The following is a 56,115-nucleotide window of genomic DNA, read 5'->3' on the forward strand; positions in this document are numbered from 1 at the left end:
CTACAAACAAACCACCATGTGCGCGAAGTGATGATGTACGACAAGAGCCGGCGGAATAATGCCAATTTTAACTACGGCCGTTTCCAGCCTTATTACATGCCCGCCGGCACGCAACAGCAAAACAGCTTTTACGTGCAAGACGAAATCCGCCTTGGCAACTGGACGTTCACCCCCGCCCTGCGCTACGACCACATCCATAACCAAGGCGAGCCCAATGTGGCACGCGGCTACAACACCCCTTCTGCCGGCCATGACTACCGCAGCAAAACCTACAGCAGCTGGTCGCCGTTTTTGGGCATCGCTTGGCAGCCCAACGACAACGCCCTACTATTTGCCAACGCCAGCCGCACTTGGCGCGCTCCTGTAATTGACGAACAATACGAAGTGCAATCCGCCACCAGCAGTGCCTCTGCCACCAGCCGCTATCTCGAGCCCGAACGACTCACCTCCTTCCGCCTTGGCGGCGTCCTGCGTTGGCAAAATCTGCTGCGCGAACAAGACAGCCTGCAACTGCGTACCACTTTGTTCCACAGCAGGGGGAAAGACGAAATCTTCAAAAACCGGGGTATCTTCTGCCGAGAGCAGCTGCCTAACCGTCCCAGCAGCGTTTGTGCCAAACCTATTGCCAACTACCGTAACCTCCCGGGCTACACCATACGCGGTGGCGAAATTGAAGCCTACTACGAATCCGACCACTGGTTTGCCGGCCTCACTTATTCCTTCATGCGCGGTAAACGCCAAGGCTCACCACGCAACCCTTGGCATGACCAAGATACCTGGCTCGCTGATATCCCTCCGCGCAAAGCTACTGCCACCCTTGGCGTACGCTTCCCTGCACAGGGTTTAACCTTCGGCTGGAAAAGCGAATTTATCCGCCGCCAAGACCGTTCACCCACCGATGGCGACCCAATGGCCGCCTACTGGGCGCTACCCAAATCCAAAGGCTACGCCCTGCACGGCCTATTTGCCGCTTGGCAGCCGCCGCACCACGAACAGTTCACTCTGCGTATCACCGTGGACAACCTGTCTAACCGCCGCTATGCCCCCTATCTTGGCGAAGCTGTGAGCGGCGTGGGGCGCAATATCAAAGGTAGCATGTCATGGCAGTTCTAACGGCAATCTTGTAATAAACAAACAAGAAATAGGCTACCTGAAAAATTGTTTTCTAGGTAGCCTTTGTATTGGCGTGGCAAAACAGCCGAATCGTTTTTCAGGTAGCCTTTCGGCTTCGATCAAGGCTACCTGAAACTTACATCGCAATGCCCATCTTCGCCAGCAGCCAATCCAAATAAAACAGGCTGTAAATCGCCGCGAGTGCCAACACAATGCCGGCTTGGTTCACCGCCGAAGTCTTCTCCTTAAACGCCAGCGCACCAGTGAGTGTGCCCAACACAATCACGCCCAAGTTCATACCGGCAAATACCAAGGTCGGGTCGCCGGCAAAAGCATGGTGTGCCTTGATATAAAAAAGAATATTGCCGAAATTCAGCAATCCCAGCAGCAGCCCGCCGGCAAAATTCGCCGCCTTGAGCGGTTTGCCCTGCCACCACACATAACCCCACATCAGCACGCAAGCCAGCGCGAAGGCCACAAACAGATTCAGCGACAGCGCCTGCCCGGTTTTGGATAACTGCTTAAACAGAATATCAATCACCCCAAAGCCCAGCCATACTCCCGCCAGCCAAAACATCCCGCCATCCTGCTTACCCTTGCCCGGCTTATAGAGCAAAGCTGCCAGCGCACTGAAGGCCAGCACGATGCTCACGATTTTATTGCTGTTCAGCCGTTCGCCAAACAGCAGGAAAGCCGCCAACACCGGCAACACCAGCGACAGCCGCTGCGCCGCATCCGAGCGCACAATCCCCGCCTGCTCCACCGCCCGCGCCATCACCACAAAAATGCTCGGCAACAACACGCCCAAGGCCAAAAACGGCCACAAGCCGCCAATATCCGCCCCGCGCAAGCTATCCAACGGCGGAGCAAGCAAAAACCAGCAGCAGGTCGTGGCCACAATATAATTCACCGCAATCGCATGCTCAATGTGAACCCCTTTTTTGCGTGCTATTTTCAGCAGAACAGAAACCGCCACGCTGCACAACACCGCCAAGGCGAGAAACTGCCATGTCCAAGAGGCAGGGGAAAAAGATAAAGCAGATAAAACCAGCATGATTGATGTTTAACAATAAATAGAGAAAGAAGAATGGGGAAAATGGCGGCCTAGAAAAAATCGAAATCCATCTGTTCCGGCAGCTCGATAGAAACGGCCTGCTGTTTAACGGCCAACTGCAACAGCTTGTGCTTACGCAAACGGCACAGACGCAACACGTTCTGTTTTTGCGTACCCGTAAGCTTCAGCCAATACAGCCGCTCCTTACGGCTGCGCAAACAGCCTTTGCAATACCCCTTGCTATTGGCCTGACAAACGCCGATGCAGGGGCTGGGAATGCTGAAAAATTCGAGTTGTTCCATGGTGTGTGCGAAACACTGCGCGAAGTCGGCATTGTATAGCAAGCGTTTGGGTGGAAGCCAGCGGCAGAAGGGGGGTTGGCTGAATTTCAGGTAGCCTTTTCAAATGCCGTGCGGTAAGCTAAAAACGCGTAAGCACGCTCCACATCCCGTAAGGGGAAAGGCTACCTGAAAATAAACGTACGCAAAGCAATAGGCTACCTGAAAAACAAAACTTTCAGATAGCCTGTTTGTCATGCGGCAATAAAGGCTTACATCACTTCCAGCGTGTCGATGCCCAAGAGGCTGAGGCCGGTTTGTAGGGTTTGGCCGGTGAGGGCGGCCAGCTGCAGGCGGGTGTTGCGGACGCTGCCTTCGGCTTTGAGGATGGGGCAGGCTTCGTAGAAGCGGGAGAACAGGGTGGCCACTTGGTAGAGGTAGGCGGCGAGATAGTGCGGGTAGGAACTGTCGGCCACGGTTTGCAGCACGTCTTCAAACTTCAAAAGTTCGGCGGCAAGCTGGCATTCCAGGGGCTCGGTGAATACGGGCTGTTCGGTTCGGCTCCATTCGCCGGCTTTTTTCAACACGCTCTGCACGCGGGTGTAGGCATATTGCAAATAGGGGGCGGTGTTGCCTTCGAAGGAGAGCATGTTGTCCCAATCGAAGATGTAGTCGCTGGTGCGGTTTTTGCTCAAATCGGCATATTTGACGGCGCCGATGCCGACGCTGCGGGCGATTTGGGCGGCGGTGGCGTCGTCCAATTCGGGGTTTTTCTCTTTCACCAGGGCGGTGGCGCGTTCTACGGCTTCATCGAGCAGTTCAACCAGCTTCACGGTGTCGCCGCTGCGGGTTTTGAATGGCTTGCCGTCTTTGCCCATCATGGTGCCGAAGCCGATGAATTCGGCTTTCACGTTTTCGGGCAGGTAGCCTGCCAGGCGGGAAGTGGCAAAGAGTTGGCCGAAATGCAGGCCTTGGCGGTGGTCGACCACATAAAGCAGGCGGTCGCCTTTGAGCCGGCCCACGTAATCGCGGATACAAGCCAAATCGGTGGTGGAATACAGGAAGCCGCCGCCTTTTTTCTGCACGATGTAGGCAGCAGGTTCACCTTCTTTGTTTTTGAACTCGTCGAGGAAAACCACTTTCGCGCCGTCGTCTTCCACGGCCAGGCCTTTGGCGATTAAGTCGTTCACCACGGGTTGCAGGTCGTCGTTGTATTTGGATTCGCCGGCCACGTCTTCACGGGTGAGCAGCAAGCCGAGTTTGGCATATACTTTTTCGGCATGTTGCAGCGATATTTCCACAAACTGCCGCCACAGTGCGAGCACGGCTTCGTCGCCGCCTTGCAGTTTCACCACGTATTCGCGCGCGGTGTCGGCAAAGGCCGGGTCTTCATCGAAACGCACTTTGGCGTTGCGGTAGAACTGTTCCAAGTCGGCCAGTTCGAAATGTTCGTTTTGCGCCTGCTGTTCCACCAAATAGGCCACCAACATGCCGAATTGGGTGCCCCAGTCGCCCACGTGGTTTTGCGCAATCACATGGTGGCCGAGGAAGGAGTGGACGCGGTTAAGGCTGTCGCCGATGATGCTGGAGCGCAGGTGGCCGACGTGCATTTCTTTGGCCAGGTTAGGCGAGGAGTAGTCAATGATGATGGTTTGCGGTGCAGCGGCCTGCGCCACGCCGAGGCGGCCGCTTTGTAGGGCGGCGTGCACTTGCTTGGCCAAAAACTTCGGGTTCAGTCGCAGGTTGATGAAACCGGGGCCGGCCACTTCGGCGGAGGCAATCAGCTCGCTGTTGGCCAGCGCTTCGGCTACTTTCTGCGCCAGCTCGCGCGGGTTTTGTTTGCGCTGTTTGGCAGCACCCATCACGCCGTTAATTTGGAAATCGCCGAATTCGGGGTTTTTAGCCGGCTGCAACACTACCAGCGCGCCTTCGATACCGGCAGCGGCAAAGGCTTGTTCGGCTTCGCAGTTGAGGAGATGAGATAAGTTCATGATGTTTTCAGCTTTTGTAGATATAACGATAAAAAATCTGTGATTTAGGTTCGGAGCACGGCAACGGCGGCCAGCAAAGTGGCGGCAATGCCGCACACGGTGTGCAATGCAAGAATCAAGCCGGCGTGCAGCCAGTCTTTATTCAAAAGGCGTTCAGATACTTTACTTCGCCGGAAAGTACGGGAAAGGTGGTGAGGTTGCCGAGAAAGCCGACTGCCAGTGCGTTTTGCAGAGGTGGAGCAAGCAGCTTGCTGGTCAACAGTAATCTCAAAACCGCACCAGCCAGCAGGCAGCCGAGCATATTGGCCAGCCAGGTACCGAAAGCGAATTGGGCAAACAGCGGATTGAAATGCAAACCCAGCTGCCAGCACAATAAGGCGCCGAGAGCGGCACCGACAGCAATCAGGGCTGGCTGGCTGTAGAGCGGCAGGTTCATTTTTCAGGTAGCCTCAAAGTGCAGCAATCAGCTGCAACACCATTTTGGCTGAATGCACGGAAGCGGTTTTCAAAAAAGTTTCGAAGTTGGTGTCGGCTTTTTCGTCGGCGAGGTCGGAAATGGCACGGATAACCACAAACGGTACGCCGAAGCGGTGGCAGCTTTGGGCGATGGCGGCAGCTTCCATTTCCACTGCCTGCACGTCTGCAAAATGGCGGCGTACTTCAGCCACGGATTCGCTGCTGTGTACGAATTGGTCGCCACTTACGATTAAACCGCGGTGTACGGCTGCGTGTCCGAATGCGGCGGCAGCTTTTTCGGCGGCGGCACACAGGGCTGAGTTGGATTCGAAGCGCGCAGGCATACGCGGTACATGACCGATAGCGTAGCCGAAGGCGGTAACGTCCACGTCATGATGCGCAGTTTGCGTGCCGATGACTACATCACCCACTTTCAGTTCGCCGCCCAGGCCGCCGGCACTGCCGGTGTTGATGACGAAATCGGGCTGATGCCGTTGCAGCACTAGGGCGGTGCTGAGCGCGGCATTTACTTTGCCGATACCGCTTAAGGCCAACACGACGTTTTTACCGGCGTATTCGCCGCAGTAGATATCGAAATCGGCCACGTGATCGTTGCACAGGTTTTGCAGGCTCTCTTTGAGCAGGGCAATTTCCGGCGGCATGGCGCCGATGAGGGCGATGGTTTGGGACATAATAGAGTTCTTTCAAGCCGCCTGCGTGGGCAATAGATGCGGGCGGTGTATGGATAAGCAAAAACGCACTGCCTGTGAGCAACAGCCAGTGCGCTGGGGATGCCTACTTATTGCTCGGCTTCGGCTGCAGGTTTCTGATCTGTGGGTGGCTGCAGGCTCACGGCGCGTGCCGGAACAATGGTGGAAATCGCGTGTTTGTACACCATTTGCGTTACCGAGGTGTTGCGCAGCAGTACCACATATTGGTCAAACGACTCTACCTGGCCTTGCAGTTTGATGCCGTTCACCAAATAAATGGATACCGGTACATGTTCTTTACGCAGTGCGTTTAAAAAAGGATCTTGTAACATTTGTCCTTTGGTTGCCATAGTTTTTTACTCCGATTATTTTTGTTCAAACTTTTTCAGGTAGCCTTGCTTAGCGGGATGCTTTCCGCACGGGCGGCCGAAAACTGAGAAAGGTGGCGAATTGTAGCTGTTTGGCACGGCTTTTTCCAACCTTTTTACGCAAGCGGTGGATGAGTAAAGTTCTTTTTATGAGGCAGGTCAAATTATATGCGCTGCCGGCTTGCTTCGGCGGAATTGTTTATAAGCGTTGGCACCTCGCTGCTCCTGTATAATTCTGCATTTAACGAAACACATGAAAAGGGAAGTTAAGATGGGGATCAAGCATTGGCCGGAAAACGAGCGGCCGCGTGAGAAGCTGCTGCATCGCGGTGCGGGAGCATTAAGCGATGCGGAACTGTTGGCCATCCTGTTGCGGGTAGGCACGCAGGGGATGAGCGCAGTGGATTTGGCTCGTTATCTGCTGCAGGAGTTCGGTTCGCTCAACCGCCTGTTTTCCGCACCTGTCGCCGAGCTGACGATGCACAAGGGTATGGGTGAGGCGGCGTATTGCCAGTTTGCTGTAGTGCGAGAAATCGGGCGAAGGCTGTTGGCGGAAGAAATGCACGCCACGCCAGCCTTCACTTCTCCGGAGGCGGTAGCGGATTATCTGGTGTTGCAACTGGCGCATGAGCCGGTGGAAGTGAGTGTGGCGTTATTGTTGAGCAGCAGCAACCGGCTGATTGCATTTAAAGAATTGTCGCGTGGCACAGTAGCGGAAAACACAGTGTATATTCGAGAAGTGGCTCAGCTGGCCTTGCAACACCATGCTGCTTCGCTGATTATCGCACACAATCACCCTGGTGGTTCGGCCGAGCCTTCGGCGGCAGATTTGGCCTTCACCAGCCAACTGCAACAGGCGTTAGCGCTGCTGGAGGTACGATTGCTGGATCACTTTATTGTGGCGGGCAATCGGGCAGTGTCTTTTGCCGCAAACGGATGGTTGCTGGAATTGGCAGGGGGTGGGGTTGCCTGAACTAGGTATTTTGTTTTGAATCGATGTATAGCGATGAAGCAGTATTGGAAAGGGCTACCTGATTATTCAGATAGCCTTTTGCTTTTCAGGTAGCCTTCAGCTTTGAAGAGGCTAGCTGAAAATAGTTTACTGTATTTTAAGAGGATAATCATTATATCTTAGCATATTATACCTTGGCGGCGGCTGTTGGGTTCGTATTCTTCCGGCAGGGTGTCGAGAAAGCCCCGGCCGAAGCCTTTGAGGATGCTGAATTCTTCGGTAATTTTTACCAGGCGAGGCCGCAGGGGAGAAGTGGCGATGGCAAAGATAAGGCAGAAGGCGATGATGCCGAAATACCACATGGCTATGAAAGTTGAGGAAAAATAGTTGCTTAAGGATGGAATGAATAGCGCAGTGAGTGGCAGCAACATCAATACCAGCACGATGGCGGGCACGCCCCAAAACAGCCAGCGCATCTGTTTTTGGTGCTGCGGGCAGAAGGTGGGATGGATGGGGAGGCTTTTCCGGACGGCAAGGGCAATAATCAGTGCAATTGGCCAAGAAACGAACAAAAGTGGGATAAGCAACAGATTCCAAGCGGGATGATACCAATACAATTTGCGCGGCCGCCGCTGCGGTTCAGCTGCTTCGCCACAACGGGTGCAGCGGTGGGGCAGATCAGCGCCTTCGGGTAGGAAGACGCGTTTGCCCTCCCGCCAACATTCAGTAGTGCTTTGCGGCAGGTATTCTTGGCTTTGCGGAGCCTGGTAGGGATTGAAATTCTGGTCCATTTCGCCGCTGACTACTAGATATACAGCACTTCGATAACTTCGTACTCTCTGATGCCGCCAGGTGCCTGCACTTCGGCCACGTCACCTTCTTCTTTGCCGATAAGGGCGCGTGAAATGGGCGAGCTGATGGAGATTTTGTTGTCTTTAATATCAGCCTCGTCATCGCCGACGATTTGGTAGCGCACTTGGGTTTCGTTTTCTAAGTCTTCCAGCACTACGGTGCAGCCGAATACGATTTTGCCTTCGGCGTGGATTTCGGTGGGGTCGATGATATGGGCCGCGGAGAATTTGTTTTCCAGTTCGGAAATACGGCCTTCGATGAAGCCTTGTTTTTCTTTGGCTGCTTCGTATTCGGCATTTTCAGACAAATCGCCGTGGGTGCGGGCTTCGGCAATGGCTTCGATAATGGCGGGGCGTTCAACGCTTTTAAGATGCTGCAATTCTTGCTTGAGCAGTTCGGCGCCGCGTACGGTTAATGGAATCTTTTGCATGATTTTCTCCACAAGGGCTGCGGGGCAGCCGTTTTTACATAAAAATGCAAGCCGCCTGGTGCCGGCGGCTTGTGAACTCAAATTTTTAGCCAATCAAACGCAGAATTGGAAGCTGCGTTTTGATTGACTGTATGGGTCGCCATTCTATCAGATGGCGGGCGGAACGCCAACTGCTGGAAGGGACGGCTGGCGGTGGGGGATTTTGTGCCAATAATTTGATTATTGGCATTTATTGTTGTTCATTGGATATATTGGCAGCACCTTGGTTGGCCAGTTGGTCGGCACGTTCGTTTTCGGGGTGGCCGGCATGGCCTTTCACCCATTGCCAGGATACTTGGTGGCGGGCGACTTGTTGGTCGAGCTGCTGCCACAGTTCGGCGTTTTTCACCGGTTGTTTGGCGGAAGTTTTCCAGCCGTTTTTCTTCCAGCCGTGTATCCAGCTTTCCATGCCGTTTTTCACGTATTGGGAGTCGGTGTGGATGGTTACTTGGCAGGGGCGGTTAAGGGCTTCGAGGCCGCGGATAACGGCGGTGAGCTCCATGCGGTTGTTGGTGGTGTCGGCTTCGCCGCCGCAGAGTTCTTTTTCATGACGGCCGTAGCGCAGCAGTACGCCCCAGCCGCCTGGGCCGGGATTGCCTTTGCAGGCGCCGTCGGTGTAGAGGTGGACGGTGGTGGTGTTGGTCATGGTGTTTGGTTGGGGCTACCTGAAAATTTCAGGTAGCCTTTGCTGTGGTTGATGTGGCAAAAGAGTAAGGCTACCTGAAAAAAGGGTTTTCAGGTAGCCTGATGTTGCTAAGCGTTTGGATTTTAGATTTTAGAAAGCGATTAGATTTCCAAAATCAGGCGGGCCGGGTCTTCGAGGGCTTCTTTGATGGTAACCAAAGTGAGCACGGCTTCGCGGCCGTCGATGATGCGGTGGTCGTAGGAGAGAGCCAGATACATCATCGGGAGCACCACGACTTGGCCATTTTCCACTACAGCGCGTTCTTTGGTGGCGTGCATACCTAAGATGGCAGATTGCGGCGGGTTGATGATGGGGGTGGACATCATCGAGCCGAAGGTGCCGCCGTTGGTGATGGAGAAGGTGCCGCCGGTGAGGTCTTCGATGGCGATTTTGCCGCTCTTGGCTTTGTTGGCGTAGTCCACGATGGCCAGTTCGATTTCGGCAATGCTCATCTGATCCACGTTGCGCAGAATCGGTACCACCAGGCCGCGCGGGCTGCCCACGGCGATGCCGATGTCGAAGTAGCCGTGGTAAACGATGTTGTTGCCGTCAATCGAAGCGTTTACGGTGGGGAATTTCTTCAGCGCGGCCACGGCGGCTTTCACGAAGAAGGACATGAAGCCCAGTTTCACGCCATATTGTTTTTCGAACTTCTCTTTGTATTTGGCGCGCAAATCCATAATCGGCTTCATGTTCACCTCGTTAAACGTGGTGAGGATGGCGTTTTGCGACTGGGATTGCAGCAGGCGTTCGGCCACGCGCTGGCGCAGGCGGCTCATCGGTACGCGCTGTTCTACGCGGTCGCCCAGCGGCACGGCCACGGCCGGGGCGGCAGCGGCTTTGGGAGCTGCGGCAGGCATGGCGGCTACGTCTTCTTTCAGCACACGGCCGTCGCGGCCGGAACCTTGTACGCCGGATACATCCACGCCTTTTTCGGCAGCCAGTTTGGCGGCAGCGGGCATGGCCACGCCGGCGCGCGCACCAGCGGCAGCCACATGGCCTGCTGGCTCGGCAGCGGGGGCTTGGGCGGCAGCCGGGGCTGCTTCTGCTGCTTTGGCTTCGGTGTCGATTTTAGCCAACAGCTGGCCGGCGGTAACGGTGGCGCCGTCTTGTTCAATGATTTCCACAATCACGCCGGCCTGCTGAGCGGGCAGCTCGAGCACAACCTTGTCGGTTTCGAGGTCGATCAGGTTTTCATCGCGGTTCACATAGTCGCCCACCTTCTTATGCCAGCTCATCAGGGTGGCTTCGGTAACGCTTTCCGGCAGCGGGGGTACGGTGATTTCGATAATCATGGTTTTATCCTTTAATGAATTGAAAAATAGGTAAATCGTGTTCTGGGTAGGCTACCTGAAAACGGTTGGGCATGTTTCAGGTAGCCTGTTGGCGCTTTAGAGCTTCATCGCGTCTTCAAGCAGGCCTTCCAAACCGGCTTTGTGTTTCACGGCATAGCCGACGGCGGGCGAGGCGCTGGCCGGGCGGCTGGCGGTGGTGAGGCGCTGGTTGGCACCGAGCACTTTTTCCAGGCGGTGGCGGATTTGATACCAAGTGCCTTGGTTTTTCGGCTCTTCCTGTGCCCACATGATTTCGGTGGCGTTCGGGAAGCGTTTGAGCTCGGCGGCCACTTCTTCGTAGGGGAAGGGGTAGAGCTGCTCGACGCGGACGATGGCGATGTCTTTTTCCAAGCCTTTGTCGGCGCGGGCTTTGGCCAAATCGTAGTACACCTGGCCGGCACACAGGATCACGCGTTTTACGTCTTGGTCGCGGCCCTGTACGGTGTCGCCGATAACGAGGCGGAACTCGCCGTCGGTGAAGTTGGCCAGCGGGCTGCAGGCGTCTTTGAGGCGCAGCAGGCGTTTGGACATGAAAATCACCAGCGGTTTGCGATAGGGGCGCAGAATCTGGCGGCGTAGGGCGTGGAACATCTGTGATGCTTCAGACATCATCAGCACTTGGATGTTTTCTTCGGCACACAGTTGCAGCCAGCGTTCTACGCGGGCGGAAGAGTGTTCCGGGCCTTGGCCGTCGTAGCCGTGCGGCAGGATGACGGTGAGGCCGCACCAGCGTCCCCATTTGGTTTCGCCGGAGGTGATGAATTGGTCGATGGCGATTTGCGCGCCGTTGGCGAAGTCGCCGAACTGGGCTTCCCAAATCACCAGGTCTTCCGGCGCGGAGGAGGCATAGCCGTATTCGTAGGCCATCACGGCTTCTTCGTTCAGGATGGAATCGATTACGTTGAAGCGGCCTTGTTTTTCGCCGATGTGTTGCAGCGGGATATACACGCCGCCGGTGCGTTCGGCACGGTTTTGGTCGTGCAGCACGGCATGGCGGTGCGAGAAGGTGCCGCGGCCGGAGTCTTCGCCGGAAATGCGGATATCGTGGCCGGCTTCGAGCAGGCTGGCATAGGCGATGGTTTCGGCCATGCCCCAGTCAATAGGCTGCTCGCCCACGACCATGGCTTTGCGGTTCTCGATGATTTTCTTCACAGTATTGTGCAGCTTCACATCGGCGGGGATGTCGGTGAAGCGGTCGGCCAGGCGTTTGATTTCGGCGGCGGGCAGGGCGGTTTTCACCGGAGTGCGCCAGCTGATGGGTTGGTATTTGCTCCAATCCACAGCGTGTTCGCGTTTCTGCTCGGGCAGGATTTCCTGGATGCGGTCGCCTTTGTCCATCGCAGCGCGGTAGTCGCTGATGAGTTTTTCGGCTTCTTCCTTGGTTACCACGCCTTCTTTAATCAGCTGCTCAGCATACACGGCGCGGGAGCCGGGGTGCGCGGCCACTTGTTTGTACATCAAGGGCTGGGTCAGCGTAGGATCGTCGCCTTCGTTGTGGCCGAGTTTGCGGTAGCACACCAAATCGATCACAATGTCTTTTTGGAAGGTGGTGCGGTAGTCCAGCGCGATTTGGGCAGCGTGGCACACGGCTTCCGGGTCGTCGCCGTTCACGTGCAGAATCGGCGCGCTCACCATCTTGGCGATGTCGGTGCAATACAGAGTAGAGCGGGTATCGCGCGGGTCGGAAGTGGTAAAGCCCACTTGGTTGTTGATCACGAAGTGGATGGTGCCGCCGGTGCTGTAGCCGCGGGTTTGCGACATATTGAAGGTGGATTGGTTCACGCCCAAGCCGATGAAAGCAGAGTCGCCGTGGGTAAGGATGGGCAGCACTTGTTTGCGGCCTTCGGCACCGCGGTGGTCTTGGCGGGCGCGTACGGAGCCTTCAATCACGGGGTTGGTGATTTCCAAGTGTGAGGGGTTGTAGGCCAAAGAGAGGTGCACCGGGCCGTGCGGGGTGGGCACGTCGGAGCTGAAGCCCATGTGGTATTTCACGTCGCCGCTGGGGAATTTAGCGTCCACTTTGCCTTCGAATTCGTCGAAAATGGCTTGCGGGGCTTTGCCCATGGTGTTTACCAACACGTTCAAGCGGCCGCGGTGTGCCATGCCGATTACGATTTCCTGCACACCTTTTTCGGTGGAGGCGCGGATCAGGTGGTTCAGCGCGGGCACGGTGCTTTCGCCGCCTTCGAGCGAGAAGCGTTTCTGGCCCACATAACGGGTGTGCAGATAGCGCTCCATGGTTTCGGCGGCGGTGATTTCTTTGAGAATGAGGCGTTTGGTGTCGGCGTCAAATTGCGGGCGTGCGCCGTTGGCTTCCAAACGTGCCTGCAGCCATTCGCGCTCGGCGGTGTCGGGAATGTGCATGTATTCCAGCGCCAAGGGGCCGCAGTAGATTTGTTTCAGATGGCGGATGATTTCGGCCAAGGGCAGCTTGGGGCTACCTGAAAGATCGGTGCCGACATGGAAAGGAGTGTTCATGTCGGCATCACTGAGGCCGTAGGTTTTAGGATCGAGCTCGGGCAGTTGTCTGATATGGGTGCGGTCGAGCGGGTTGAGGTCGGCGGCGCGGTTGCCCAAAGAGCGGTAGGCGGAAATCAGGCTCAACACGGCCACTTGCTTCTGCATGGCGGCGAAATCCACACCGCCTGCGGCTGCGCCGCGCTGCTGTGCCAAGTTGGCAAAAGCTTCCTGAATCGGGCGGTGCGCCACATCTTTCGGGGTGTTGCCGGGCAGAGCAGCCACTTGGTCAAAATACTGCCGCCATTGGCTGTCCACGGAGTCAGGGGAGCTCAGATAGGCTTCGTACAAATCTTCAATATACGGGACGTTGGTACCGTATAGGTAGGACAAACTACTTTGTTCTTTCATCATGGCAAGATCCTTATTTAAGGTGAAGGTTTGAAGAGCAGCACGCTTGCTTATCAGGCTGCCTGTCTAAGCGGGTAGCCTTTATCCTATCTGCAGCGAATGCCGATTCCGAATCGCCACACGGTGGGAGGCTAAAAATGAGTATGATGATTCGGAATAAGCATTTTCAGGTAGCATTTTGCCGGCAGCCTGATTGCGCTTGGCGCAGGAAATTGTTTGTTTGGAAAGGGGGAGAATTGAGAATCTGGCGCGGTGGAATGGCCGGGGAGGGGAATATGCTAAGAACTCGAAGCCGGCTACCTGAGAAAGTTGTTCTTTCTGTCGCTACGATTCTGGAATCAGCCCGGCCTTTCGTTGAGTTTCAGGGGTTTACCAGGCAGCGGCAGAAATGTTGCTGGAAGTTTGCCAAAAGCCGGTATAACGGCTGAATAATACGACCCGATATGGGGAACGTCAATAAGAAAAATCCCTTTTGCAGCAGGCTCGGCGAGATGGGTGTGGGCTGGCGGCAGAGGGTGGATGCTGGAGGGATAGTGAGCTGTTGATTAAACAGAAAAGATGGAGGAAAGAGGCTACCTGAAAACCGGAATGTTAAAGTTGCTTGCGGCGTGTTTGAGTGCCGGCTGTGGTCGATAAAGAAAAAGGCTACCTGAAACTTTGGCTTCACAGAAACTCTGCGGTGTTTTCAGGTAGCCTTATGTGTCTGAACTTTAATATGTCCGAACTTCATTGAAGCTACGCTTTCAGGTAGCCTTAACGGAAAGTGGCTCAAGCAGTTCGTCGGCTGCTACGGATTTTGCCTAATAAGGCTTCGCTCTTGGCATCGGCAGCAAGGTTTTGGCCGTTGACTTGGGCGAACAGTTCGGGGTCGGGCAGGGTGAGCAGCTTGGTGAATACGGCCAGCTTGGTACCACTCGGGCGGCTGAACTTGGCGGCCATGAACTGCTTAAGCAGGATGCCGAGCTCCAAAAGGCCGCGTTGGGTTTGGAAGCGCAGGTGGCGTTTGGCGGTGTCGTCAAAGGTGGTATGGTTTTATTAGTAGGGGATTAGTTAAATCAGGAGAAAGCATGGCCTCGGGCGGTACAGCCAGTACGGCTAGGCTGGCCAAGGCCGTACTGGTTCAAGGTAATCCGCTATACCACGCGTTTGAGCATGATTTTCTTTGATTTTGCCGATGGCGCGGGTGGTGTTGAGGTGTTTGGATCGAATGTTCACGCCGTTCACAATGGTGTGGCAGCGGAACAGGTGGTAGGGGTCGTTGGGGTGGTTCAAACATTCGTTGGTGATCGTGTCGCGGGCGTGTGTTGAACTACCGCTTAATAGTAACTGCATATAGTACCTCAATCGTCTTCTGGCGGTTGTAACAGCAATATGTTGGTAAATAAAAAGACCACCTAAAAACTTATTTCTGGGTTTCAGGTAACCTTTTTCTCTTTTGAGTAGGTGAACCGCTTAATCGTGCACCTTCAGCAATTCCACTTCAAAAATCAAAGTGGCGTTCGGCGGAATCACGCCGCCGGCATCGCGTGCGCCGTAGCCCATTTCCGGCGGGATGGTGAGTTTGCGTTTGCCGCCTTCGCGCATACCGCCGAAGCCTTCGTCCCAACCGCGGATGACTTGGCCCACGCCCAGGATGATGGTGAGCGGTTGGCCGCGGTCGAGGCTGGAGTCGAATTTGCTGCCGTCAGTTAGGTAGCCGCTGTAGTGCACGGAAATCCGCTTGCCTTTTTCAGCGGTTTTGCCGCTGCCGGTTTCGATGTCTTCAATAATCAGATTGCTCATGATGTTTCCTTAAGTGAGGGATGGAAAGGGAGGCTACCTGAAAAATAAGCGTTTCGATTTCATTCTAAACCGCGTTGAGGTTTGCGCTTTCAGGTAGCCTGCTGATGCGGGCAGCATTCTCAAGCATAAAATGCAGTTCGACAACTGTTTTGCCGCCTTCGGGCAGGATATTTCCACACCGCCGTTTTTTCCGTGCGGTAATTGGACTAGAATACCAACTTTCCGACCACCCGCCCGACAATCCATCATGACCACCATTCCGCTGAAAAAAATCTATTCCGGCAAAGTGCGCGACCTGTATGAAATCGACAGCCGCAGCATGCTCATCGTTGCCTCCGACCGTCTCTCTGCTTTCGATGTGATCTTGAACGAACCCATTCCCGGCAAAGGCGAAATCCTCACCCAGATTTCCAATTTCTGGTTTGGCAAACTCTCGCACATCATGCCCAACCATTTCACCGGCCAAACCGTATACGACGTATTGCCGAACGACGTGGCCGCCGCGCTGGAAAAACGCGCCGTGGTGGCTAAACGGCTCGAACCTTTGAAAATCGAAGCCATCGTGCGCGGTTATTTGGCCGGCAGCGGCTGGAAAGAATACCGCCAAACCGACGCCGTGTGCGGCATCAGGCTACCTGAAAACCTGCGCGAAGCCGAGCAGCTGCCCGAAATCATCTTCACCCCGTCCACTAAAGCCGCAGTGGGCAATCACGATATCAACATCGGCTTTGACGAGTGCGCCAGCATCATCGGCCGGGAGCGGGCTGGAGAAGTGCGCCGCAAAGCCATTGCCCTCTATAGCGAAGCCGCAGAATACGCCCGCACACGCGGCATCATTATCTGCGACACCAAATTCGAATTCGGCCTGGACGAAAACGGCACACTCACCCTGATGGATGAAGTGCTCACCCCCGATTCCAGCCGCTTCTGGCCTGCCGACCAATACCAAGCAGGCAGCAACCCGCCTTCATTCGACAAACAATTCATCCGCGACTGGCTCGAACAAAGCGGCTGGAACAAACAACCTCCTGCTCCCACCGTGCCCGCCGAGGTTATCGACAAAACCTTGGCCAAATACCGCGAGGCTTTGGAATTGCTCACTAAGTAATCTGGTTTTCAGATAGCCTAAAACACAATCAAGGCTACCTGAAAAATCTATTCTTCTATTCAAACAGTATTTGCCACCATGCCCACCCGCAAACAAGCTGCCGCCAAAATCAAACAGGGCAAAAGTGCCCGCCTGAAAGAATGGCAGGCGGTATCTGCCCAGCGGCAGTTTGCCAACGAATACACCGTGGCCGCCCGCCTCGGCGAACCCGCGTTCACCGAAGAGCAGGCCGAGATGGTGGCGGCGTTGTTTGGCAAATAAGCCAGCAATCAAAAGGCTACCTGAAAATTTAGCTTCGCAGAAACTTTGCTGCGTTATGTTTCAGGTAGCCTTTATTGGTGCATCAAACAGAATTTAGCGTGCGTTAAGTAGCCGTGTATTGTCTACGGCTTGCTGCTTGGTATCAAAAGTTCATTTAATCCGTTATAATCCACTACTTTTCGGTTTTTAAAAATTTAAAAAAGGAAATAAGAATGAAAGACACACCACAATACTACGGTACCCTCAGCCGTTTTTTCCATTGGCTGATGACGGCCATGTTTGCCTTTATGCTGTGCACGGCGGTCATGTGGAATATTAACGAAAAATACTACAGCCTGATAAGCTACCACAAATCGGTGGGCTTCCTTCTGCTGGTTTTGGTGGCCTTGCGCCTGGTTTGGGCGCTGGCAAATTGGCGCAACCGCCCGCACGGCAGCTTGGCTATGAAGCTGGGGCATGCCGCGCTGTATGTGTTGATGGCGGCTGTGCCGATTGTGGCGATGATTCGCCAATACGGCTCTGCGCGCGGCGATTTGGAAGTGTTCGGCATCACGGTGATGCATAAAATCGAGCAGCCTATCGAGTGGATGACTCAATTGGGCAACGCGGTACACGGTAAACTGGCGTACCTGCTGTTTTTGCTGGCCTTCGGGCACATTGCCATGGTGGTACTGCATCAGCTGCGCGGCGAGAAGATCATCAATCGGATGTCCGGCAAATAATATGGTTGAATTGGCCGGCTTAAGCCGGCACCGAAGAAGCAAAATAGGCTACTTGAAAATTGCTGTGTAGGATTTTCAGGTAGCCTTTTTGTTTGGGATAAGGCGACGGATTGGGTTTCCGCGGGCGGCTCATGCCCGCCCGGTATCAAGTATTCAGCTGTTGAGGCAGTTTAGGCATTCGTTCGTTTTCTTTCTGCCTCAGGGTGGCGCGCAGTTTTTTGCTGTACTGCTGGTTCAAATCGTTTTCGGCGAGTTTTTGTTTACTGGCCACGACGGATCAGTTTTTGGATTAGGCTTCTTCTTCGGCTTTGCGTTGGCGGAGGTAGTCTTTGGCGGCAGCTTGCTCGGCTTCGTTGCCGTAGCGGATGTTTTTCAGGGCGCGGCGGTGGGCGGCTTGTTGCTGGGCGGCGGCGATTTGTTGTTGGCGGAAGCTGTCGTGATTGCTGGGTACGGTGCGCTGGTTTTGCTGTGCCTGTGCGCCGGCCATGGCGCGGGCGATGAGGTCGGCGGGATTGAAGGTGGGCGTGGTGGGATTATTTGGTTTGGCAGGGGTTGCTGCCAGCTGGGCAGATGGGGGCGTTTGGGCAGTTGCTTGCACGGCGGCGGATCGTTGGGCAAGGTGGGCTTGGCGTTCGGCAGCGGCACGCTGTTGGCGCTGCTCGCGGTGTTGGAAGCGTTGTTTGGCATGTGCGGCAGCGGCGCGGCGGGCTTGGGCGGGTTGGGTTTGGGTGCCGGCGCGGGGCAATACGGCATCGGGTACGGGCTGCATTTCGATGCAGTCCACGGGACAGGGCGGCAGGCAAAGGCCGCAGCCGGTGCATTCGTCGGCCAGTACGGTGTGCATGAGTTTGGATGCGCCGAGGATGGCATCGACGGGGCAGGCTTTGATGCAGGCGGTGCAGCCGATGCAGGTGGTTTCGTCGATGAAGGCCAGAGCTTTGATGGCGGCTTTTTCGGGCTGGACCAGGGGCAGCGGCTGGGTGTGCAGCAGCTCGGCAAGCTCGTGCAACACGATGTCGCCGCCGGGCGGGCAGAGGTTGATGGGGGCTTGGCCTTGGGCGATGGCTTGGGCATAGGGGGCACAGCCGTCGTAGCCGCATTGGCGGCATTGGGTTTGCGGCAGGAGGGCTTCGATTTGGCTGGCAGTGGGCATGGTAGTGTGGCAGTTGGGTTTGGTTATGGGTTGTATCGAACGTTAATCCGTTTTATTTTAACACGCGGTTTCAAGCTCAAAGGCTACCTGAAAATCAGTTTGGCGATTTTCAGGTAGCCTTTTGGCTCGGTTTCTGGCGGGCTTACAGTTCGAAGTCGCCCAAGTCGTCGGCGCTGACTTCGGCGTCGATTTGGCCGATGAGGTAGGAGGAGATTTCCACTTCTTGCGGGGCTACCTGAACGTTGTCGGAGGAGAGCCAGGCATTGATCCAGGGGATAGGGTTTTGCGTGGCGGCAGGGAAGGCGGCGTTCAGGCCGACGGCCATCATGCGGTGGTTGGTGATGTATTCCACATATTGGCACAGGATGTCTTTGTTCAGGCCGATCATGCTGCCGTCTTTGAAGAGGTATTCCGCCCACTCTTTTTCCTGTTCGGCGGCTTTTTTGAAGAGCTCGAAGCAGTCGTTTTCCAGCTCGGCGGCAATTTCGGCCATTTCGGGGTCGTCGGTGCCGCTGCGCATGAGATTGAGCATGTGCTGGGTGCTGGTGAGATGCAGGGCTTCGTCGCGGGCGATGAGTTTGATGATTTTGGCATTGCCTTCCATCAGTTCGCGCTCGGCAAAGGCGAAGGAGCAGGCGAAGGAAACGTAGAAGCGGATGGCTTCGAGCACGTTGACGCACATCAGGCAGAGGTAGAGTTTTTTCTTCAAATCGCGCAGGCTCACCACAATAGTTTTGCCGTTTACGCGGTGCTCGCCTTCGCCCAACAGGTTGTAATACTGGGTGTATTCGATGAGGTCGTCGTAGTAGCAGGCGATGTCTTCGGCGCGGGCGATGATGTATTTGTTTTGCACGATGTCGTCGAACACGATGGAGGGATCGTTGACGATGTTGCGGATGATGTGGGTGTAGCTGCGCGAATGGATGGTTTCGCTGAAGCTCCATGTTTCAATCCAGGTTTCGAGCTCGGGAATGGATACCAAGGGCAGCAGGGCAACGTTGGGGCTGCGGCCTTGAATGGAATCGAGCAGGGTTTGGTATTTGAGGTTGCTGATGAAGATGTGTTTTTCGTGGTCGGGCAAGTTGGCGTAGTCGATGCGGTCGCGCGATACATCGATCTCTTCCGGCCGCCAGAAGAAGGAAAGCTGTTTTTCAATCAGTTTTTCAAATACTTCGTATTTCTGCTGGTCGTAGCGGGCTACGTTTACGGGCTGGCCGAAAAACATCGGCTCTTTGAGGGCGTCGTTTTTTTCCTTGCTGAAGGTGCTGTAGGACATGACGAGGTGTTCACAGGACATGGCGGGATCTCTTTTGCAATGTGATTGGTAAAGGATATAGGGTTTCAGGCTACCTGAAAATAATATGGCGGGTTAGGTACGGTTTTTGGCACGTTGGTGTTCCATGCAATACAGTTTACCGTGAAAACGTTTGGAATATTTTTGGCAAAATTGGACAACTGCCGGGGTAAGCTTCTTATCGCAGCCTGGGTGGTTGCAATGGATTTGTTCTGTTTCTGTTTGCTCGGCTTGGGTGTTGCTTATTTTGTCGGTTGTGTTGCTCTGCTGATGTTCGCGGCAATACAGTTTGCCGCCGAAACGGCTGCTGTGTTTTTGGCAATATTGAATGACTGCCTGGCTGAGTTTTTCATGACAGCCTGAGTGTTCGCAGTATTTATCATGTACGGTTCGGTTTCGGATTTGGGACTGGCAGGGGGTGCTTTTTGTTGTAAGGCTGCCTGCTGGTGCTCGCGACAGTATATTTTGCCGTTGAAGCGTTCATGGTTATGCAGACATAGCAATGCTTCATTTTCGCTGATGGCCTGCCCGCAGGTGTGGCAGTTTGTCAATAAGGGCTTGATGGAGTTGGGCAGGTATTCCAGTAGCCCTTCCGGCTTGTGTTCTGCCGCAATGCGCCGCCCCCATTCGTGAATAGTTTCGTTGTTGATTAACAGGGCATCAAACATATGGTTGAGAACGAAGCCGACGCCTACTCTATTTTCGCCGAATTGTTCGTGCCATTGTCGGATAGCATCGGCTTTGATGACACAGGAAGTATCAAAATCTTTGCTATCTGGCCTGCGGATAATGGACTGCGGCGACACAAGAACGGCATGGTGTACTTCCAACGGTCGACCGGTTTTCATTTTCACGCCGATACGATCGAACAGTTTCAATAGGATTCGTTCGTGCCGTTTGCTTTGTTCGATGGGGGATGGGATCCCCTTTTTCTTACCGCTGGGATATTGAACCGTGAATTCGCCGAATTTGTTGATAGTGAGGTTGCCATTGAAGTTTTTGGTTTCCAACAAGATGGCAAAAACGCGGTTGATCAATAGATGATCGATTTGTGCAGCTTCTCCGTCGATTTCTATCCGTAAGTCATGGATAACTACATAGTATTTGCTGTCTTTTAGGTAGTTGTCGATGTAAAAGGCAGCATCTTTCTCGCCATTGATACCAGTACGCAGCTTCCATAATTTATTGGTTAACTGTTCGCGCTGTTGTTTGTTGAGCGGCAGTTTATCTATGGCCTCGAGCAGTTTCAGCTTGCTGCTTTTATCGTCGGCAGATTTAATCAGCATGATGTGGATGTGGAAAAAGGGTTTTCAGGTAGCCTGTTGGGCTGAAACCAACAAGGAGGAATAGGCTACCTGAAAATAAACTCCTTTTTCAGGTAGCCTCGTTATTACAGGCTAAATCTTGCAAGCTCCGCCTGCGCAGCCGTCGTCCTGAATATCGCTCTGTGTATCGTCCGCACCGTCTCGAGTGTGGTGGTAGTAGAGGGTTTTCAGGCCGAATTTGTAGGCGGTAAGCAGGTCTTTGAGCATCTGCTTCATGGGTACGCGGCCGCCGTCGAAGCGTTTGGGGTCGTAGCTGGTGTTGGCGGAAATGGCCTGATCGACAAATTTCTGCATGATGCCGACCAATTTCAGGTAGCCGTCGTTGCTGCCCATCTGCCACAGGGTTTCGTATTGGTTTTTCAGGCGCTCGAATTCGGGCACGACTTGTTTGAGGATGCCGTCTTTGGAAGCCTTTACCGTTACCAGGCCGCGCGGGGGCTCGATGCCGTTGGTGGCGTTGGCGATTTGCGAGCTGGTTTCGCTGGGCATGAGTGCGGTGAGGGTGGAGTTGCGCAGGCCATGCTGGACGATTTCGGCGCGCAGGGCTTCCCAATCGTAGTGCAGGGGCTCGCTGCAGATGCTGTCGAGGTCTTTTTTGTAGGTGTCGATGGGCAGCACGCCTTTGGCGTACATGGTTTGACCGAACAAGGGGCAGGCGCCGTATTCTTTGGCCAGCTGCACGGAAGCTTTGAGCAGGTAGTATTGCATGGCTTCGAAGGTGCGGTGGGTGAGGGCGAGGGCGGAATCGTTGCTGTAGCGCACGCCGTGTTTGGCCAGATAATAGGCGTAGTTGATCACGCCGATGCCCAGGGTGCGGCGGTTCATGGTGGCTTTGCGGGCGGCGGGGATGGGGTAGTCTTGGTAATCGAGCAGGGCATCGAGCGCGCACACGGCGAGGTCGGAAAGGTTTTCCAGCTCGTCCAGGTTTTCCAATGCACCGAGATTGAAGGCGGACAGGGTGCAGAGGGCGATTTCGCCGTTTTCGTCGTTAATGTCGTTTAACGGCTTGGTGGGCAGGGCGATTTCCAGACACAGGTTGGATTGGCGCACGGGAGCCACAGCGGGGTCAAACGGGCTGTGGGTATTGCTGTGGTCTACGTTGTGGATGTAGATGCGGCCGGTGCCGGCGCGTTCCTGCATCAGGGTGGAGAACAGCTCGGTGGCGGGCACTACGCGTTTGCGGATGGCCGGGTCTTGCTCGTATTGCACATACAGACGCTCGAATTCGTCTTGGTCGGCGAAGAAGGCGTCGTACAAGCCGGGCACTTCGTTGGGCGAGAACAGTGTGATGTTGCCGCCTTTGATCAGGCGGGTATAGAGCAGGCGGTTGATTTGCACGCCGTAGTCGAGCTGGCGCACGCGGTTGTCTTCCACACCGCGGTTGTTTTTCAACACCAACAGGCTTTCCACTTCGATGTGCCACAGCGGATAGAATAGGGTGGCCGCACCGCCGCGCACGCCGCCTTGGGAGCAGGATTTAACGGCGGCTTGGAACATTTTGAAAAACGGAATGCAGCCAGTGTGCTGGGCTTCGCCGCCACGGATTTCGCTGCCCAGGCCGCGGATGCGGCCGGCGTTGATGCCGATGCCCGCGCGTTGGGAAACGTATTTCACAATCGCGCTGGTGGTGGCGTTGATAGAGTCCAGGCTGTCGTCGCATTCGATCAGCACGCAGCTGGAGAATTGGCGCGTGGGGGTGCGCACGCCGCTCATGATGGGGGTGGGCAGCGAAATTTTGAACAGGGAAACCGCGTCGTAGAAGCGTTTGACGTAATCCAAGCGGGTGGCTTTAGGATATTTGGCAAACAGGCACATGGCCACCAAGATGTATAGGAACTGCGGGGTTTCATAGATCTGGCGGGTGACGCGGTTTTGCACCAGGTATTTGCCTTCCAACTGCTTAACGGCGGCATAGGAGAAGGACATATCACGGGTGTGGTCGATGTAGCCGTCGATTTCGTCAAACTCTTCGCGACTGTAGTCCTCGAGGATGTGACGGTCGTATTTGCCTTCTGCAGTCAGCTTGCTGACATGGTCGAACAGGTGTGGCGGTTCGTATTGGCCGTAGGCGATTTTGCGCAGGTGGAAAATGGCGAGGCGGGCGGCCAGGTATTGGTAGTCGGGTGTGTCTTCGGAAATCAGGTCGGCAGCGGCTTTGATGATGGTTTCGTGGATGTCGTCGGTACGGATGCCGTTGTAAAACTGGATATGGGATTTAAGCTCGACTTGCGACACGGATACGTTGTCGAGGCCTTGTGCCGCCCAAGTAACGACGCGGTGGATTTTATCGAGGTCGATCGGCTCCAAACGGCCGTCGCGCTTGGTAACTTTGAGATTAACGGTATCGTTCATTTTCCCATCCTGATTTTGAGTAGGCAACACAAGATAATGTGTTTAGCGAGTTAAACTCGCACAATATAATGTATTTCGCTGGCAAAAAAAAGGTGGCAAAATGTAAGGCTTTGTGGCCGGGTGGTGTATGGTTTTCTAAACCAATCACTTACACCAAGCAAAAATAATTTTATTGAAGTCGGTAGAGTGATTGCTTGAGTGATGGGTGCAACAGAGTGGGGAGGCTACCTGGAAAAAGGTGATGAGGTGGTTGCCATATATGGATGAGGCTACCTGAAATTTTGTCTCGTGATAAGCACGGTGCCAATTTCAGGTAGCCTTTATTATTGGCCTACCTTGAGCAATCAAGCAAACCACGCTGTTTCCATCAATAAAAAACAGCGTGGTTTGCTGGCGGCACTTACTACAGATTAGTTTACACCACGCCTTGAGCCAGCATGGCATCGGCCACTTTCTTGAAGCCGGCGATGTTGGCGCCGTTCACGTAGTTAGTGTAGCCGTTTTCTGTTCCGTTAGACACACAGTTTTCGTGGATGTTGCTCATGATCTCAAACAGGCGTTTGTCCACTTCCTCGCTGCTCCAAGAGAGTCGGATGGCGTTCTGGCTCATTTCTAGGCCGGAAGTGGCCACACCGCCGGCGTTGCTAGCTTTGCCTGGGGAGTAGAGGATTTTCGCATCGGTGAAGGCTTTAACTGCATCCAGAGTGGAAGGCATATTGGCGCCTTCGGCTACGCAGATACAGCCGTTTTTCAGCAGGGCTTGGGCTTCTTTGCCGTTGAGCTCGTTCTGAGTGGCGCAGGGCAGGGCCACGTCGCAGGGCACGTGCCACGGGCGTTTGCCTTCGTGGTATTCCAAACCTTGCTCTTTGGCGTACACGGAAAGGCGTTCGCGGCGTACGTTTTTCAGTTCGGCCAATGCTTGCCATTGGGCTTCGGTCATGCCGCCGTCGGCAAATTTGACGAAGCCGCTGGAATCGGACACGGTGAGCACTTTTGCGCCCAGCTGCAGGGCTTTTTGGGCGGCGAATTGCGCCACGTTGCCGGAGCCGGAGATAACTACGCGTTTGCCTTTGATGCTGTCTTTGCGGGTTTTGAGCATGCTTTCGGTGAAATATACCGTGCCGTAGCCAGTGGCTTCGGGACGGATCAGGCTGCCGCCGTAGCTCAAACCTTTACCGGTGAGCACGGAGGTGAATTCGTTGCGCACACGTTTGTATTGGCCGTAGAGGTAGCCGATTTCGCGTGCGCCCACGCCGATGTCGCCGGCGGGTATATCTAGATCGGCGCCGATGTGGCGGGCAAGCTCAGTCATGAAGGCTTGGCAAAAGCGCATCACTTCACCCTCACTCTTGCCCTTGGGGTCGAAATCAGAGCCGCCTTTACCGCCGCCCATGGGCAGGGTAGTTAGGCCGTTTTTAAACACTTGTTCGAAGGCCAGGAATTTGAGTACACCAAGGTTTACGGTGGGGTGGAAGCGCAAGCCACCTTTATAGGGGCCAATGGCGGAGTTCATTTGCACGCGGTAGCCGCGGTTTACCTGCACTTGGCCTTTATCGTCTACCCAGGAAACGCGGAACATAATCACGCGCTCTGGCTCCACGATACGGGCGAGCAGGTTGTATTTGGTGTATTGAGGGTTTTTAGAGAGGAAAGGAGCAAGGCTGCCGAAAACTTCTTCTACGGCTTGGTGGAAGGTGGCCTGTTCGGGATCACGCTGTTTGATTTGTTGAAACAGGGTATTCAAATCACTCATAAAGTACTCCTAATTATTTGATTAAAAACGAGATATAGATTTAGTTTGGCAAAATAGCCTTTTAGTGGTTGCCGCAATACAATACAGATAGTAGAAAATAATTCTGAAAAACCACCATCGTGTATGGAATTCTACTCTATTTGCCCTGTTTTCGATAGGATGATTTAAATGAATGAATTGTCTTGATTTTTTGAAAAATTTGAAAAGCGCTGTGGCCTGACTGATGGTGGTAAAAAATGAAAATGTACCTGATTGATTTGATTTTGAATGTATCTAAATCAACAGATTGAATGTGTGAAACAGGAGGTCTTATCCACCGAAACTGGCAGAAAGTAATAAATGGACAAGCTTTATGGTTTCTGGCCAATTATTCAAATCAATTTTCTAAGTTTGGATGCTTGAGATTTCGGTCATCTGAACTTAAGAGAAAGACAGCAGGCGGTTCACATTTTGCTCGGTGGCTGCAGCTACCTCTTGGGTGCTGATGCCGCGCAAGGCTGCTACAGCTTCTGCCACCTGCCGCACATTGGCGGGCGTGTTTTCTCCTGCGCCGGCTATTTGCATAAACGGGCTGTCGGTTTCCAACACCAAGTGTTCCAGCGGCAGCTCCGCGGCGGCGGTACGCACTTTGCGGGCATTCGGGTTAAGCACCAGTGTGCCGATGCCGATAAGCAAGCCGCAACGGATGAAGGCACGGGCTTCTTCGAGGCTACCTGAAAACGCATGGGCAATGCCGCCGCTGCGGAAACCGCTGTGCTTGAGTGCAGCAACCACATCGGCTGCGGCGCACACATGGTGCAGCAGCACAGGGCGGCCAAATTGCTGCGCTAAGTCGAGCTGAGCGAGCAGGGCGGTGGTTTGCTCGGTGCGGGTCTGCTTGCGATCGCCATAGTAATCCAGCCCGATTTCGCCCACCAGCAGCCCCGACTGTGCTTGCAAGCGCTCGGCGATGCGGCTAATTAAACTGGGTTGGAAGCTTTCGGCAAACCACGGGTGCAGGCCAAGCGCGCCATAATATTTGGGTGGGGCATGCAGCCGGCAGACGACATCGAAATCCGCTTCGGTAACCGACGGCACAATAAAACGCTGCACTCCTGCGGCATGGGCTGCAGTAGTGATTTCAGGTAGCCGGCAGGCAAGTGCGGAGTCAGCGAGGTGGCAGTGGGTGTCGGTAAGCATGGTGGAGGCATGAGGAGCTGATGGGGCAGTATAGCGCAGTTTGTGGGATGCAGAGGCTACCTGAAAATCGGTTGAGGCTTTCAGGTAGCCTTAAGCACATAGGCTGAGCAGGTATTATCAACTATGCCATGCTGAAAATGGCAGGCTGGGTGTTGGCTGCGTAGCAAGCTGCATGAGCTCGTTTTAAATTCGTCGGAGATGAATTTTCAGGTAGCCATCGTGTTTGAAAGGGCTACCTGAAAACTTGCCGTGCCGGGTAAGCAAAATTCGCCAAACTTGAGCAGCTTGACGAATTTGGTATGGCTTATTGTTTTACCGTGAGGTTTTTCAGCAAAGCATCCAGCTCGGGAAGGGAGGCGGTGCTGCTGGCGGCGCAGACGGTGTAGAGGTTTTTGGCATACACGGCCACGCAGCTTTCGTTGAGCACGTTATCGTCTTGGCCGTGGCTGAAGCGGTAGCCCATGCGCTGGTCGACAGGCGTATCCACGGCAGTGTCTTTCAGGCTTTGGTCGGCTTTCAGGCTTTCGCTCAGTTTGGCGAAGTAGGCTTCGGCTGGCTGCTTGGGCGCGCCGAAGTTGCTGACGGTGATGGTGATGTCTTGGTCGGCGTCGTATTGCAGCAGGCTGGGTTTGTTGCTGTCGGCACCGTCGACATATTGGGCGGCTTCGGCTAGTTTGTCTTCAAAACGGCCGTTTACGGTGAGGCTGATGACGCCGTCTTCTGTAGCCAGGGTTTGGCTGGGGTTTTGTGCGGCGGCAGATGCGGCGGCGGTTGCAGACGCGGCGGCTACTTCGCTGGCGCTGGGGGCAACCACGGAGGTTTCTGCCTGTTGGTTGCAGCCGGCTAACAAGAGGCTACCTGAAAGGGCAAGCAGGAGGAGGGATGTGTGGGGGCGGTTCATGGGTTTTCCTTGGAGTCAGTAAACGTAAACGGAGCGCAGTATAGCAAAACGGGCTGCATGGCGCAGCGGGTTTGCAGGATTTTGCTCGGCTTAGGAAGGGTCGGTGCGTTCCAGCCCGGCTACGGTGCGGGTAAATTCGGCCACGTCTTTAAAGCTTTTATACACGGAGGCGAAGCGCACATAGGCCACTTGGTCGAGCTTAGCAAGCCGCTCCATCACCAATTCGCCAATCAGGCGGGAAGGCACTTCTTTACTGCCGGTTTTATACAGGCACTCTTCGATTTCGTGCACGGTGTGTTCGATGGCTTCGGCGGAAATAGGGCGTTTGTGCAAGGCGCGTTGCAGACTGGTCTGCAGTTTGAGCGGATCGAACATAACGCGCTCGCCGTTGTTTTTGATAATCTGCGGCATCCGCAGCTCTACGGTTTCGTAGGTGCTGAAACGGCGGTCACAGGCAGCGCAGCGGCGGCGGCGGCGGATGCTGTTTTGTTCTTCCAGCAGGCGGGAGTCGATTACTTGGGTGTTGTTATGGTGGCAGAAGGGGCATTTCATAAGTGGGGTAGTTTAATATTTTATATAACAGTAGTTTGCTTGTTGGTATTGTACTCTAACCGAAGGCCATAGCCAAAGTACTAATTTTTTCCTGCAGTGTTGGTTCGTTTCGTATGCAGCCATAATTGCTTTGGCTATCCCGTCCCAAAACTGCAGCGGCAAGCACTATAGCCAGAATAAAATGCAGCCTGAAAACTACGGTGTTTTCAGGCTGTGTGTTTGGCTGTTTACGCTTCTTTCTGCTCGGTTTGCTTCTGGCGCAGCCGCAAGTGCAGTTCGCGCAGTTGGAGCTCGTCCACATGGTTGGGGGCGTCCACCAGCAGGTCTTGCGCGCGTTGCGTTTTCGGGAAGGCAATCACGTCGCGGATGGATTCGGCTTGAGCCATTAAGGCCACCAAACGGTCGAGGCCGAATGCCAAACCGCCGTGCGGCGGTGCGCCGAATTTCAGGTTGTCCAACAGGAAGCCGAATTTTTCCTGCTGTTCTTCGGGGCTGATTTTCAGCGCGGCAAACACTTTTTCCTGAATATCGGCGCGGTGGATACGGATGGAGCCGCCGCCGATTTCCCAGCCGTTGAGCACCATGTCGTAGGCACGGGCCAGGCAGTTTTCAGGGTCGGATTCCATCAGGTCTTCGTGGCCGGGTTTGGGCGAAGTGAACGGGTGGTGCATGGCGGCCCAGCGGTCGTTTTCCTCGTCATACTCGAACATGGGGAAATCCACCACCCACAGCGGTTTCCATTCGTCCACGAAATAGCCGTTTTCCGCGCCGTGTTCTTTGCCGATTTTAATCCGCAGCGCGCCGATGGCTTCGTTCACCACTTTGGCTTTGTCTGCGCCGAAGAAGATGATGTCGCCGTTTTGCGCGCCGGTGCGCTTGATGATTTCTTGCAGGCTGCTTTCGGACAGGAATTTGACGATAGGCGATTGCAAACCGCTGTTTTCGCCGTTGCTCAAATTGGTTACATCGTTCACTTTGATGTAGGCCAAGCCTTTCGCGCCGTAGATGCCGACAAACTGGGTGTATTCGTCGATTTCCTTGCGGCTGAGTTTCGCGCCGTTCGGCACGCGCAGAGCCACCACGCGGCCGCCTTTCATATCGGCTGCGCCACGGAACACTTTGAATTCTTCCGTTTTCATCAAATCGGTCAGCTCGGTGAATTTCAGGCTGATGCGCATATCGGGTTTGTCGGAGCCGTAGTAGAACATGGCTTCGGAATAGGGCATGCGCGGGAAGTCGCCCAGTTCCACGCCCAGCGCGTCTTTGAACACCTGTTTCGCCATGCCTTCGGTGATGTCCATAATTTCATCCTCGTTCAGGAACGAGGTTTCCAAGTCGATTTGGGTGAATTCAGGCTGCCTATCGGCACGCAAATCTTCGTCGCGGAAGCATTTGGTGATTTGGTAGTAGCGGTCGAAACCTGCCACCATCAGCAGTTGTTTGAACAGCTGCGGCGATTGCGGCAGCGCGAAGAATTCGCCCGGATGCACGCGGCTGGGCACGAGGTAGTCGCGCGCGCCTTCGGGGGTAGAGCGGGTCAGCATCGGCGTTTCGATGTCGATGAAGCCCTGTGCGTCCAAATAGCGGCGCACGCCCATGGCTACCTGATAACGCAGGCGCAGGTTGCGCTGCATCACGGGGCGGCGCAGGTCGATGACGCGGTTTTGCAGGCGCACGGTTTCGCTGATGTTTTCGTCGTCAATCATGAACGGCGGCGTGGCGGCGGGGTTCAGGATTTCGATTTCTTTGGCCAAAATCTCGATTTTGCCGGACACCATTTTGTCGTTGGTGGTGCCTTCGGGGCGGTTGCGCACGCGGCCGGTGATGCTCAAAACATATTCGTTGCGGGCGGAGTCGGCCAGCTTGAACGCTTCGGGCGTGTCAGGGTCGATGACGACTTGGACGATGCCTTCGCGGTCGCGCAGGTCGATAAAGATTACGCCGCCGTGGTCGCGCCGGCGGTGTACCCAGCCTTTGACGGTTACGGTTTGGTCTAAGTATTGCTCGCTGATTAGGCCGCAGTAGTTGGTACGCATTTCGGTGTTTCCTGAAAAGTGTTTTGTTAAACGATAAAGGGTAATTGTAAAGGTTTGCAGGGTTTTCAGGTAGCCTTTGGAATTGGCAAGAGGCTACCTGAAAAATCATTCGGTAGGCTCGGGCAGCTTGGTTGGAGCAGCTAATTTGCCGTTTTTGTGCTCATCCGGTGCCACCATACCCAGCGAAATCACATATTTCAATGCCTCGTCCACGCTCATGGCCAAGGGGCGGATGTCTTGTCTGCGCACGAAGATGTAGTAGCCGCCGGTGGGGTTGGGCGTGGTGGGCACGTATACGGAGAGGTATTCTTCGTTTTCAGGTAGCCCTTGTTGCAATGCTTCGGAAAGGCTGCCGGACACAAAAGCAATCGTCCAAATATCGGGCTGTGGGAACGGCACGAGCACGGGGGTTTTGAACGAGCGGCTGTTATCGGAGAGCAGGCTCTCGGACACTTTTTTCACGCTGGAATAGATAGATTTCACCACAGGGATCCGACCCAGGAGTGAATCCCAGCCTTCAATCACTTTGCGCCCGAGCACGTTGGCGCCGAGCACACCGGTTACGAACAGCACAACGATGGCCAGGATGAAGCCGAGGCCGGGGATGTTGAAGCCGAGGTAGCTCTCCGGCTGCCATTGGGTGGGCAGCAGGTTGAAGAGGTGGTCGGTGGTGGAAACGATGTAGGTTACCACCCACAGGGTGATGGTGATGGGTAGCCAGACTAGGAGGCCGGTAATCAGGTAGCGCTTGATGGCTTTGCCGATGCCGCTGCTTTCTGACGGTGTTTGCTCGCTCATGTCTATCCCGTAGGAATGACTTAGTAAAAGTGGCGCATTATACGCGTTTGCGGTGGAATAAACGAGGGCTTTGCGGGAAGGGATTGAATTTATTGACGGGATAGGGGCTGGTTTGATGCCATGGCATGATTGAGTTTTACAGTGGGAACAGAAAGGCTACCTGAAAGCCATTTCCACGAAGCCAACGCCGGGTTTGCAAGAAACCTTAGATTCGACAACGGTCTATGCGTGTTGAATCGGAATCGGAAAATGGGCGTTGTCGAAAGAGGTGTTGGCTTCGTGGAAATGGCTTTCAGGTAGCCTATTGTTTAGTCGAGATCTGGTTTAACGCTGCCGAGCCTTAAAGCGGGGATTGCTTTTGCAAATCACGTACACTTTACCCCGACGGCGCACCACTTGGCAGTCGCGGTGGCGGGTTTTGGCGGTTTTGAGAGAGGAGAGGACTTGCATTTCAGTTATCCTTTTTCAGGGCAGACATCATGCTGCCGTAACGTTGATTGAATGCGCTGGCGCGACCTTGTTTGCTGTGCTCGCGTTGCTGGCCGGTATAAACGGGGTGGGAGGCGGCAGAGGTGTCGAGCATAAATACGGGATATTCTTTGCCGTCTTTCCATTGCATGGTGTTGTTGGTGGGGGCACAGGAGCGGATGAGCCAGCCTTCGTTGGCACTGCTGTCAAAGAACAGGACGGTGCGGTAGTTTTCGGGGTGGATATTTGGTTTCATAAACAGCCTTTCAAATGTTATACCATAACATTTAATCATAAGCTGGATGGTTTGGCAAGACAAGAATTGTTCTTGATTAGGTTATTTTGAGTAGTGGCGGATAAGAAACAGGCTACCTGAAAGTTTAGCTTCGCAGAAACTTCGCTGCGCTGCGTTTTCAGGTAGCCTGTTTGCCGATAGTTGGCGTTTACAGTTCGGTAGTAACCACAGCCTTGGTTTGTTCGGCCTTGTCTTGGTGGGTGAACGGGCCCATGCGGACGAGGAAGCCGCCGTTGCGCTGCGGCACTATGAATACCTGTTGGCTGGTATTGTTGGCATGGCGCAGGCGGGTGGTGGTTTGTACTACGTAGTCGTGGGCGGCTTTGCGCTGGTTGAAGTGGCGCAAATCCACATAAATATTGCCAGCTGGTTTGGCAGCGGGCTGTTGGGTTTCGGCCTCGGCGCGTGCCTGGCTGGGCAGGATTTGTTCGATGCGCACGTTGGCGGTGCCAGCATTGATGAAGCCGAGTTGGCGGGCGGCGGATTGGGATACGTCGATTACGCGGCTGCTGTGGAAGGGGCCACGGTCGTTAATGCGCACCACCACGCTTTTGCCGTTGGAAAGGTTGGTTACGCGGGCATAGCTGGGGATGGGCAGGGTTTTGTGGGCGGCGGTCATGAGGTTCATGTCGTAGCGCTCGCCGGAAGCGGTGAGGCGGCCGTGGAATTGGCGACCATACCAGGATGCGCGGCCGGTTTGAGTGAACTGGCGCACATTGGTCATCGGGGTATAGCGCACACCGCGTACTTGGTAGCTGCGATTGGCGGATTGGTGAAGCCGTTCGGGTTTGGCGACGGCGTTTAAATGAATGCTACCGCGGCTGTGGTATTGCTGCCGGGCGGCGGGCTTGGCCGTTGCGGTTTTGGGCTCGGCAGCGGCGGTGTTGATAAGGGCGGTGCACAGACCGATTGCGGCAGTGATGCCGATAAAGAAGACGTTTTTCAATTTAGCCAAAACAGACTCCGTTTCTTGAGTGGATGGGGTTGTTGGCGGTTAGATACCGCCTTGGTAGCCGTTTTGCCGCCATGCTTCATACAGCATCACAGCCACTGTATTGGAAAGGTTCATGCTACGGCTACCGGGCAGCATGGGCAGGCGCAATTTTTGGTTTTCAAGTAGCCTTTCGAGGATTTCTGCTGGCAGGCCGCGGGTTTCGGGGCCGAACAGGAAAACATCGCCTGGCTGGAATTCGGCTTGGTCGGGCCGGGTGCAGCCTTTGGTGGTGAGTGCGAAAATGCGTTGACCCTCCAAGGCGGCAAGGCAGTCTTCAAAGGTTTCGTGCAAGCTGATGCGGGCAAACTCGTGATAATCGAGCCCGGCACGCTTCATTTTGGCCGAATCCAAGGGGAAACCCAGCGGCTTCACCAAGTGCAAATCGGCGCCGCTGTTGGCACACAGGCGGATGATGTTGCCGGTGTTGGGCGGGATTTCGGGTTGGTATAAAACAATGCTGAACATGAAGCGAAATGCTGAACATGAAGCGATATGCAGCGAAATTCAAACAAATAAGGCTGATTTGCAACAAACCAGCCGTTGGGAAGATGCGCGGCATGATGCCGCAGCGGGGTAACTACGTCAATTATCTTTTCATTCGGCACGGGCGAGCACCCAGCCATAAACCGCTGCAGCCCCCGCCCGCTGCAAAGTTCGGGCAAGTTCGCCGATTGTTGCACCGCTGGTAACAACATCGTCGATTAACAGCACATGACGGTTCTTTACATCCGCTGCCGAGGCTACCTGAAAAATGCCATGCACGTTTTTGGTGCGTAATTGGCGGGGCAGAGTGCTTTGCGCGGGGCGGTGAGAGCGGGTTGCCACAAACGGCGGTAATAGCGGAAGATTCAAGTGTTTAGCTACCGATTCGGCCAGCAACAAACTCTGGTTGAAACCACGTTTATGCAGCCGCCGCACGCTCAAAGGCATGGCCATTACCAAATCAGGTTCAGCCGGCCACGCGGGCGGCTTGGCCAGCATCAGCTCGGCTAAGGCGGCATATAAATCGTTGCGGCCGAGGAATTTATAGGCATACAGCAGGTTGCTCAGCGGCGGCCGGTAGGCGAAGGCAGCGTGCAGCAAGGTTTGCGGCGGCGGTTTGCGTTGGCAGCGGCCGCACGGCAGGCCGGAAGCGGAAACACCGGCGCACAACGGGCAACGGCGGCGCGCATCCAGCCGCAGGCAGTGCAAATCCGCCGTGCAGCCGCCGCACAATGCCTGGCTGCCGGATAATTCATGGCATAATACGCAGCGTTTACCCTGGCTGGAGGCTGCCTTAAAACGAGCGAAGCGAGTTTCTGCGGAGCTAAAACGCTGCCACTGCCCAACTAACCAAGTTGAAAGCGCCATATGTCTGATTCCGTAGATGTTTTGCTGTTGCACGGTTGGGCGGCCAACCACCATATTTTCGACCTATTGGCTGCCGGCCTGTCCGAATGCCGCGTTGCCGCGCCCGATTTGCCCGGCCACGGCGCGGCCGAGTTTGACGGCACGTTCGACGTGGCCGCCGTGGCCGACTCGCTGGCGGCACAGTTAAACGAGCCCGCACACCTGCTCGGCTGGTCGCTCGGCGGGCTAGTGGCGCTGCACATGGCTGCGCGTTATCCCGAAAAGGTGCGCAGCCTGTGCCTGACCGCCAGCTTTGCCCGCCTCACCGCCGCGCCGGATTATCCCGAAGGTTTGGCCAAACCCGCGCTGGGCAAGATGATACCGCTGTTTGCCCAAGATTTTGCCAAATATATGCGCCAGTTTTTGCAGCTGCAATTTCTGCACATCCCTGAACGCGCCCACCTGGCCGACGAAGTGCTGCCGGAGATTATCCGCCACGGCGTGCCGCCCAGCCTGCAAGCCGCGCTGGATGCCGTGGTGCGCACCGATGCCCGCGTGTTGCTGCCGCAGGTGCAGTGCCCCGTGTTGCTCGTGTTTGGCGGCAAAGACGGCATCACTCCGCCGCGCATGGGCGAATACCTGCACCACCAACTGCCCAACAGCCGCCTGCTGCTGATTGATAAGGCCGCGCACATCCCGTTTTTGAGCCATGCTGATGGATTTTCTGCCGCCTACCGCGCGTTCATCGGGCTGCCTGAAAAAGCATAGCTGGCTGAAAAATAATAAACTATTTTAATTTCGTTAAAGCGTACGTTTTCAGGCAGCCTCAAATCAGGCTGCCTGAACTCCATCATACACCACAGGCTACCTGAAAAAGAAAGCATCTATTTTCAGGTAGCCTTTATTTGGCGTATGCACCAGCCGATTAGGCTTAAATTTCGCGGCCGTTCACCCAGTTTTGGATTGCACGCGCATCGTTTACGCGAGTGGTGGGCGAGGGGGAATTGAGCAGCACGATAATCAGCGGCTGGCGCTGTACGTTGGCATACAGCACCATGGAACGGCCGCTTTCACGGATATAGCCGGTTTTCTGCAAGGAGATATTCCAAGTACCTTCGCGCACCAAGGCGTTGGAGTTGCGGTATTGCTGCACTCGGCCGTTGCTGGTTTGGGCGGAGCCGGAATTGGAAGTGGAGAATTGGCGGATCAGCGGGTATTCGTGGGCAGCACGCACCATCAGGCTTAAATCGCGCGCAGTGGATACATTGCGGAAATCAAGACCGGTGGGATCGTAGAAACGGGTTTGCTGCATGCCGAGGCTCTGCGCTTTGCGGTTCATGGCGCTCATGAAGGCAGGCAGGCCGCCGGGATAGTTGCGGGCAAGAGCGTGGATGGCGCGGTTTTCGCTGCTCATCAGGCCCAGGTGCAGCATTTCGCGGCGGGTGAGGGTGGTACCCACGGAAAGACGGCTGCCGGTGCCTTTGAGGCGGTCGATTTCGGCTTCAGTGATTTCCAAGGTTTCATTCATGTTCTGGCGGGCATCCAGCACCACCATGGCGGCCATCAGCTTGGAAATGGAAGCGATGGGACGGACTTGGTCGATACCTTTTTGATACAGAATCTCGCCGCTGCGGCCATTCATAATCAGTGCGGATTGAGAAGTGAGCAGCGGCCCGGCCACGGCGGCTTGGGCTTCCACCCGTTCGGCAGGGCGGCTGCTGAGGAAAGTGCCGAGCGGATCGTCTTGCACGGGCAGGTTTTGTTCGAGGAACTGGCCGAGCACATCGATATCATCTTGCGCAGCGGCGGGCAGGCTGGCTAAGGCTAGGCTCAGTCCGGTGGCTAAAATAATCCAAGTCTTTCTAATTGCAAACAATTTCGTTACCTATCAGTTTGTTGTGCGGCAATGCCGTTAGGCGGTTTGCCGTTGCAGTGGGCAAATATTTGTTTTAACGATAAAAATGAAAACCCGCTTATTTTCGATAAAAAATACAGTTTTGTAAACCCTAGATAGTGTAAAAGAATTTTTGTAAAGGGCAGGTTTTGCTATGAAGGTAATGATTGGGTTGCGGCGCTGATGGCGGCGGTATCCGCGTTGATATGCGCGGAATTCCCCTATATACTTCCACGCTTTGCCATCTTCTTACGGCACAACACATTACATTGCGGAATCACATCAAATGAGCAACGAAACCCGATACTGTTCTTTCTGCGGCAAATCGGAAAATGAAGTAAAAAACCTGATTGAAGGCGATAATGCCTTGATTTGCAACGAGTGTATCGATACCTGCAGCCACATGATCCACAGCGAGGGCGCAGCGGCAGGCGAAACGCACTCCGGCGAAGACCGGCTGCCTACGCCGGCTGAAATCGTCAGCAATTTGAACCAGCACGTTATCGGCCAAGAACAGGCCAAAAAGGTGCTGGCGGTAGCGGTGTACAACCACTACAAACGCCTGCGCCATCCGAAAGAGGGCGATAATGTGGAGTTGGCCAAATCCAACATTCTGCTCATCGGCCCCACCGGCTCGGGCAAAACCCTGCTGGCGCAAAGTTTGGCACGGCGTTTGGATGTGCCGTTTGTTATGGCTGATGCCACCACGCTTACCGAAGCCGGCTATGTGGGCGAAGACGTGGAGCAGATTATTACCAAGCTTTTGGGCAATTGCGATTTTAATGTGGAAAAAGCGCAAAAAGGGATTGTTTATATTGACGAAATCGACAAGATTTCCCGTAAGAGCGACAACCCCTCGATTACCCGCGATGTGTCCGGCGAGGGCGTGCAACAGGCTTTGCTGAAACTGATTGAAGGCACGGTGGCATCCGTGCCACCGCAGGGTGGACGCAAGCACCCGAATCAGGATTTTATTCAGGTGGATACCACCAACATCCTGTTTATCTGCGGCGGTGCATTTGCCGGCTTGGAAAAGGTTATCCGCCAGCGTACGGAAAAGGGCGGTATCGGCTTTGGCGCTTCGGTGCACAGCAAAGACGAAGATGCCGACGTTACTGAGCTGTTTGAAATTGTCGAGCCGGAAGATTTGATTAAATTCGGCCTGATTCCCGAGCTGATCGGCCGTTTGCCTGTGATTGCCACACTGGCCGAGTTGGATGAAGAAGCACTCATCAACATCCTGACCGAGCCGAAAAATGCCTTGGTGAAACAATATCAAACGCTGTTTGAAATGGAAGGGGTGGAGCTGAAGGTGCAGCCGTCTGCCTTGCGCAGTATCGCCAAACTTGCCATGCAGCGCAAAACCGGTGCGCGCGGCCTGCGCTCGATTGTGGAGCGCGCGCTGTTGGAAACCATGTTCCGCTTGCCGGATATTAAAGAGCAAGTGAAAACCGTGGTGATCGACGAAACGGTGATTAACGATAACTGCCAGCCCAAACTCCTTACTGCAGACGGGCAGGAATATCAACTGCCGTAGCAATAGGCATGAGGCTACCTGAAAATATCCATTCAGCTTCAGGTAGCCTCGGTTTTCAGGTAGCCCTATTGGGAAGACGCCATGTGGCACATTGTTTTTATCGGCTATATCTTTGTTACCCTGATGTTTGCCCTCGCGCAGCCATCGTTGGCGCGGATGCTGATTTATTTGGTGGTGTGGACGATTTTGCCCACGCTGTTTGCATTTGGGGTGACTTACTATCCGTTTGCGCAACAAACGCCTCAAACAGGAAGAAAAGCAGGGTAGGGAAGCCTTGCCAAAATAACACTTTTCTCCTATAATCCTACAGCTTTCGTTTTGAAAGCTGTTTCTTTTTTTATCTTAACGTAACGCTCGCATCTTGCACCAAAGGGTGTCTCAGTTTTGAAGTTTTGAGATTCTGTGTGCATTGATGTTTGCTATAACCCTTTGTAAGGAAAATAAATGTCTCAAATTACTATGCGCCAGATGTTGGAAGCAGGTGTTCACTTCGGTCATCAGACCCGTTACTGGAACCCGAAAATGGAACAATACATTTTCGGCGCCCGCAACAAAATCCATATCATAAACTTGGAAAAAACCCTGCCCCTGTTCCAGGAAGCGCAAGACGCCGTTCGCCGTTTGGCTGCCAACAAAGGCACCATCCTGTTTGTCGGCACCAAGCGCCAAGCCCGCGACATCGTGCGCGAAGAAGCCACCCGTGCCGGTATGCCCTATGTGGACCACCGCTGGTTGGGCGGCATGCTGACCAACTACAAAACCGTTAAGCAGTCTATCAAACGCTTGGAAGAAAAAGCTGCCATTCTGGAAAATGCCGAAGCCAGCGGTTACAACAAAAAAGAACTGCTCACCATTCAACGCGAAGTGGAAAAGCTGGAACGCTCACTCGGCGGCATCAAAAACATGAAAGGCCTGCCCGACGCCATTTTCGTGATTGACACCGGCTACCAAAAAGGTACGCTGACCGAAGCAGGCAAACTGGGTATTCCGGTAATCGGCGTGGTGGATACCAATAACGATCCGGAAGGCGTGAAACACGTTATCCCCGGTAACGACGACTCCGCCAAAGCCATCCGCCTGTACTGCCGCGGTATCGCTGATGCCGTATTGGAAGGCAAAAACCAGGCTTTGGTCGAAACCGTAGCCGCTGCACAACAGGCTGCTGCTGACGAAGCCGAATCTGCCTAAGCTGATACCGTATGAGGCTACCTGAAGACACCGTTTCAATAAGCGGACGCCAAATCCGGCCTTTCAGGTAGCCTTCAATTTATCCAAGCGCGGCATCCGGCCGCGTTTCTCAATAAAACAGGAGTAATAATGTCTGCAATTACCGCAAAAATGGTTGCTGATCTGCGTGCCGCCACTGGCTTGGGCATGATGGAATGCAAAAAAGCCCTGGTGGAAGCCGATGGTGACATGGCCAAAGCTGAAGAAATCCTGCGTATTAAATCCGGCGCCAAAGCCAGCAAGCTGGCCGGCCGTACCGCTGCCGAAGGCGTGTTGGCTTATGCCATCGAAGGCAAAGTTGGCGCTTTGGTGGAAGTGAACTGCGAAACCGACTTCGTGGCCAAAGACACCGGCTTCATCGCTTTTGCCCAATCCGTAGCCAAAACTGCTGCTGAGAAAAAACCGGCCACTGTTGAAGCCCTAGCCGAATTGGTGGAAGGCGAGCGCAAAGCCGTGATTGCCAAGTTGGGCGAAAACATTTCTGTACGCCGCTTTGAAATCATCGAAGCTGCCAACAGCCTCACCACCTACATCCACGGTGCTGCCGCTACTGAAGGCGTGCTGGTGGAATACAAAGGCGATGAAACCACTGCCCGCCAAGTTGGCATGCACATCGTGGCCTCCAAGCCGCAATGCATTTCTGCCGAGCAGGTTGATCCCGAAGTGGTGGCTAAAGAGCGCCACATCTACACCGAGCAGGCGATTGCTTCCGGCAAGCCCGCCGAAATCGCTGCCAAAATGGTGGAAGGCCGCGTGAAGAAATTCTTGGCCGAAGTAACGCTGCTGGGCCAACCCTTCGTGATGAACCCTGATCAGACTGTTGAGCAGTTCCTGAAACAACAGGATACAGATATCGTGAACTTCGTCCGCTTCAAAGTGGGCGACGGTATCGAGAAAAAAGAAGTGGATTATGCTGCTGAAGTAGCTGCTGCTGCCAAAGTGTAATTTTGTTTGTATAGAAACAGCCTCTGTTCAGTTGGAATAGAGGCTGTTTTGTATTTTGTGAGAGGCAAGTATTGGGTTTTCAGGTAGCCTTTTAATGTTATAGCTAAAGCAATTCACTGCCTACGGAGCTATGGCTGCAGCCATACAAACAGTGAGCCATAACAATAAAAGATATACGGTAATATAGGCTACCGCCATAGCGAGAGTTCGATTAATCTGTGCTGTCGGTAAACGCTTCTAAAATAGAAACTTATCTTATTATTTACACAATATTTCCACAAACTGATATTGTTATAATATAACTCTAATTTTTTAAATGGAAAATTTGACCATTAGGGAAGAATTAAAGATTATAATGGACTATCCGGAATTCCCTGGATTCTTTCCCAACAACTGATTATTTATCGGTAAACACATTAGGAGAGTCTAATGAGCAAGACCATGAAGGCCATGACCTATTACGGCGAAAACGATGTCCGATTCGAAGATCGCCCGGTTCCCACTATCATTGATCCTACTGATGCTATCATTCGCGTTACCAAAACCACTATTTGCGGTACAGATTTGGGTATCATGAAGGGCAAAAACCCGGAAATCGAAGCAGTTGCCCGCGAAAAAACCGGCAAATGGGAAGGCCGTATCCTCGGCCATGAAGCCATCGGAGTGGTGAAAGAAGTGGGCTCTGCCGTTAAAGACTTCAAAAAAGGCGATAAAGTTATCGTATCCTGCGTGAGCCGCTGCGGCACTTGCGACAATTGCCAGAAACAGCTCTACGCCCACTGCCGCAAAGAAGGCGGCTGGATTATGGGCTACATGATCGACGGCACCCAAGCCGAATATGTGCGCACTCCGTTTGCCGACAATTCGCTCTACCATCTGCCCGAAACCCTCAACACCGATGTGGCCGTATTCCTTTCCGACGCACTGCCCACCGGCCATGAAATCGGCGTGCAATACGGCCAGGTGAAACCTGGTGACGCCATTGCCATTGTCGGCGCCGGCCCCGTGGGCATGGGTTGCCTGCTAACTGCCCAGTTCTACTCTCCGGCCACCATCATCGTGGTGGATATGGACGAAAATCGCCTGGCTATGGCCAAAGAAATGGGTGCTACCCACACCATCAATCCGAACAAGGAAGATGCTGTGGCCAAGATTTTGGAAATCACCGGCGGCCGCGGTGTGGATTGCGCTATGGAAGCAGTAGGTTATTCCGCCACTTGGGATATCTGCCAGAAAGTGGTGAAAGAAGGCGGCCATGTGGCCAACGTGGGCGTACACGGTAAATCCGTGGAATTTGATTTGGCTAAATTGTGGATTAAGAACATCACCGTTACCACCGGCCTGGTAAATGCCAATACCACCGGCATGCTGCTGAAAGCTTGTGAATCCAGCAAGCTGCCGATGGAAAAACTGGCCACCCACCGCTTCAAATTCAGCGAAATGGAAAAGGCCTACGACGTGTTCACACACGCTGCCGACACCAAAGCCATGAAAGTCATCATTGAAGTGTAAGCTGGTTCGCTTACTGAAATGATAAAGAGGCTACCTGAAAGTTTTCAGGTAGCCTTTTGCTGTGCTCAAGCGGGGATGCACCCTGTCAGCAGCATGTAATACTAGGCGAGCCAATGCTGTAGGAAGAAATTATACTTCCCGCTTTTTCCCGCCCGCCTGTTAAGCTAAAATACGCCCCGCCAAATCAAATGAAGGAAACCATAGCATGAACTTAACCGTTATCGATCATCCGCTGATCAAACACAAAATCACCCTGATGCGCAAAGCCAACTGCAACACCTACCAATTCCGCACTTTGGTAAAAGAGTTGGCCCGCTTGATGGCCTACGAAGCCAGCCGCCATCTGGAAACCGAATCGCTTTCTATCGAAGGCTGGTGCGGCCGCATCGAAGGCGAGCAGATTAAAGGCAAAACCGTAACCGTGGTGCCGATTTTGCGTGCCGGCCTGGGCATGCTCGACGGCGTGCTCGACCTGTTGCCCACCGCCAAAATCAGCGTGGTCGGCCTGCAGCGCGACGAAGAAACCCTGCAACCGGTTTCCTATTTCGAGAAACTGGTGAGCAAAATGGACAAGCGCCCGGCCATGATTCTCGACCCGATGCTCGCCACCGGCGGCTCGATGGTGGCCACCATTGATTTGCTGAAGAAAAAAGGCTGCCGCAACATCACCGCCCTGGTGCTGGTGGCCGCACCGGAAGGCGTGAAGCTGGTGAACGATAAGCACCCAGACGTGAAAATCTACACCGCCGCGCTCGACAGCCACCTCAACGAAAACGGCTACATCATCCCCGGCTTGGGCGATGCCGGCGACAAGATTTTCGGCACCAAGCAATCGGCTTGACTGCCCGATGCATTCGCCAACAGGCTACCTGAAAGCCGTGAAAGCACTTTCAGGTAGCCTCTAAACCCATCATCGCATTTCCCGCCCAGGCTACCTGAAAAAGCGGGCAAACCGTTTTCAGGTAGCCTGACTTGCCGCTTGGCAGCTTCCGCCGAACAATAGCCAAAGCAACGATTTTCCTCTGGCAGGCAGCGGGCTGCAGGCAGGAATCGGCGCTTGAGCCATCCCGGAAAACAACGCCATGGTCTCCACTCTCACACTCCTCTCTCTTGCCGCCACCAGCTTTCTCGGCGGCGGCCATTGCGCCGGCATGTGCGGCGGTTTGAGCACAGCCTTTGCCTTGCAGCTGCCGCCACAGGTGGGGTGCGTGAAGCTGATTGTGCTGATGAACCTCGGCCGTATCGGCAGCTACACCTTTATCGGCCTGTACCTGGCCAGGCTCAACGCCTATGTCGCGCAGGTGGAAAAGCTCGGGCAGCTGGTGTGGCGGCTCAATCCGCTCTAAACCGCCTCTTGCCCATCCAAAATACCCCTTGCCTGCTTCGGCGTTGGCCTGCTGTGGGTTGGCTGCCGTGCGGCATGGTATACAGCGCTTCGCTGTATGTGCTGGGCAGCGGCAATGCGGAGGACGGCGCACTGATGATGCTGGCCTTAGGCTTGGGCGTGGCCGAACCCGCTCTGGTGATGAGGCTGTTTGCCAACCAGCTCAAGAGTCTGCGGCAACATCTGCGTTTCAGGCTGGCGGCCGGGTTGAGCGTCAGCCTGTGGGCGGCATGGCAGCTGTGGCAGAGTAGCGATTTGGCTGCAGGCTGGCTGAAAATATAGCTGCTCCATATGCAATGTACTGCGCCGGGTTTGATTTCAGTTTGAAAACAGCTATGGTGAAACAACAGCCGGATAACTGCACTTCTCCAATATCGGGGAACGGTTATCCGGCTGTTTTGTATTCGGCCAGTTTCTAGTAGCGGTTAGCACATAATTAAAGGCTACCTGAAAACTATCTGCTACTGTTTTTCAGGTAGCCGGATGGGCTAGGGGGGCTTATCTCTCGGCATTTATAGTGAACCAAAATAAGAATACTACTACGGTAGCTTGCTTAGCCGCCTGCGGCTAGCTGCCTTATTTTAATCCACGCTATCCTTGCCGCCGCTCCTGAAAAAAACGTTGCAGCAGCTGCGCACTTTCCTCTGCTAACACGCCGCCTTGCACGGCGGTGTGTGGATTGAGCTGTTTGTTGGCAAACAGGTCGAGCACGCTGCCGGCAGCACCGGTTTTCGGCTCGGTAGCCGCGTAAATCAGGCGGCGGATACGCGATTGCATGATGGCGCCGGCGCACATGCTGCACGGCTCGAGGGTCACGTATAGATCGCAGCCGTCCAGCCGGTAGTTGCCTAATCGGCGGCCGGCTTCAGTGAGTGCGGTGATTTCGGCATGGCGGCACACGCTGTGTTCGGCCACGCAGGCATTGGCGCCGCGCCCGATGATTTCTCCCTGGCGTACCACCACCGCGCCTACCGGTACTTCGCCTGCGGCCAAGGCCTGCCCGGCCAATTGCAAAGCCTGCTGCATCCAGTGTTCGCTTTCTTCTCGCGGCGGAAACAGGGCAACCGGGCGGTGGGCACACAGTTTGGTGCGCCACACGGCTTGTTCGGCTTCGTTCAGGTAGCCTTCCCGCCCTTCGGCCAGCAATACCAATTGCCACAGCGTGGATTCGGTAACGGTGAGGCCGCTGGCTTTGAGCAGCAGGAAAGCAGTGGCGGGCGTAATGCGTTGCAGCTCGGCGGTGTCGGCGATGCCCAATTTGAGCAGCGCCTGCCGGGTTTTGGGGGCAAGCGGTGGGGTGGTGAGCGGGGTGGCGTGCATAATGGACGGAAATAATGGCTGAATGGGCAGCATCATAATTGTGTGGCTGCAGTTGAGGCAAGGCAGGAGGCTACCTGAAAAGTAGGGATAAGTTTTCATGTAGCCTTCATTCCCAGTGGCAAGCCTTGCAAGGCCGTTGGCAAATCGGGTAGGATTGGCCGCTTTTCGATGGCCGGCTTTTGCCCGGCATCACTTTGTTTTTCACGCAAACGGCCCAGCGCCGTTTGACATAATATGGATGCTTATGTCTGATTTATTTCACTTTCCCACTTTCGACGAACAATATCCCAATTTGCGCGAACGGGGCATCCGCAAATATGCGGTGGTGTATCTGCGCGACCAAATCCAACGCCTACTGGCGCGGCGGCAATGCGAAGAGTTTACCGCCTTCATCAACCAGCATCCGATGTGGGCACCGATTTTCCAACACAATCCCTATGCCGCCCGCGCCGTGCTGGATACTTATGCCGACAACCGCTTCGGCAAAGATGTGCGATTGCAGGCCGTAATCAACAACTTCACTTTGGCGCAAAGCAAACCTTCCGCTGCCAAGTGGCAAGAGCTGGTGGCACAGAGCACGGTATTGCTCAACCATCCTGCGCCCGAAATCTCCATCAGTTTGAACATCAATCATAAAGACCCGCTGGAGGGCTTCTTTTTGGTAAGCCTGCAAAGCACCGAGCGCAGCCGCATTTACGATGCCGTGTTCAGCTTTATCGCGCCCAACGGCCTGTTAATTACCTCCATCCAAGGCCCGCACAGCAGCGATGCCCCCGAGCTCATCCGCCACACCACCAAGCAGCTGCACGGTGTGCGGCCGATGTTTATGATGGTGAATGTATTCAAGCTGATAACCGCCGAACTCGGCTGCGAGCTCTACGGTATTCCGCACAAAAGCCAGGCCAAATTCCGCTGGAACGACTCCAGCCGCCTGCTGTTCAACTACGATGCCTTCTGGCAGGAAAACCAAGGCAGCCTCGATGCCAACGGCTATTGGCGGCTGCCCACTCAAATCGAGCGCACGCCGCTGGAAGAAGTGCAAAGCAAAAAACGCTCTATGTACCGTAAACGCTATGAAATGCTGGATACGCTGGAGCAGGATATCCGCCGCTTCTTTCGTTAGGAAAGTTGATTGCTAGGCGGCAACAGCGTGCCTGTTGCGTTTCAGGTAGACTTCCAACCGAGGGGAGGCTACCTGAAACCTATCCGCTGCAAAACCAAGCCCTGTATGTTCAGGTAGCCTCTTACGGCCATGAACATACAGGGCTGAATTTATGGGTTTAAACCGTTTTGCCTTTGTATTCGCATAAGTCATACACGATGCATTCGTGGCACAGGGGCTTTTGCGCTTTGCAGGTGTAGCGGCCGTGCAGGATGAGCCAATGGTGGGCGTTGAGCAGGAATTCTTTGGGCACGAAGCGCATGAGTTTGTCTTCCACTTCTCGCACGTTTTTGCCTGGCGCGAGATTCATGCGGTTGGCTACGCGGAAAATATGGGTATCCACGGCCATGGTCGGCTGGCCAAAGGCGGTGTTGAGCACGACGTTGGCGGTTTTGCGGCCAACGCCGGGCAGTGCTTCAAGCGCTTCGCGGGTATCCGGCACTTCACCGCCGTGTTTTTCCAGGAGCAGGCGGCAGGTTTGCATAATGTGTTTGGATTTGGTTTGGTAGAGGCCGATGGTACGGGTGTATTCCATCAGCTTTTCCAGGCCTAAATCGAGGATGGCCTGCGGGGTGTTGGCCACGGGGAAAAGCTTGGCGGTGGCTTTATTCACGCCTTTGTCGGTGGCTTGGGCGGAGAGCAGCACGGCGATGAGCAGCTCGAATGGGCTGTGAAACACCAGCTCGGTGGTGGGATTGGGGTTGGCGTCGTGCAGGCGTTGGAAGATTTCGCGGCGTTTTTGCGGGTTCATGGTTTGGCAGGTAAGGTTTGCAACTTGCTGTATAGTCTTTATAAATATTTTCAGGTAGCCTTGATTGAGGCTACCTGAAACCTTGTGCGCCTGGGCAATGGTCAAGTGCCGCTGCTCACGCGCAATTTTTGGCCGGGGTGCAGTACGCTGTTGCTCAAGTTATTGCTGCGTTTGATGTCGGCCACGGAGGTATTGTAGCGGCGGGCGATGGATTGCAGGGTATCGCCGCTGCGCACGGTGTGGGACACGGTTTGCTGGCGGCCGTTTCTGCCATTGCGATCGTTGGAGGCGCGGTTGTTACGCTCGTTGCCGCGTTCGTTGCGGCTGTTAGGTTTGTTGTCGGCATGGCGGCTGGCAGCCTGTTGATTGCTGCTGGTACTCACGTGCAATACTTGGCCGGTGCGGATGTTGTTGCCGCGCAGGTTGTTGGCACGGCTGAGATCGGCCACGTCTACGTTGTAGCGGCGGGCAATGGAATACAGCGATTCGCCGGACTGCACTTTATGGGTGATGGTTTGTGCGCCGCGGCGGTTGGCCTGCTGCTCTTGTCGGGCAGCGCGGCGTTGGTTGTTGCCGGTGTTGGCGGCCAGCTGGCCGAAGCCGGCATTGTTGGCGCGGCGAACCTCAGCTTGGGCTTGGCGGCGAGTTTCCTGGGCTTCGGTTTGTGCTAAGGAAGCACGCACGGCGGCTGCGGCGCTGCTGCTGCCGGGTTCATTGGCAGGCTTGGTATTATCTGCGCTGCTGTTGCTGGCCAAGGACATCAACGGGTCGGGCTGGGGATTGCTGTTGTCGGCAAGTTCAATGGTTTCAGGTAGCCTGTCGTTTGGGCTGTGGATGTTGTTGGGCGTGGCGGGTTGGTCTACGGATTGGGCAGCTGTTTGGACAACCGTTTGAGCTGGGGCTACCTGAATATCGGGCGAGCTGTTCACGCGGGGTGCGGTCTCGGCGGGATGGGTGCCGTTGGAAGCCAATGCGGTAAAAGTAGCAGGGGCAGTTGGGTTTGGCGCCTGCTGCACGGGGGCATGGACGGGTTCGGGCGGGTTGGCCGGTTGGAGTGAGGCTACCTGAACAGGGATGGGCGGTGTTACAGGCTGGGCAGCCGGTTTGGCAGCGGCCACGATGCTGTTGCGTTCAGCTACGTTCTGGCTGTTACGACGGATGAGGTTGCCCAGTGGGTCGCCGCCGGCGGGTTTGTTGTCGGCAAGCATCTGCACGCCGCGGCCAAGCTGGCTGTTGTTCAGGCTGTTTTTGGCCACGAGAATAGGCAAACCGGCACGGATGGTGTTGCTGCTGAGGCCGTTGGTGCGGCGCAGGTCGGCCACGCTCACGCCGTTGCGGTCGGCGATGTCGCTGAGGGTGGTGGCACCGTCAGAGTGCAGGATGTCGTAGGAGAGCAGGGATTCTTTGGGGGCACTGCGCAGGTTGCGCTCAAAAGCATTGACTGCGCCTACGGGCAAGAGCAGTTTGCGCTGACCGTTTTCGGGCAGGAACACGGGCACTTTGAAGCTGGGGTTGAGCGCTTCGAATTCGGCTTGGCTGATATTGGCCAGACGGGTGATGGCGTTGATATCTATCGGGCTATCGATGCTGATGGCTTCGAAATAGGGCTTGTTTTCGATGTTGGAAAGGTGTAGGCCGAATACTTGCGGGTTACTCACGAGGTTGCGCACGGCCAGAAGCTTGGGCACGTAATTGCGCGTTTCATTGGGCATATTGAGGTTTTCATACACCGGCTCAAGCCCTTGGCTGCGGGCGCGGGCCACGGCGCGGCTCACGTTGCCTTCGCCCCAGTTGTAGGCAGCCAGCGCGAGCGACCAGTCGCCAAACATATTATGCAGATATTGCAGATAGTTCAGTGCTGCGTTGGTGGAGGCGTAGATGTCGTGGCGGCCGTCGTAAATATTGTTTTGCGCCAAACCGTAGTGGCGGCCGGTGGCGGGCATAAACTGCCACAGGCCGGAGGCACCCACGTGAGAACGGGCTTTGGTAACGAATGCGCTCTCAATAAACGGCAACAGGGCGATTTCGGAGGGCATGTTGCGCTTTTCCACTTCGGAGAGAATGTGGTAAAGATAGGGGCGGCTACGCTCCACGGTGCGGTTGAAATAGGCACTGCGGGTGCTGAAGTAGGTTTCGTGGCGGCGCACGATTTCGGGATTGACTTCGCTCATACGGAAGTCTTGCCGCATACGGCTCCACAGATTATTGTGACGGGTTTGGCTGGGGTTACGCAGAATGGCAGCGTTGAGGTTGGTGATGGAGGTGGCAATCTGCTCCGGTGTATAGTTTTGGGCGAGGGCAGAAGCTGGAATTCCCAGGCTTAAAATGGCCAGGGAAAGAAATTTGAATTTACTCATGGCAGAGGAATGAGTCCGTTTGGTTTAACATTATGATTAGCTAAAATTTTTTTGATATTAAGGGCTAGGAGGAAGCCGTGTCAAGCCGCAGCTGAACGTTTTGCCGGCACGGCATGCGTAAAGATAAAATAATAACACGAGAGTGCACCCGAACTCTCATTTTCGGCAGGTTTCTTTGCGCTGTGTTTTGCAAAATTTTGTTTGATAGGTATGATGGCCAGAAGAATGAGGAGGCGGCATGATAGAAGAAAACAGGTTGGCCGAATGGCTGGATAACACTGCTACAGGGGGCTACCTGAAAATGGCGGAGCAGGCGTTTTTTGCCGTGCATACGGATAATTTATATGGTGTTACCGTGACCACCTCGCTCTGCAACTGGGATTGCTGGCCGCATCAGGTGTTGCGGCTGGGGCGGGGTAGGGCGCAGGCAGACGTGGTGTGTGCACTGCCGCAACTGCCGCTGTTGTCGGGTAGCGTGCAGACCTTGCTGTTGCCGCATGGTTTGGAATTGTGTGCGCAGCCGGAAGAATTGCTGCGGGAGTGCTTCCGCATATTGGTGCCCAACGGCAGTTTGGTGCTCAGCGGGTTTAATCCGTATTCGCTGTGGCGCTTCGGGCTACCTGAAAAACAACTCGGCCTGCGCGCCCATGCGCTGCCGCTGCCGAAAGTGCGGCGGATGCTGGCTGAGGCCGGCTTCAGGCCGGATACAGGGCGGTTTATGGCGTATGTGCCGCCGTGGAAAAGCAGTGGGGCGTTGCAGCGGTGGTGGTTTATGGAGTTGGCGGGTAACCGCTGGTGGCCGGCAGCCGCCGCGGCTTATGGTTTGGTGGCAGTGAAAACAGTGTATCCGCTTACCCCGCTGCGCGAAAAGGCCGGCCAACTGCGGAGCGAAGGGTTTTCGCTGCTGCCGGGAAATTGTCGGCAGGGATAGGGGGAGAAAATGGTTGCGTTGCTGTGGGCATTTTAGTATAATTATGTGAATTACCTTGGAAAGGTGGATGAGTGGTTGAAGTCGCACGCCTGGAAAGCGTGTATACGTGAATAGCGTATCGAGGGTTCGAATCCCTTCCTTTCCGCCAGAACATTTTTGTAGAGTACGCGCTTTGCAAATCCAAGAAAAAACAGCCAGCCACACTGCTCGGCTGTTTTTGTATCTGTAGCTAAAGTCCTTCGCTGCCTACGTTGTCAATCTGTTTTGCTGTGTAGCAGTTATGGGAATTTTGCTATAGCTGTACTGTCCACCAGCGGCCGTAAAGGCAATCTGAAAGGAGAATCCTATGCATTTTGATACCGAAGTTATCCACAGTAGCTACAATCCGGACGAGCACAACCGTGCCGTGATGCCACCTATCTACCAAAATAGCATGTTCGCTGTACACACCATTAGCGAAGATATTCCATACCGCTATTCGCGTATGGGTAATCCCACGCGCAAAATTTTGGAAGACACCGTGGCTGAGTTAGAACATGGTTGTGCCGGCTTCGCCTTCGGTAGCGGTATGGCCGGCATTGATGCCGTGTTCCGTACCGTATTGCGCCCCGGCGACACTATCGTAGCCGTGGCCGATATCTACGGCGGTGCCTACGACCTGCTCACTGAAGTGTATGCCCAATGGGGCATAAACGTGATTTTCGCCGACCTCACGCTACCTGAAAATTTAGACAAACTCCTGACCGAATACAAAGTAAAACTCGTTTGGCTCGAAAGCCCCAGCAACCCGCTTCTGCGACTGGTGGATATCTCTTTATTGGCACAAAAAGCCAAAGCCGCCGGCGCCGTGGTGGGTATCGATAATACCTTCGCTACTCCCTATCTGCAAAACCCGCTCGATATGGGCTGTGACATCGTTTTCCATTCCGCCACCAAATACCTCTGTGGCCATTCCGATGTGTTGATGGGTATTGTGGTGGCTAAGGAAGAAGCCCTGGCCAAACGCCTGCAAAGCACCTTGATAAACACCGGCGGTATTGCCGGGCCGATGGACTGCGCACTTGTGTTGCGTGGCATCAAAACTCTCTCCGTGCGCATGAAGCAGCATCTGGTCAACGCTGCCGAACTTGCCCGCCGCTTGGAACAGCACCCCGCTGTGGCCAAAGTGTTCTACCCAGGTCTGCCTAGCCACGAACACCACGAATTAGCCAAACGACAAATGCGCGGCTTCGGCGGCGTGGTGTCGGTATATCTGAAGAAAGATAGCCAAGCCGCTGCCGATTCCGTTATCCGCAACCTCAAACTGCTGCACATGGCCGCCAGCCTCGGCGGCGTGGAAAGCTTGGTGAACCATTCCTTCAGCCAGTCGCACAGCGGCATGAGCCCGGCGGTGAAAGAAAAACTCGGCATCCGCGAAAGCCTGCTGCGCTTCTCCGTGGGCATTGAGGATATTGAAGACATTTGGCGCGACATCGATACTGCATTGAACACCACGCTGTAACGTGCCTGCCAGAATGGTAAACAGGCTACCTGAAAATTGTACTACATGGCATTTCAGGTAGCCTTTAATCTGCCGCCACATTCCCCGAAGCCAGCCCAATCCGCTACAATACGCCCTTTCCCAATAGCGGATTCACTTAAAGTTTTGCCACGGCGTTGGTTCGCTTGGTATCAAAAGCTTGCTAATCCTCTATCTCATTCCGAAAGCCAATATCATGACCATCAAAACCCGTTTCGCCCCCAGCCCCACCGGCTACCTGCATATCGGCGGCGTGCGCACCGCGCTGTATTCATGGGCATTTGCCAGACACCACGGCGGCGAATTCCTGCTGCGCATCGAAGACACCGATTTGGAACGCTCCACCGCCGAATCCGTGCAAATCATCCTCAACGGCATGCACTGGGTAGGCCTGCACGCCGACAATGCCGACAATATTGTTTACCAAACCCAAAACTTCCCGCGCTATAAAGAGTTAATCCAACAACTGCTCGATTCAGGCCATGCCTACCATTGCTATTGCAGCAAAGAAGAATTGGAGCAGATGCGCGAAAAAGCCGAGCGCGAAGGCACGGCCACTTACGACCGCCGCTGGCGACCGGAAGCCGGTAAAACGTTGCCAGAGATTCCCGCAGGGGTAGAGCCCGTTGTTCGCTTCAAAATGCCGACCGACGGCGTAACCCGCTGGAATGATTTGGTAAAAGGCGAAATCAGCATCCCCAATGCTGCGCTCGACGACCTCATCATCGCTCGCGCCGACGGCACGCCCACCTACAACTTCTGCGTGGTAGCCGACGATATGGACATGGGCATCACCCACGTTATCCGTGGCGACGACCATGTAAACAACACGCCGAAACAAATCAATATTTTCAAAGCCCTCGGCGCCACCCCGCCCGAATACGCCCACCTGCCCATGATCCTGAACGAGCAGGGCAAGAAAATTTCCAAACGCAGCGGCGACACCGTGGCGATTACCGAATACGAAGACCTGGGTATTCTGCCCGAAGCCCTGCTCAACTACCTCGCCCGCTTGGGCTGGGCGCACGGCGACGACGAGTTTTTCAATATGGAGCAGTTCGTGCAATGGTTTGAGCTGGAACACGTTTCTTCCTCCGCCAGTCGCATGGATGCAAAAAAACTGTATTGGATCAACGCCGAACACATCAAAGCCACAAGCAACGCCGAACTGGCCAAACTGGTGCTGCTGCGCTTGGAGAAACAAGGGGTTGCAGTTTCAGGTAGCCCCAAGCTGGAAGACGTGTTGGCACTGGTAAAAGATCGTGCCCACGATTTGAACGCACTGGCCGCTGAATGCGCTTATTTCTACCGCAAAGCCGTGCCGTTGGAAGCCGATGTGGCCAAACATTGGGATGGCGAAGCTCCCGCCCGAATGCAGCGTTTCGCCGAAAAACTGGCCGAGCTGACCGAACAGGATTGGACGGCAGAAAACATCCACGCTTTGTTCCCTCCGTTCTGCGAAGCCGAAGGCATCAAAATGGGCAAACTCGGTATGCCGCTGCGCCTGGCGGTGTGCGGCACGGCCAAAACACCCAGTGTGGATGCCGTGCTGGCCTTGATCGGCAAAGAAGAAGTGTTGTGCCGTATCCGCGAGTTGGCTTAAGCCTGCGAAAGGCTACCTGAAAGCAGCTACCCTGTTTCAGGTAGCCTCCATCACATCATGAACCAACTCATCCTCGACTTTCCCGCTGCCCCGCCGAGTTTCGACACCTTCCTCGGCCAAGGCAACCGCGAGCTGTTGCAAGTATTGCGCGGGCAGCGCGAGCCTTTTGTGTATGTGTGGGGGCCGGCCGGCGCCGGCAAAAGTCATTTGCTCCAAGCCTGGGCGGCGCAGGCCGAAGCGGCCGGATTGAGCGCACGCTACCTGAATGCCGCCAATGAGCCGCTGCACGAAGCACCCGCCGAAGGCTGCCATCTCGCCCTCGACCAAATCGACAGCCTCAATGCCGACGGCCAAGCCGAATTGTTTAATTTCTGCAACCATCTCCGCCAAAGCCGGCAGGGCGCGCTCCTGATCGGCGCCAGTGTGCCGCCGCCGCGCCTAGCCGTGCGCGAAGACCTGCGCACCCGCATGGGTTACTGCCTGGTGTATGAAATCAAACCGCTTGGCGACGAAGAAAAAATCGCCGCCTTGGTTGAAGCCGCCCGCCGCCGCCAAATCCGCATTTCGCCCGATATTTTCCGCTACCTGCTGCACCACTGGCGGCGCGACATCGGCAGCCTGATGGCCATGCTCGACGCCCTCGACCGTCACGCCCTCGCCAGCCACCGCCCCATCACGCTGCCCCTGCTCAAACAACTGTTGCAACAGGATATTTAAACCAATGAACCTTGCCATCTTCGACCTCGACCATACCCTCATCAACTGCGACTCAAGTAGCGAATGGAGCAATTTCCTGCACGAAAAAGGCATCTTCAGCGATGCCGATATGCAACGCCACCAAGCGTTCGACCAAGACTACCGTAAAGGCTGCCTCGATCTCGATGCCTATCTTGCCTTCGTCCTGCGCCCGTTGGCCGAATACAGCCGTACCGAGTTGGACGAAATGCACCGCGAGTTCATGCGGCGCATCCGCCCGAACATCACCCAAATGGCCAGAATGCTGGTCAACAGCCACCGCGACGCGGGCGACACCCTGCTCATAATTTCCGCCACCAACGAATTCATCATCACCCCCATCGCCCGCGAATTCGGCATTGAAAACATCATCGGCATCAGCCTCGAAACCGATGCCCAAGGCAACTACACCGGCCGCCCGATAGGCACGCCCAGTTTCCAAGCGGGCAAAGTAACCCGCCTGCACCAATGGCTGGCCGAACGCGGCCAAAGCCAGGCCGACTACGAAAAAGTTTATTTCTACAGCGATTCCCGCAACGACCTGCCGCTCTTGGAACAGGTAAACCAGCCTGTAGCCGTTAATCCCGACCCTGTGCTCACCCTCACCGCCGCACAGCGCGGCTGGCCGATATTGGATTTTGTGTGATAGTGCCAATGGCTTAGCCGCAGTATGAAAAAAGGCTACCTGAAAACCCAAAGCAGGGTTTCAGGTAGCCTTTGATTTGGAGCTATTCCAAACTACTAATCCACTTCCCGTTCGTGCGGCAGGCGGCCGGCCCAATCGCAGGCGAACTGGTAGGCGGTGCGGCCGGAGCGGCTGCCGCGCATCTGCACCCATTGGAGGGCAGCGCGGCGGGCGGTGTCGTCCAGTGGCAGGCCGGCATCGGTCAGCCAGCTTTCGGCCGCGGCGAGGTAGTCTTCTTGGCTGAAAGGGTAGAAGCTGAGCCAAAGGCCGAAGCGGTCGGAGAGGGAGACTTTTTCTTCCACGGCTTCTTGCAGGTGCACTTCGCCGCAGTCACCGGTACGGGCGAGGTTATCGGCCATGTGTTCGGGCATGAGGTGGCGGCGGTTGGAGGTGGCGTACACCAGCACGTTGTCGGCGCGGCGGGAGAGGCCGCCGTCCAGCGCGGTTTTGAGGGCTTTGTAGCTGTCTTCGCCGTCTTCAAAGGAGAGATCGTCGCAGAAAACAATAAATTTTTCGCTGCGCGGGGCGAGCAAATCGAGCAGGGCGGGCAGGCCGGCAAGGTCGTGTTTGTCCACTTCAATCAGGCGCAGGCCACGCTCGGCGTATTCGTGCAGCAGGGCTTTGATGAGCGAGGATTTGCCTGTGCCGCGCGCGCCGGTGAGCAGGGCATTGTTGGCGGGGCGGCTGGCGAGGAATTGCTCAGTGTTGCGCACCAGGCGCTGGGTTTGCGGGCTGATGGCACACAGGCGGGCGAGGGGGAAAGTGTGTGGGCGGGGCAGGGCGGTGAGCAGGCCGCCGTTGCCGTGTTTCTGCCAGCGGAAGGCAAGAGCTTGCCAATCGGGTTCGCGCTGTTCGGGCGGCAGGAGTTGGTCGAGGCGGCGCAGCACGGAGGCGGCTTGCGTGAGGAAGGGTTTGAGTTTCATGATTGGGTTTGGTGGCTGGTTATCAAAGGAAGGAAGGCTACCTGAAAATGTCGGCATGGCACAAGGGGCAGGGCAGTGATAGCCGATTGCTATAGCAATGGAAATTGTCATTTGCCCGCTCTAGCAGTATCATTGCCCATTTTTCAGGGAAGCCGCTATGAGCACCGCATTGATTCAAGATTACCTGCGCACCCAAGGCCTGAAACTGCCGGCAGAGGCGGTGCAGATAGCCATGCTCACCGCCAGCAGCGTGATGGCGGCGGGCAAGGCGGAGATTGAGCCGGAAATCCTGTGGTATCGCGGTGCAGACGGCACATTGGAGCAGCATCTGCCGCGCAACGAAGCGCACCACGCCCGGCTGCGCCAAATCTTTATGGCGCTTGATTCCGCCTACACCGCCAGCCCCTGCCGCAGCGCCGCCGTGTATCTGCTGCACACGCCAGGCAGCCTGCTGCACCTGGTGGCGCAAGGCGAGCCGTTGGAAAAGCTGCTCGCCGTAGAGCAAGACTTAGAAGCCGCGCACACCACCCACCTGGCCACGCGCAGCGCGCAAACCGGTTGGCTGAACCAAATAGACGACGTTGCCCAATGGCTGCAAAACGGCGACCTCGCCGGTAGCCGCCACCGCCCCGGCAGCCAGCTGGCCGTACCGGTATGCGCCGAAAACGGCCGCGTGCTCGGCGTGGTGTATCTCGAGCATGGCCACACCGCCGCCTTCGACGAAGCCGCCCAAAGCATCTGGGGCGGCCTGGCTCTCGCCTTGGCCGAACCGCTCGCCGATTTGTTGCAGCCGGAAGAAGCTGCCGAATAAAGGCTACCTGAAAGTTAAAAACAAGCACTCCACACACACACCAAATAAGCACCATGACCCCGCTAAAATTCATCGCCTCCTGCCGCCTGCCCACCGAATACGGCATCTTCACCATGCACGGCTTCGAAGAGCCAAGCGGCCAAGAACACATCGCCCTGAGCATGGGCAATATCGCCAACGGCGAGCCCGTGCTCTCTCGCATCCACTCCGAATGCCTCACCGGCGACGCCCTGTTTTCGCAAAAATGCGACTGCGGCCCCCAGCTGCAAGCCGCCATGCAGGCCGTACAGAGCGAAGGGCGCGGCGTGATTGTGTATCTGCGCCAAGAAGGGCGCGGCATCGGCCTGATCAATAAAATCCGCGCCTATGCGTTGCAAGACCAAGGCCTCGATACCGTAGAAGCCAACCTCGCCCTCGGCCTGCCCGTAGACGCCCGCGATTTCAGCCTGGCCCAAGCCATCTACCAGCACCTCGGCGTTCACTCCATCCGCCTGCTTACCAATAATCCCGATAAAATCAGCAAGATGGAGCAAAGCGGCATTAAAATCACCGAACGTGTGCCGCTCTTGGTGGGCCAAAACCGCGAGAACACAGGCTACCTGCAAACCAAAGCCGCCAAACTCGGCCATTTGATCGAAAGTTAATTTTTCAGGTAGCCTCCCCCAAAGGCTACCTGAAACCCAAAATCCACCCACAAAAGGCAACTTCCATGACCCTCCGCATCGGACAAGGCTACGACGTCCACCAGCTCGTGCCCGGCCGCCCGCTCATTCTCGGCGGCGTGACTATCCCCTTTGAAAAAGGCCTGCTCGGTCACTCCGACGCCGACGCCTTACTACATGCCATCACCGATGCCCTGCTTGGCGCCGCCGCCTTAGGCGATATCGGCACCCACTTCCCCGACACTGCCGCCGAACATAAAGACGCCGACAGCCGCGCCCTGCTGCGCCAAGCCTACGCAGCCGTGCAGGCTCAAGGCTGGTGCGTAGTGAACGTGGACAGTACCATCATCGCCCAACAGCCCAAACTGCGCCTCCATATCGACGCCATGCGCGCCAACATCGCCGCCGACTTAGGGCTGGCTGAAAACTGCGTCAATATCAAAGGCAAAACCAATGAAAAACTCGGCTACCTCGGCCGCATGGAAGGCATCGAAGCCCAAGCCGTGGTGCTGCTGGAGAAGGTTACTTGAAAGCAAAGCTTCAGCGAAGCTACATAACTCTGTAGGATAGATCAACTGCATCCCGGATATTCTGCTTACTGCTGCCGCCAAACCTGTTGCGAATGGTTGGGAAATCAGCCAAGATTTGCCGATGGGGCACAGTCTTAACGCAGCTGTAAGGGTAGGGTGGCGGCTTATTCGATGCCGCTTTGCCCTGATTGAAAC

At 55.1% G+C, this 56,115-nt stretch carries 53 protein-coding genes, 1 tRNA gene and 3 pseudogenes (1 of these 57 cut by a window edge); 23 read left to right on the plus strand and 34 right to left on the minus strand.

Going from position 1 to position 56,115, the window contains the following annotated elements; genetic code table 11:
• Positions 1-1,113 carry the 3' portion of a TonB-dependent hemoglobin/transferrin/lactoferrin family receptor gene (locus tag A7P96_RS08220; protein ID WP_231863660.1) on the plus strand. 1,056 nt of this gene lie to the left of the window's left edge, so 1,113 of the gene's 2,169 nt are visible here — the last part of the coding sequence; its start codon lies beyond the left edge, outside the window; it ends in the stop codon at positions 1,111-1,113.
• A 136-nt stretch (positions 1,114-1,249) separates the two neighbouring features.
• On the opposite strand, the gene A7P96_RS08225 is transcribed toward A7P96_RS08220, so the two are convergent.
• From A7P96_RS08225 to hfq, 6 genes are all read right to left on the minus strand, one after another.
• Positions 1,250-2,167, minus strand: coding sequence for an EamA family transporter (locus A7P96_RS08225; RefSeq protein WP_067526188.1), 918 nt, complete (start codon positions 2,165-2,167; stop codon positions 1,250-1,252).
• A 50-nt stretch (positions 2,168-2,217) separates the two neighbouring features.
• On the minus strand, positions 2,218-2,469 hold the full coding sequence (locus A7P96_RS08230; protein ID WP_067447382.1) for a DUF1289 domain-containing protein: 252 nt from the start codon (positions 2,467-2,469) through the stop codon (positions 2,218-2,220).
• A 248-nt stretch (positions 2,470-2,717) separates the two neighbouring features.
• Positions 2,718-4,436 (minus strand): arginine--tRNA ligase, encoded by a 1,719-nt coding sequence (gene argS, locus A7P96_RS08235; RefSeq protein WP_067526190.1) that lies wholly within the window; start codon positions 4,434-4,436, stop codon positions 2,718-2,720.
• A gap of 142 nt (positions 4,437-4,578) precedes the next feature.
• Positions 4,579-4,872, minus strand: a complete 294-nt coding sequence (locus tag A7P96_RS08240; protein ID WP_082887949.1) for a CrcB family protein — start codon at positions 4,870-4,872, stop codon at positions 4,579-4,581.
• A gap of 13 nt (positions 4,873-4,885) precedes the next feature.
• Positions 4,886-5,587, minus strand: a complete 702-nt coding sequence (locus A7P96_RS08245) for a 5'-methylthioadenosine/adenosylhomocysteine nucleosidase (RefSeq protein ID WP_197476467.1) — start codon at positions 5,585-5,587, stop codon at positions 4,886-4,888.
• A 104-nt stretch (positions 5,588-5,691) separates the two neighbouring features.
• Positions 5,692-5,952, minus strand: coding sequence for an RNA chaperone Hfq (gene hfq / locus A7P96_RS08250; protein ID WP_067526194.1), 261 nt, complete (start codon positions 5,950-5,952; stop codon positions 5,692-5,694).
• Between the two features lie 289 nt (positions 5,953-6,241).
• Here hfq and radC point away from each other — a divergent pair, with 289 nt between their 5' ends.
• Complete coding sequence (radC, locus tag A7P96_RS08255) at positions 6,242-6,943, plus strand: DNA repair protein RadC (RefSeq protein ID WP_067526196.1); 702 nt, start codon at positions 6,242-6,244, stop codon at positions 6,941-6,943.
• Between the two features lie 158 nt (positions 6,944-7,101).
• Here radC and A7P96_RS08260 read toward each other — a convergent pair whose 3' ends face one another.
• The 8 genes and pseudogenes from A7P96_RS08260 to A7P96_RS08295 all read right to left on the minus strand — a co-directional run bounded on the left by A7P96_RS08260 (position 7,102) and on the right by A7P96_RS08295 (position 14,912).
• A complete protein-coding gene (locus A7P96_RS08260; protein ID WP_067526198.1) occupies positions 7,102-7,713 on the minus strand; it encodes a hypothetical protein in 612 nt (203 codons plus the stop codon).
• A 14-nt stretch (positions 7,714-7,727) separates the two neighbouring features.
• Positions 7,728-8,204 carry a transcription elongation factor GreA gene (gene greA, locus A7P96_RS08265; RefSeq protein ID WP_067526202.1) on the minus strand — a complete coding sequence of 159 codons (477 nt, stop codon included), beginning with the start codon at positions 8,202-8,204 and terminating at the stop codon, positions 7,728-7,730.
• A gap of 229 nt (positions 8,205-8,433) precedes the next feature.
• Positions 8,434-8,889, minus strand: a complete 456-nt coding sequence (gene rnhA, locus A7P96_RS08270; RefSeq protein WP_003822787.1) for a ribonuclease HI — start codon at positions 8,887-8,889, stop codon at positions 8,434-8,436.
• Between the two features lie 140 nt (positions 8,890-9,029).
• Positions 9,030-10,223, minus strand: coding sequence for a 2-oxoglutarate dehydrogenase complex dihydrolipoyllysine-residue succinyltransferase (gene odhB / locus A7P96_RS08275; RefSeq protein ID WP_067526203.1), 1,194 nt, complete (start codon positions 10,221-10,223; stop codon positions 9,030-9,032).
• A 96-nt stretch (positions 10,224-10,319) separates the two neighbouring features.
• Complete coding sequence (locus A7P96_RS08280; RefSeq protein WP_067526204.1) at positions 10,320-13,133, minus strand: 2-oxoglutarate dehydrogenase E1 component; 2,814 nt, start codon at positions 13,131-13,133, stop codon at positions 10,320-10,322.
• Positions 13,134-13,898: 765 nt separating this feature from the next.
• A complete protein-coding gene (locus A7P96_RS08285; protein WP_067447053.1) occupies positions 13,899-14,126 on the minus strand; it encodes a succinate dehydrogenase assembly factor 2 in 228 nt (75 codons plus the stop codon).
• A 137-nt stretch (positions 14,127-14,263) separates the two neighbouring features.
• Positions 14,264-14,429 (minus strand): annotated as a pseudogene (gene sdhB / locus A7P96_RS08290) (succinate dehydrogenase iron-sulfur subunit); the annotation flags it as partial.
• Positions 14,430-14,582: 153 nt separating this feature from the next.
• Entirely contained in the window at positions 14,583-14,912 is a 330-nt protein-coding gene (locus A7P96_RS08295) for an FKBP-type peptidyl-prolyl cis-trans isomerase (RefSeq protein ID WP_067526208.1), read from the minus strand.
• Positions 14,913-15,159: 247 nt separating this feature from the next.
• Here A7P96_RS08295 and A7P96_RS08300 point away from each other — a divergent pair, with 247 nt between their 5' ends.
• The 3 genes from A7P96_RS08300 (at position 15,160) to A7P96_RS08310 (ending at position 17,003) form a co-directional block, all read left to right on the plus strand.
• Positions 15,160-16,020, plus strand: coding sequence for a phosphoribosylaminoimidazolesuccinocarboxamide synthase (locus A7P96_RS08300; protein ID WP_067526209.1), 861 nt, complete (start codon positions 15,160-15,162; stop codon positions 16,018-16,020).
• A 78-nt stretch (positions 16,021-16,098) separates the two neighbouring features.
• Complete coding sequence (locus A7P96_RS08305) at positions 16,099-16,281, plus strand: cyanate hydratase (protein ID WP_067526211.1); 183 nt, start codon at positions 16,099-16,101, stop codon at positions 16,279-16,281.
• 212 nt (positions 16,282-16,493) lie between these two features.
• Positions 16,494-17,003: a cytochrome b gene (locus A7P96_RS08310; protein ID WP_082887612.1), complete on the plus strand. Its 510-nt coding sequence runs from the start codon at positions 16,494-16,496 to the stop codon at positions 17,001-17,003.
• Between the two features lie 289 nt (positions 17,004-17,292).
• On the opposite strand, the gene A7P96_RS08315 is transcribed toward A7P96_RS08310, so the two are convergent.
• The 15 genes from A7P96_RS08315 to A7P96_RS08385 form a co-directional block, all read right to left on the minus strand.
• Entirely contained in the window at positions 17,293-18,156 is an 864-nt protein-coding gene (locus tag A7P96_RS08315; RefSeq protein WP_067526213.1) for an RnfABCDGE type electron transport complex subunit B, read from the minus strand.
• A gap of 142 nt (positions 18,157-18,298) precedes the next feature.
• On the minus strand, positions 18,299-19,432 hold the full coding sequence (nrdB, locus tag A7P96_RS08320) for a class Ia ribonucleoside-diphosphate reductase subunit beta (protein WP_067526214.1): 1,134 nt from the start codon (positions 19,430-19,432) through the stop codon (positions 18,299-18,301).
• Between the two features lie 260 nt (positions 19,433-19,692).
• The gene (locus A7P96_RS08325) at positions 19,693-20,736 is read right to left on the minus strand and encodes a nuclease-related domain-containing protein (RefSeq protein ID WP_067526215.1); all 1,044 of its coding nucleotides are present in this window, start codon (positions 20,734-20,736) and stop codon (positions 19,693-19,695) included.
• A gap of 111 nt (positions 20,737-20,847) precedes the next feature.
• Positions 20,848-23,127, minus strand: coding sequence for a class 1a ribonucleoside-diphosphate reductase subunit alpha (gene nrdA / locus A7P96_RS08330; RefSeq protein ID WP_067526217.1), 2,280 nt, complete (start codon positions 23,125-23,127; stop codon positions 20,848-20,850).
• A 415-nt stretch (positions 23,128-23,542) separates the two neighbouring features.
• Positions 23,543-24,880 (minus strand): NADP-specific glutamate dehydrogenase, encoded by a 1,338-nt coding sequence (gene gdhA, locus A7P96_RS08335; protein WP_067526219.1) that lies wholly within the window; start codon positions 24,878-24,880, stop codon positions 23,543-23,545.
• A gap of 420 nt (positions 24,881-25,300) precedes the next feature.
• Positions 25,301-26,059: a TatD family hydrolase gene (locus A7P96_RS08340; protein WP_067526221.1), complete on the minus strand. Its 759-nt coding sequence runs from the start codon at positions 26,057-26,059 to the stop codon at positions 25,301-25,303.
• A 304-nt stretch (positions 26,060-26,363) separates the two neighbouring features.
• Positions 26,364-26,960: a hypothetical protein gene (locus A7P96_RS08345; protein ID WP_067526222.1), complete on the minus strand. Its 597-nt coding sequence runs from the start codon at positions 26,958-26,960 to the stop codon at positions 26,364-26,366.
• 90 nt (positions 26,961-27,050) lie between these two features.
• Positions 27,051-27,512, minus strand: a complete 462-nt coding sequence (gene nrdR / locus A7P96_RS08350; RefSeq protein WP_067526223.1) for a transcriptional regulator NrdR — start codon at positions 27,510-27,512, stop codon at positions 27,051-27,053.
• 227 nt (positions 27,513-27,739) lie between these two features.
• Entirely contained in the window at positions 27,740-29,548 is a 1,809-nt protein-coding gene (gene aspS / locus A7P96_RS08355; RefSeq protein ID WP_067526228.1) for an aspartate--tRNA ligase, read from the minus strand.
• Between the two features lie 105 nt (positions 29,549-29,653).
• On the minus strand, positions 29,654-30,346 hold the full coding sequence (locus A7P96_RS08360; RefSeq protein WP_067526230.1) for a DUF502 domain-containing protein: 693 nt from the start codon (positions 30,344-30,346) through the stop codon (positions 29,654-29,656).
• Between the two features lie 324 nt (positions 30,347-30,670).
• Positions 30,671-30,796 (minus strand): type B 50S ribosomal protein L36, encoded by a 126-nt coding sequence (gene ykgO, locus A7P96_RS08365; protein WP_003822751.1) that lies wholly within the window; start codon positions 30,794-30,796, stop codon positions 30,671-30,673.
• A 1-nt stretch (position 30,797) separates the two neighbouring features.
• Positions 30,798-31,070: a type B 50S ribosomal protein L31 gene (locus tag A7P96_RS08370; RefSeq protein ID WP_023886569.1), complete on the minus strand. Its 273-nt coding sequence runs from the start codon at positions 31,068-31,070 to the stop codon at positions 30,798-30,800.
• A gap of 187 nt (positions 31,071-31,257) precedes the next feature.
• On the minus strand, positions 31,258-32,064 hold the full coding sequence (locus tag A7P96_RS08375; RefSeq protein ID WP_082887950.1) for a septal ring lytic transglycosylase RlpA family protein: 807 nt from the start codon (positions 32,062-32,064) through the stop codon (positions 31,258-31,260).
• Positions 32,065-32,103: 39 nt separating this feature from the next.
• Complete coding sequence (gene trmL, locus A7P96_RS08380) at positions 32,104-32,568, minus strand: tRNA (uridine(34)/cytosine(34)/5-carboxymethylaminomethyluridine(34)-2'-O)-methyltransferase TrmL (protein WP_067526232.1); 465 nt, start codon at positions 32,566-32,568, stop codon at positions 32,104-32,106.
• A 129-nt stretch (positions 32,569-32,697) separates the two neighbouring features.
• The gene (locus tag A7P96_RS08385; protein WP_082887951.1) at positions 32,698-33,453 is read right to left on the minus strand and encodes a ComF family protein; all 756 of its coding nucleotides are present in this window, start codon (positions 33,451-33,453) and stop codon (positions 32,698-32,700) included.
• Here A7P96_RS08385 and bioH point away from each other — a divergent pair, their 5' ends adjacent.
• Complete coding sequence (gene bioH, locus A7P96_RS08390; RefSeq protein ID WP_067526234.1) at positions 33,454-34,200, plus strand: pimeloyl-ACP methyl ester esterase BioH; 747 nt, start codon at positions 33,454-33,456, stop codon at positions 34,198-34,200. It begins immediately after the preceding gene.
• Between the two features lie 163 nt (positions 34,201-34,363).
• On the opposite strand, the gene A7P96_RS08395 is transcribed toward bioH, so the two are convergent.
• The gene (locus A7P96_RS08395; RefSeq protein ID WP_067526236.1) at positions 34,364-35,308 is read right to left on the minus strand and encodes a serine hydrolase; all 945 of its coding nucleotides are present in this window, start codon (positions 35,306-35,308) and stop codon (positions 34,364-34,366) included.
• Between the two features lie 304 nt (positions 35,309-35,612).
• On the opposite strand from A7P96_RS08395, the gene clpX reads away from it, so the two are divergent.
• The 7 genes and pseudogenes from clpX (at position 35,613) to A7P96_RS08430 (ending at position 42,213) form a co-directional block, all read left to right on the plus strand.
• The gene (clpX, locus tag A7P96_RS08400) at positions 35,613-36,863 is read left to right on the plus strand and encodes an ATP-dependent Clp protease ATP-binding subunit ClpX (protein ID WP_064104861.1); all 1,251 of its coding nucleotides are present in this window, start codon (positions 35,613-35,615) and stop codon (positions 36,861-36,863) included.
• A gap of 81 nt (positions 36,864-36,944) precedes the next feature.
• Positions 36,945-37,149 (plus strand): annotated as a pseudogene (locus A7P96_RS08405) (hypothetical protein).
• Between the two features lie 158 nt (positions 37,150-37,307).
• Entirely contained in the window at positions 37,308-38,051 is a 744-nt protein-coding gene (gene rpsB / locus A7P96_RS08410; protein ID WP_067526237.1) for a 30S ribosomal protein S2, read from the plus strand.
• A 129-nt stretch (positions 38,052-38,180) separates the two neighbouring features.
• Positions 38,181-39,035, plus strand: coding sequence for a translation elongation factor Ts (gene tsf, locus A7P96_RS08415; RefSeq protein ID WP_067526239.1), 855 nt, complete (start codon positions 38,181-38,183; stop codon positions 39,033-39,035).
• A gap of 441 nt (positions 39,036-39,476) precedes the next feature.
• Positions 39,477-40,547 (plus strand): zinc-dependent alcohol dehydrogenase family protein, encoded by a 1,071-nt coding sequence (locus tag A7P96_RS08420; RefSeq protein WP_197476468.1) that lies wholly within the window; start codon positions 39,477-39,479, stop codon positions 40,545-40,547.
• Positions 40,548-40,752: 205 nt separating this feature from the next.
• Positions 40,753-41,388 (plus strand): uracil phosphoribosyltransferase, encoded by a 636-nt coding sequence (gene upp / locus A7P96_RS08425; RefSeq protein WP_067526242.1) that lies wholly within the window; start codon positions 40,753-40,755, stop codon positions 41,386-41,388.
• Positions 41,389-41,629: 241 nt separating this feature from the next.
• Positions 41,630-42,213 (plus strand): annotated as a pseudogene (locus A7P96_RS08430) (sulfite exporter TauE/SafE family protein).
• 309 nt (positions 42,214-42,522) lie between these two features.
• Here the strand turns inward: A7P96_RS08430 and tadA are convergent.
• Positions 42,523-43,251 carry a tRNA adenosine(34) deaminase TadA gene (gene tadA, locus A7P96_RS08435; protein ID WP_067526383.1) on the minus strand — a complete coding sequence of 243 codons (729 nt, stop codon included), beginning with the start codon at positions 43,249-43,251 and terminating at the stop codon, positions 42,523-42,525.
• A 244-nt stretch (positions 43,252-43,495) separates the two neighbouring features.
• Here tadA and A7P96_RS08440 point away from each other — a divergent pair, with 244 nt between their 5' ends.
• Entirely contained in the window at positions 43,496-44,374 is an 879-nt protein-coding gene (locus A7P96_RS08440) for a DUF535 family protein (RefSeq protein WP_067526243.1), read from the plus strand.
• A 157-nt stretch (positions 44,375-44,531) separates the two neighbouring features.
• Here A7P96_RS08440 and nth read toward each other — a convergent pair whose 3' ends face one another.
• Positions 44,532-45,164 (minus strand): endonuclease III, encoded by a 633-nt coding sequence (gene nth, locus A7P96_RS08445; protein ID WP_064090146.1) that lies wholly within the window; start codon positions 45,162-45,164, stop codon positions 44,532-44,534.
• Between the two features lie 101 nt (positions 45,165-45,265).
• Positions 45,266-47,521, minus strand: coding sequence for a LysM peptidoglycan-binding domain-containing protein (locus A7P96_RS08450; RefSeq protein ID WP_067526244.1), 2,256 nt, complete (start codon positions 47,519-47,521; stop codon positions 45,266-45,268).
• Positions 47,522-47,759: 238 nt separating this feature from the next.
• Here A7P96_RS08450 and A7P96_RS08455 point away from each other — a divergent pair, with 238 nt between their 5' ends.
• The 6 genes from A7P96_RS08455 to A7P96_RS08480 all read left to right on the plus strand — a co-directional run bounded on the left by A7P96_RS08455 (position 47,760) and on the right by A7P96_RS08480 (position 52,955).
• Positions 47,760-48,452 carry a class I SAM-dependent methyltransferase gene (locus tag A7P96_RS08455; protein WP_067526246.1) on the plus strand — a complete coding sequence of 231 codons (693 nt, stop codon included), beginning with the start codon at positions 47,760-47,762 and terminating at the stop codon, positions 48,450-48,452.
• Positions 48,453-48,509: 57 nt separating this feature from the next.
• Positions 48,510-48,600: transfer RNA gene (locus A7P96_RS08460), tRNA-Ser, on the plus strand.
• Positions 48,601-48,798: 198 nt separating this feature from the next.
• Entirely contained in the window at positions 48,799-49,953 is a 1,155-nt protein-coding gene (locus A7P96_RS08465; RefSeq protein ID WP_067526248.1) for a PLP-dependent aspartate aminotransferase family protein, read from the plus strand.
• A 214-nt stretch (positions 49,954-50,167) separates the two neighbouring features.
• Complete coding sequence (gene gltX, locus A7P96_RS08470) at positions 50,168-51,574, plus strand: glutamate--tRNA ligase (RefSeq protein ID WP_067526253.1); 1,407 nt, start codon at positions 50,168-50,170, stop codon at positions 51,572-51,574.
• A gap of 57 nt (positions 51,575-51,631) precedes the next feature.
• Entirely contained in the window at positions 51,632-52,291 is a 660-nt protein-coding gene (hda, locus tag A7P96_RS08475; protein WP_067526256.1) for a DnaA regulatory inactivator Hda, read from the plus strand.
• A 4-nt stretch (positions 52,292-52,295) separates the two neighbouring features.
• Positions 52,296-52,955: an HAD family phosphatase gene (locus A7P96_RS08480; protein WP_067526258.1), complete on the plus strand. Its 660-nt coding sequence runs from the start codon at positions 52,296-52,298 to the stop codon at positions 52,953-52,955.
• A gap of 95 nt (positions 52,956-53,050) precedes the next feature.
• On the opposite strand, the gene A7P96_RS08485 is transcribed toward A7P96_RS08480, so the two are convergent.
• Positions 53,051-53,917, minus strand: a complete 867-nt coding sequence (locus tag A7P96_RS08485) for an ATP-binding protein (RefSeq protein ID WP_067526260.1) — start codon at positions 53,915-53,917, stop codon at positions 53,051-53,053.
• Between the two features lie 157 nt (positions 53,918-54,074).
• Here A7P96_RS08485 and A7P96_RS08490 point away from each other — a divergent pair, with 157 nt between their 5' ends.
• The 3 genes from A7P96_RS08490 to ispF all read left to right on the plus strand — a co-directional run bounded on the left by A7P96_RS08490 (position 54,075) and on the right by ispF (position 55,920).
• Positions 54,075-54,728, plus strand: a complete 654-nt coding sequence (locus tag A7P96_RS08490; protein ID WP_067526262.1) for a GAF domain-containing protein — start codon at positions 54,075-54,077, stop codon at positions 54,726-54,728.
• Positions 54,729-54,781: 53 nt separating this feature from the next.
• Positions 54,782-55,372, plus strand: a complete 591-nt coding sequence (ribA, locus tag A7P96_RS08495) for a GTP cyclohydrolase II (RefSeq protein WP_067526264.1) — start codon at positions 54,782-54,784, stop codon at positions 55,370-55,372.
• 65 nt (positions 55,373-55,437) lie between these two features.
• Positions 55,438-55,920, plus strand: coding sequence for a 2-C-methyl-D-erythritol 2,4-cyclodiphosphate synthase (gene ispF, locus A7P96_RS08500; protein ID WP_067526266.1), 483 nt, complete (start codon positions 55,438-55,440; stop codon positions 55,918-55,920).
• The last annotated feature ends 195 nt before the right edge of the window (positions 55,921-56,115 follow it).

It is taken from the genome of Eikenella sp. NML03-A-027 (assembly GCF_001648395.1).
GTDB lineage: Bacteria > Pseudomonadota > Gammaproteobacteria > Burkholderiales > Neisseriaceae > Eikenella > Eikenella exigua.

Bases quoted from the DNA above. Each gene is read 5' to 3' on its own strand.
- A7P96_RS08225 (WP_067526188.1), bottom strand. From the start codon at position 2,167: ATGCTGGTTTTATCTGCTTTATCTTTTTCCCCTGCCTCTTGGACATGG.
- nrdR (WP_067526223.1), bottom strand. From the start codon at position 27,512: ATGAAATGCCCCTTCTGCCACCATAACAACACCCAAGTAATCGACTCC.
- A7P96_RS08345 (WP_067526222.1), bottom strand. From the start codon at position 26,960: ATGAACCGCCCCCACACATCCCTCCTCCTGCTTGCCCTTTCAGGTAGC.
- A7P96_RS08260 (WP_067526198.1), bottom strand. From the start codon at position 7,713: ATGGACCAGAATTTCAATCCCTACCAGGCTCCGCAAAGCCAAGAATAC.
- A7P96_RS08480 (WP_067526258.1), top strand. From the start codon at position 52,296: ATGAACCTTGCCATCTTCGACCTCGACCATACCCTCATCAACTGCGAC.
- A7P96_RS08440 (WP_067526243.1), top strand. From the start codon at position 43,496: ATGTCTGATTTATTTCACTTTCCCACTTTCGACGAACAATATCCCAAT.
- bioH (WP_067526234.1), top strand. From the start codon at position 33,454: ATGTCTGATTCCGTAGATGTTTTGCTGTTGCACGGTTGGGCGGCCAAC.
- hda (WP_067526256.1), top strand. From the start codon at position 51,632: ATGAACCAACTCATCCTCGACTTTCCCGCTGCCCCGCCGAGTTTCGAC.
- gltX (WP_067526253.1), top strand. From the start codon at position 50,168: ATGACCATCAAAACCCGTTTCGCCCCCAGCCCCACCGGCTACCTGCAT.
- radC (WP_067526196.1), top strand. From the start codon at position 6,242: ATGGGGATCAAGCATTGGCCGGAAAACGAGCGGCCGCGTGAGAAGCTG.
- A7P96_RS08295 (WP_067526208.1), bottom strand. From the start codon at position 14,912: ATGAGCAATCTGATTATTGAAGACATCGAAACCGGCAGCGGCAAAACC.
- ispF (WP_067526266.1), top strand. From the start codon at position 55,438: ATGACCCTCCGCATCGGACAAGGCTACGACGTCCACCAGCTCGTGCCC.
- A7P96_RS08240 (WP_082887949.1), bottom strand. From the start codon at position 4,872: ATGAACCTGCCGCTCTACAGCCAGCCAGCCCTGATTGCTGTCGGTGCC.
- aspS (WP_067526228.1), bottom strand. From the start codon at position 29,548: ATGCGTACCAACTACTGCGGCCTAATCAGCGAGCAATACTTAGACCAA.
- A7P96_RS08315 (WP_067526213.1), bottom strand. From the start codon at position 18,156: ATGCCCACTGCCAGCCAAATCGAAGCCCTCCTGCCGCAAACCCAATGC.
- gdhA (WP_067526219.1), bottom strand. From the start codon at position 24,880: ATGAGTGATTTGAATACCCTGTTTCAACAAATCAAACAGCGTGATCCC.
- odhB (WP_067526203.1), bottom strand. From the start codon at position 10,223: ATGATTATCGAAATCACCGTACCCCCGCTGCCGGAAAGCGTTACCGAA.
- A7P96_RS08300 (WP_067526209.1), top strand. From the start codon at position 15,160: ATGACCACCATTCCGCTGAAAAAAATCTATTCCGGCAAAGTGCGCGAC.
- A7P96_RS08420 (WP_197476468.1), top strand. From the start codon at position 39,477: ATGAAGGCCATGACCTATTACGGCGAAAACGATGTCCGATTCGAAGAT.
- A7P96_RS08325 (WP_067526215.1), bottom strand. From the start codon at position 20,736: ATGCTGATTAAATCTGCCGACGATAAAAGCAGCAAGCTGAAACTGCTC.
- A7P96_RS08230 (WP_067447382.1), bottom strand. From the start codon at position 2,469: ATGGAACAACTCGAATTTTTCAGCATTCCCAGCCCCTGCATCGGCGTT.
- A7P96_RS08465 (WP_067526248.1), top strand. From the start codon at position 48,799: ATGCATTTTGATACCGAAGTTATCCACAGTAGCTACAATCCGGACGAG.
- clpX (WP_064104861.1), top strand. From the start codon at position 35,613: ATGAGCAACGAAACCCGATACTGTTCTTTCTGCGGCAAATCGGAAAAT.
- A7P96_RS08490 (WP_067526262.1), top strand. From the start codon at position 54,075: ATGAGCACCGCATTGATTCAAGATTACCTGCGCACCCAAGGCCTGAAA.
- A7P96_RS08340 (WP_067526221.1), bottom strand. From the start codon at position 26,059: ATGCTTACCGACACCCACTGCCACCTCGCTGACTCCGCACTTGCCTGC.
- A7P96_RS08450 (WP_067526244.1), bottom strand. From the start codon at position 47,521: ATGAGTAAATTCAAATTTCTTTCCCTGGCCATTTTAAGCCTGGGAATT.
- ribA (WP_067526264.1), top strand. From the start codon at position 54,782: ATGACCCCGCTAAAATTCATCGCCTCCTGCCGCCTGCCCACCGAATAC.
- A7P96_RS08360 (WP_067526230.1), bottom strand. From the start codon at position 30,346: ATGAGCGAGCAAACACCGTCAGAAAGCAGCGGCATCGGCAAAGCCATC.
- A7P96_RS08385 (WP_082887951.1), bottom strand. From the start codon at position 33,453: ATGGCGCTTTCAACTTGGTTAGTTGGGCAGTGGCAGCGTTTTAGCTCC.
- nrdA (WP_067526217.1), bottom strand. From the start codon at position 23,127: ATGAACGATACCGTTAATCTCAAAGTTACCAAGCGCGACGGCCGTTTG.
- trmL (WP_067526232.1), bottom strand. From the start codon at position 32,568: ATGTTCAGCATTGTTTTATACCAACCCGAAATCCCGCCCAACACCGGC.
- upp (WP_067526242.1), top strand. From the start codon at position 40,753: ATGAACTTAACCGTTATCGATCATCCGCTGATCAAACACAAAATCACC.
- A7P96_RS08310 (WP_082887612.1), top strand. From the start codon at position 16,494: ATGAAAGACACACCACAATACTACGGTACCCTCAGCCGTTTTTTCCAT.
- A7P96_RS08280 (WP_067526204.1), bottom strand. From the start codon at position 13,133: ATGATGAAAGAACAAAGTAGTTTGTCCTACCTATACGGTACCAACGTC.
- A7P96_RS08305 (WP_067526211.1), top strand. From the start codon at position 16,099: ATGCCCACCCGCAAACAAGCTGCCGCCAAAATCAAACAGGGCAAAAGT.
- rpsB (WP_067526237.1), top strand. From the start codon at position 37,308: ATGTCTCAAATTACTATGCGCCAGATGTTGGAAGCAGGTGTTCACTTC.
- tsf (WP_067526239.1), top strand. From the start codon at position 38,181: ATGTCTGCAATTACCGCAAAAATGGTTGCTGATCTGCGTGCCGCCACT.
- ykgO (WP_003822751.1), bottom strand. From the start codon at position 30,796: ATGCAAGTCCTCTCCTCTCTCAAAACCGCCAAAACCCGCCACCGCGAC.
- rnhA (WP_003822787.1), bottom strand. From the start codon at position 8,889: ATGACCAACACCACCACCGTCCACCTCTACACCGACGGCGCCTGCAAA.
- nrdB (WP_067526214.1), bottom strand. From the start codon at position 19,432: ATGTCCTACAGCACCTTCAGCAAGGAAAAAAACGACGCCCTCAAAGAG.
- nth (WP_064090146.1), bottom strand. From the start codon at position 45,164: ATGAACCCGCAAAAACGCCGCGAAATCTTCCAACGCCTGCACGACGCC.
- greA (WP_067526202.1), bottom strand. From the start codon at position 8,204: ATGCAAAAGATTCCATTAACCGTACGCGGCGCCGAACTGCTCAAGCAA.
- hfq (WP_067526194.1), bottom strand. From the start codon at position 5,952: ATGGCAACCAAAGGACAAATGTTACAAGATCCTTTTTTAAACGCACTG.
- A7P96_RS08455 (WP_067526246.1), top strand. From the start codon at position 47,760: ATGATAGAAGAAAACAGGTTGGCCGAATGGCTGGATAACACTGCTACA.
- tadA (WP_067526383.1), bottom strand. From the start codon at position 43,251: ATGCACGCCACCCCGCTCACCACCCCACCGCTTGCCCCCAAAACCCGG.
- A7P96_RS08370 (WP_023886569.1), bottom strand. From the start codon at position 31,070: ATGAAACCAAATATCCACCCCGAAAACTACCGCACCGTCCTGTTCTTT.
- argS (WP_067526190.1), bottom strand. From the start codon at position 4,436: ATGAACTTATCTCATCTCCTCAACTGCGAAGCCGAACAAGCCTTTGCC.
- A7P96_RS08485 (WP_067526260.1), bottom strand. From the start codon at position 53,917: ATGAAACTCAAACCCTTCCTCACGCAAGCCGCCTCCGTGCTGCGCCGC.